Here is a 57,671-nt window from a genome sequence, read left to right on the forward strand (position 1 = left end):
GGCATCGCCTTCTACTTGCGTGCAATTTAAACCCCACTGTACTAACTTTACTATTGATGACTTAGCGCCAGGCTGGCGTTATCTCGATCTCTATTCTGATGGTTCCATTGAAACTACGGTATGCCGCCTTGAAGGTGATGTATTCCGTCCTGACATGAACTCGGATGGTTATTGATGACGACTTTGCTCTATATACATGGATTTAATAGTTCGCCTCAGTCGGCTAAAGCCGTTAATTTTAAGCGTTGGCTGGCGGAACATCATCCAAACATTGAGATGCTGATTCCACAGATACCGCCTTCTCCGGCGGAAGCGGCTGAATTACTGGAGCAAATAGTACTGGATCGTGTGGGAGAACCTCTGGGGATCGTCGGTTCTTCGTTGGGGGGATATTATGCTACCTGGCTATCGCAGTGTTTTATGTTGCCTGCGGTGCTGGTTAATCCGGCAGTAAAACCCTTTGAGTGGTTGCAGGAATATATTGGAGAGCATCAGAATCCCTACACCGGACAGCAATATGTGATAGAGTCACGTCACGTTTACGACCTCAAAGTCATGCAGATAGAACCGCTGGAGTCTCCGGACCTGTTGTGGCTACTGCAACAGACAGGAGATGAAGTGCTTGATTACCGTCAGGCGGTGACTTACTACACTTCTTGTCGACAAACCGTGGAGTCCGGTGGAAACCACAGTTTTGTCAGCTTTGATCACTATTTTTCCCCGATTGTTGATTTTTTAGGGCTTGCTGCGGCTTAATAAGTAGCTTCGGCCTGCCATACTATGGAAGGTTAGCCGGTTTACACCGATAATAAACAATGATCGTTTTTATGCCCTGAAACTTATCCAGAAACCAAACAATGAGCCAATCCAGTTATAACGCTGATTCCATTGAGGTGCTCAGCGGCCTTGAACCAGTACGACGCCGTCCCGGCATGTACACCGATACCTCTCGTCCGAATCATCTCGGACAGGAAGTTATTGATAACAGCGTTGATGAGGCGTTAGCCGGTCACGCGAGTAAAATAGAAGTAATATTGTATGAAGACCAGTCGCTGGAAGTGATCGACGACGGTCGTGGTATGCCTGTCGATATTCATCCTGAAGAAGGGGTGACAGCGATTGAGCTTATCATGTGCCGTTTACACGCCGGTGGTAAGTTCTCTAACAAAAACTACCAGTTTTCCGGTGGTTTGCACGGGGTAGGTATTTCAGTGGTTAACGCCCTGTCTACTCGTGTGGAAGTCACTGTGCGTCGTGATGCGCAGGTATACAGCATAGTATTTGAAAACGGTGACAAAGTGCAGGATCTGACGGTTATCGGTACCTGTGGTCGCCGTAATACCGGCACCAGCGTTCACTTTTGGCCCGATCCCAGCTTTTTTGACAGCCCAAGATTTTCTGTCTCCCGTCTGGTGCACGTGCTAAAGGCGAAAGCCGTTCTCTGTCCGGGCGTTGAAATTATTTTTACCGATAAAGTGAATGGTACTGAACAGCGCTGGTGCTATCAGGATGGTTTAACCGATTACCTGATGGAAGCGGTAAATGGCCTGATAACCCTGCCGGAAAAACCATTTGTTGGTGCTTTTGCCGGTGACATTGAAGCGGTGGACTGGGCGCTGTTATGGCTGCCGGAAGGGGGAGAAGTACTAAGCGAAAGCTACGTCAACCTGATTCCAACCATGCAGGGTGGTACCCACGTTAACGGCCTGCGTCAGGGCTTGCTGGATGCGATGCGTGAATTCTGTGAATTCCGTAATTTGCTGCCCCGCGGCGTGAAGCTCAGTGCGGAAGATATCTGGGATCGTTGTGCTTATGTTCTTTCCCTGAAAATGCAGGATCCGCAGTTTGCCGGTCAAACCAAAGAACGCTTATCGTCTCGCCAAAGTTCTGCTTTTGTCTCCGGCATTATTAAAGATGCTTTTAGTCTGTGGTTGAACCAGAACGTACAGGCGGCTGAACAGTTAGCCGAGCTGGCCATTTCCAGTGCCCAGCAGCGTATGCGGGCAGCCAAAAAGGTAGTGCGTAAAAAACTGGTCAGTGGGCCTGCGCTGCCTGGCAAACTGGCTGACTGCTCATCGCAAGATTTAAGCGTTACCGAACTGTTTTTGGTGGAAGGGGATTCTGCGGGTGGTTCTGCCAAGCAGGCTCGTAGCCGTGAATTCCAGGCAATTATGCCGCTGAAGGGTAAGATCCTTAACACCTGGGAAGTCTCTTCTGATGAGGTTCTGGCCTCTCAGGAAATTCATGATATTTCGGTAGCGATTGGTATCGATCCTGACAGTGACGATCTCAGCCAACTGCGTTACGGTAAAATATGTATCCTGGCGGATGCGGACTCCGATGGTCTGCATATTGCCACCCTGATTTGCGCACTGTTTGTTCGCCATTTCCGTAAGATGGTAGAAGAGGGGCATGTCTATGTGGCAATGCCGCCACTGTACCGCATCGATCTGGGCAAAGAGGTTTACTACGCGCTGGATGAACAGGAAAAAGAGGGTGTGCTGGAGCAGCTAAAACGCAAAAAAGGCAAACCAAACGTACAGCGTTTTAAAGGGCTGGGTGAAATGAACCCGCTACAGCTGCGTGAAACCACGATGGACCCAAATACCCGTCGTTTGGTTCAGCTAACGCTCGAAGACAGCGAAACCACCATGGCCTTGATGGATATGCTGTTAGCCAAGAAACGTTCAGAAGACCGCCGTAACTGGTTACAGGAAAAAGGCGATCGTGTGGAACTTGATGTTTAATATCAGTATCTGAACCCCGTTTTTATTTAGCCAATGCTTTAAATAGAAGCGGGAAAGGAAAGAGTAATTCTATGAGTGATATAACTCACGACGGTGTGGAACAGCAGCCGCTCCACCAGTTTACTGAGAATGCGTACCTTAACTACTCAATGTACGTCATTATGGATCGCGCATTGCCGTTTATCGGCGATGGTTTGAAGCCAGTACAACGTCGTATTGTTTATGCAATGTCTGAGCTGGGGCTGAATGCCGCGGCTAAGTTTAAGAAATCAGCGCGTACCGTGGGTGACGTGCTGGGTAAATATCATCCTCACGGCGATAGCGCCTGTTATGAAGCGATGGTATTGATGGCGCAGCCATTCTCCTATCGTTACCCGTTGGTAGACGGTCAGGGGAACTGGGGGGCACCGGACGATCCGAAATCGTTCGCCGCCATGCGTTATACCGAATCCCGCCTGTCTAAATATGCCGAACTGTTGTTGGGTGAACTGGGACAGGGAACCGTAGATTACGTACCAAACTTCGACGGCACCATGCAGGAGCCTAAAATGCTGCCTGCACGCTTGCCGAATATCCTGCTGAACGGGACGACCGGTATTGCTGTTGGTATGGCAACGGATATCCCTCCGCATAACGTGCGCGAAGTGGCTAATGCGGCGGTAATGCTGTTGGATAATCCCAACGCTACGCTGGATAACCTGATGACCGAAATTCAGGGGCCAGACTATCCGACGGAAGCCGAAATCATCACTTCGCAGGATGAAATCAAGAAGATTTATCAGACCGGTAAAGGTTCAATCCGTATGCGTGCCGTGTGGAAGAAAGAGGATGGCGATATCGTCATTACTGCACTTCCGCACCAAACCTCGGGTGCTAAGGTGATAGAACAGATCGCCAGCCAGATGCGGGCTAAAAAGCTGCCGATGGTGGAGGATCTGCGTGATGAGTCAGATCATGAGAATCCAACTCGTCTGGTGTTAGTACCTCGCTCTAACCGTATCGATTTAGAACAGGTGATGAATCATCTGTTTGCCACCACCGATCTGGAAAAAAGTTACCGCGTTAACCTGAATATGCTGGGGCTGGATGGTCGTCCGGCGGTGAAAAATCTGGTTGAGATCCTGTCGGAGTGGTTAGTGTTCCGTCGTGATACCGTGGTTCGTCGTTTGAATCACCGTCTGGAACGCGTACTGAGACGCTTACATATTTTAGATGGTTTACTCGCCGCCTTCCTGAATATCGATGAAGTGATCGAAATTATTCGTACCGAAGATGAGCCAAAGCCGGTATTGATGCAGCGCTTTAGCATCAGTGATACTCAGGCCGAAGCCATTCTGGAACTGAAACTGCGTCATCTTGCCAAGCTGGAAGAGATGAAGATCCGCGGTGAGCAAGCTGAACTGGAAAAAGAGCGTGACCGTCTGCAAGGTCTGTTAAGTTCCGATCGTAAACTCAGCTCTTTGATCAAGAAAGAAATTCTGGCTGATGCAGAAACCTATGGTGACGATCGTCGTTCACCGCTGGTGGTTCGCACCGAAGCCAAAGCGATGAGCGAACACGATTTTGTTCCTTCTGAGCCAGTGACTATTGTGCTTTCCGATATGGGATGGGTTCGTAGCGCCAAGGGCCATGATATTGAGCCATCCGGACTGAGCTATCGTGCCGGTGACAGCTTCAAAGCCGCTGCTCGTGGTAAGAGCAATCAGCCTGTGGTGTTTATTGACTCTACCGGACGTAGCTATGCGCTGGATCCGTTGACGTTACCGTCCGCTCGCGGACAAGGTGAGCCGTTGACCGGAAAACTCACGCCGCCACCGGGAGCAACGGTTGAACAGGTGTTAATGCACGCGGACGATCAGAAGCTGTTGATGGCATCGGATGCCGGATACGGCTTTATCTGTACTTTTGAAGATCTGGTGGCGCGTAACCGCAACGGTAAAGCAATGATCACTCTGCCGGATAATGCCAAAGTGCTAACTCCGCTGGAAGTAAACAGTGAAGACGATCTACTGTTAACCATTACCGCTGCTGGCAGAATGCTGCTATTCCCGGTAGGTGATTTACCACAGCTGTCGAAAGGTAAGGGTAACAAGATTATCTCTATTCCTTCGGCACAGGCAGCTTCAGGTGAAGATCGTATTGCCTATCTGTTTATTCTGACGGCGAAATCATCAGTAACACTACACGTAGGTAAACGTAAGCTGCAACTGCGTCCGGAAGACCTACAGAAATTCCGTGCAGAGAGAGGCCGTAAAGGGACTCTGCTACCGCGAGGACTACAACGCATCGATAATATTGATGTTGAAACTCCTCCTTCGCCGACTGAAGAGGCTCCGGTTACGGAGTGATTCAACTGCGGGAATATTGATAAAAATTCAGGCTGCTCTGTTTACAGAACAGCCTGTTTTTTTCTGCAACCGCGGTGTTTCTGGCTAATGAAAGGATTAGATTGATTTGGTTTTGAATAATGAGAACACGAGTAAGCAAAAGAGGATCTTTTGCATTATGAGTGATTGAAATAAAATTGATTCCCTCCACTTAACTTATTATTGGAATCAGTGCGTTTTCTTTATAAGTCGGTATACTTATCGGCTATAAATGAATGAGGTTTATATGTTAGTTATTTTGCGTGCTTTGATTGTTATTCCATTTTGTATTTTGGTCTGTCTGGGTGGCTCGATATATTGTCTTTTTAGCCCGCGCAATCCTCGTCATTCCTATACTTTCGGTCGACTGTTTGGTCGTCTGGCACCGGTATTTGGCTTAACCGTCGAAACACGGGTTAATCCGGCGGTTAAAGCTGACGGAAACTGTATCTATATCGCTAATCATCAGAATAATTACGATATGGTAACGGCGGCCGCTGCGGTACAGCCAAGAACGGTGACAGTGGGTAAAAAGAGCCTGCTGTGGATTCCTTTCTTCGGCCCTTTCTATTGGCTGACTGGTAATATCTTGATTGATCGCAATAATAAAACCAAATCTCGCGGTACCATTTACCAAATTATCGAGCAGATGAAAAAACGGGATATTTCGGTGTGGATGTTTCCGGAAGGAACACGCAGTAGAGGACGGGGTTTATTACCGTTCAAAACCGGAGCTTTTCATGCGGCTATTGCGGCTGGCGTGCCGGTTGTACCTATTTGTGTTTCCAGTACCAGCGGTAAAATAAAGCTAAATCGTTGGAACAATGGTCATGCGATTGTGGAAATGATGTCTCCTATTGATACCAGCGTTTATGATAAAGATCAGGTGCGTGAACTGGCGCAACACTGCCATGACATCATGACAAAAAAATTGGCACAGCTGGATCAGGAAGTTGCTGAGCGTGAGGCAGCGGATCGCCAACGTTAACAGCGTTTATCACTTTTATTGGTGATTTTTAAGGTAGCGATTGAAATGTGTGTGCTGGGGTTTTTCTCCAGTGCACATTTGTGATCCTGCCATTTTTTCTTTGCATAACGTGATACCAACACATTGGCGTGATGATGTTTGCGCTGACAATATAAAGTGGATCGGGATTGATCTCTTTAGCTGATATACACGAAGGTTGTTTGAATGGTTGCTAAGATTAACAACAAAATGATACCGATTAGCCGCCGCCGCTTGTTGCAGGCGACAGGGGCCGCACTGGGTGCAAGCATGGTTTCTCCGGCGTTTGCCGCCGCCCCTCAGGCAGCGTTGCCTGTTCCTCCTTTGCTGGAAAGCCGTAAGGGCCAGCCGCTTTATCTCTCGCTTCAACGTACCCACTGGGAGTTTATCTCCGGCTCCCGGGTTAGTACTATGGGTTTTAATGGCCGCTATTTGGGGCCCACGGTAAGGGTTCGTAATGGTGATGACGTCAAAATGGTGTACAGCAATCGCTTAAGCGATCCGGTCGCTGTAACAGTGAGTGGGCTTCAGGTTCCCGGTACTTTAATGGGAAATGCAGCGCGAATGATGTCACCGGGCGTGGACTGGTCACCGATTATTCCAGTGCGCCAACAGGCAGCAACCTGTTGGTATCATGCCATTACACCAAACAAAGTTGCTTCTGATATCTACAACGGTCTGGCCGGTATGTGGATTATTGAAGATGATATTACTCGTGGTTTAACCATTCCCAATCAGTATGGTGTGAATGATTTTCCCGTTATCTTGCAGGACAAGCACTTTAGCTCTTTTGGTCAGCCGGAATATTCTATTAGCGGTACCAATGAGTCTGGCTTTCTGGGGGATACCTTATTAACCAACGGCGTTAGTGGGCCTTATGTTGAGGTTGGCCGCGGTTGGGTCAGATTACGTTTGTTGAATGCCTCTAATTCCCGACGCTATACCCTAACGTTGAGCGATAACCGGCCATTCAATCTGATTGCAAATGACACAGGCTTGTTGACGGCTCCGGTTGCCGTTCCTCAGCTGAATTTAGCGCCGGGTGAACGCCGTGAAGTGCTTATCGATATGTCGAAAGGGGAAGAAGTCTCCATTTCCGCCGGACTTTCTGCCGGTGTTGTTGACAGGCTACGTAGCTTCTTTGAACCATCGAGTATTCTGAATTCATCTCTGGTGTTAACCATTAAGCCAACGGGATTGATGGCGCTGGTAACGGATAAACTGCCAGCCAGCCTGAAGCCGGTAGATGTATTGGATGGCAGCATTACCCGTTCGCGTGAATTTGTGTTGGGTAGCGATATTCCGGGCATTAATGGTGCTATCTGGGATCCATTACGTATCGACACTAAAGTGAAGTTAGGTACATGGGAACGTTGGATTGTCAGCGCAGCTAAGCCCCAGGCATTTCATATTCAGGGCGCTTCATTTTTTGTCAGCTCAGTCAACGGTGCGAATCCTTCATTGGAAGACAGCGGCTGGAAAGATACCGTTTGGATTGAAGGCAAAGTCGAACTGCTGGTGAAGTTTAACCAACCATCGTCGCCGCATTTCCCGTTTATGTACTATAGCCAGAATCTGGAGCTTGCTGACCGCGGGAATATCGGGCAGTTGTTGGTTGAAGAGTAATATTGATATTAGCTTCAGTGAATATTCCGGCCGTAATGGCATTGCGCTTATATTGGCGTAGTGCCCGGCCGGAAAACAATCTGACTTTGGTATCCGAGTGCGTCGGGCCTAGCCGGGCTAGGGGCGCTCCGGCAGCTAAAGCTGCTACGACCCCAACGCCCGTCTCTCCCTCCGATTAGCTGAGTTAAAGACCAATATCTTGTTAACTAATCTTCCTCCTGAACATCCAATACGCAATACTCCCCGTGGTAACGGTAATCACCAACAGCGGCCACAGGCTTCCCCAGATAATTGAGAAATCGGCGTCTTTCAGGTAAATCTGTTTGGTGATATCGGTGAAGTGGCGGATTGGATTAATCCAGGTGAGGTTTTGTAGCCATACCGGCATATTCTCTACCGGTGAGACATAACCGGACAGCAGAATTGCCGGCATCATAAAGACAAACACACCAATAAATGCCTGTTGTTGTGTCGCGCACAGCGAAGAGATCAGCAGGCCAAATCCTACCAGTGACAGGGTATAAATCAGCATGGTGCTGTAAAACAGCATCAGCGAGCCGGCAAAAGGGATCTGATAGAAAAAGATCCCGATGATCAGGACGATTGAAGCCTGAAACATCGCCACAATCATAGCCGGAACGGCTTTACCGATAAATATTTGCCAGGTGGTCAGTGGGGAAACTAATAGTTGCTCTAGGGTTCCCTGCTCGCGCTCGCGGGCTACGGAAAGTGAAGTCACAATCAGTACGCCGATGGTGACAATCATGGCAATCAATGATGGCACCACAAACCATTTGTAATCCAGATTAGGGTTATACCAGTTGCGTACCACCGGTTGGCTATTGTTCTGCTTAGGTATTGAAGCGCTCAGTTCTGACTGGTATTGCTTAACAATCTGTTGAATATAGTTAGCGGCAATTTGTGCACTGTTAGAGCGTCGGCCATCGAGAATAATTTGCAGTGGTGTGGTTTGGCCGTTTTCAATAAGGCGGGAAAAATCTGCCGGGAAGCGCACCAGCAGCAGTGCTTTTTGCTGATTAATAGTCGGTTCTATTTCTTGTGAACTGTGCAACAGAATGACGTTGCTGAAGGCTTTCGCTTTGGCAATTCGTTGGGTCAGCTCAACGGAGGCTTTACCATTATCCTCACTGTAGATAGCAATACTGGCATTAGTCACTTCTAACGTTGCGGCAAACGGAAACAGAATAACCTGCATTAATACCGGTAATACCAGAATGGCTCTGGTTTGTGGATCGCGCAGCAGTGACTGTAGTTCTTTGGCTATCAGCGACAGCATGCGATGAAGTATGGTCAGGGTATCTCTGGTCATAGATTAGTCCAGCCGCCTTCTGGTTTTCAGTGCTGTTAGCCCAATAAAGAAAACCGCTGATGCAATCAGGAACAGCAAATTAACAAACAGAATAGGGCCAATATTTCCGGCCAGAAACAGGGTTTGTAGGGTACTGACAAAATAACGGGCGGGAATGATATAAGTTACTGCCCGAACGACCTCTGGCATGCTGTCGATTTCAAATATGAAGCCGGATAGCATCACCGCTGGCAGAAACGCCGCATTCAGTGCCACCATAGCCGCATTAAACTGATTGCGGGTTAAGGTGGATATCAACAGTCCCATACCCAGCGTGCTGGCAAGAAACAGACTGCTCATACCAAACAGAATTGGTAATGATCCCCGATAGGGAACATCCATAACCAGCACGGCTACCACCACACAAAGCGCCATAGCAATCATACCGAGGAAATAATAAGGAATTAGCTTGGATAATAACAGCTCCCCACGGGTAACCTGAGTTGAAAGCAAGGCTTCCATAGTGCCGCGTTCCCATTCGCGGGCGATGACCAATGAGGTAAGAATGGCTCCAATTACCGTCATGATAATAGTGATTGCACCGGGAATAATAAAATTGCGGCTGATGGCTGAAGGGTTAAACCAGTAGCGTAGTTGAACATCGATTAACCCTTGAGGTTTTTCTCCCCGGTCGATAGCCTGATTTCGCTGCCAGATTTGCCAGATACCTTCTGCGTATCCCTGAGCGAAGTTAGCGGTATTGGGTTCACTACCATCGGTGATCACTTGAATTGGTGTGGTGTCTTCTGGTCGCAGCAGGTGCTGTGAAAAATCTGAAGGAATTACCACTAAGCCGCGAATTTCACCAGCTTGCAGTTTATGGATAAGCTCGCGACGGTCGGTACTGATGGTGGGAGCGATATAGGCGGAACCAATAAAAGCATCCACCAGATGGCGAGCTTCCGGGGTTTGCTGCTCCATTAAAATACCAATCTTCAATTTGCTGGAATCCAGATTGATACCATAACCAAAAATAAACAGCAGCATCAGTGGGATCACAAAGGCGATCAGACCGCTGCTGGGATCCCGCAAGATTTGATAAGTCTCTTTACGGCACAGGGCGAACAGGCGACGCAGGGAGAAAAAGGTATTTGGTTTTTTGACCGGGGAATCACTCACTTTCAACCTCCTTGTCATAACCTAATACTAAATCAATAAATGCCTGCTCCATGGTGGGATTAGGGTTATCTGGGGTGGCAATCTGCTGTTTAAGGTCGTCAGGTGAGCCAGCAGCAATGATTTTTCCCCGATAAACCAGACCAATACGGTCGCAGTATTCAGCTTCGTCCATAAAATGGGTAGTTACCATCACCGTTACCCCTTTTTCTACCATGCCGTTAATATGCAGCCAAAACTCCCGGCGGGTAACGGGATCGACACCAGAGGTAGGTTCATCGAGAAACAGAATATCAGGCTCATGCATCAGTGCGCAGGAGAGGGCCAGTCGCTGTTTAAATCCTAAGGGTAAAGCATTTGGTTCTTGCTTAAGGATTGGCGTGAAGCTAAATGCTTTGGTCATATCGGCTATCTTATTTTTCTGTTTCTCGCCATACAGACCGTAGGCACCGGAAAAGAATTTCAGATTTTGTTCTACAGTCAGATTGCCATATAGCGAGAACTTTTGAGCCATATATCCTAATCGCTGGCGCGCTTTACCGGAGCTGGTTTTCAGGTCCATATTCAATACCAGCGCTTTTCCGCTAGTGGGTACCAGCAAACCACACATCATTTTAAAGGTAGTGGATTTACCCGCACCATTAGGGCCTAACAAACCAAAAATTTCTCCCCGCTTCACCTGAAAGCTCACGTTATCCGTTGCGGCAAAACTGCCAAACTTTTTAGTCAGAGAGATAGCTTCGATCACCACCTCCTGAGGATTGCCTTCAACGCTTGGCATAATTTGCCCCAGAGCGGATTCACTGGCCGGGTTTCCCCCTAATAAATCTATAAAGGCATCTTCAAATCGGGGCTCTGCTTCTTCAACTTGAGCGTCAGGCTGACCAAGCCATTCGGGGAGTTTGCTGTGATCCTCTCCTTCACGCAGAATCAGGCGAACGGATTTCCCCTGAATGACGCCATCGCTAACCTGCGGCAGAGACAGCGCTTTTTGCAACATTTTGCGGTTGGTTCCCTGAGTAGCTGCAATCAGAACGCTTCGACCTGCCATGCGCTGGGTTAACTCCTGAGGGGGGCCGTTAAAAATTAGCTCTCCCTCATTCATTAACAGCACCTGACGGCATTGCTCCGCTTCATCCAGATAAGAGGTGCTCCACAGGATCAGCATGCCTTCATCCGCCAGTTCATGCACCATCTTCCACAGTTCGCGGCGGGAGATGGGATCAACACCAACGCCGGGTTCGTCCAATAGCAGAACTTTTGGCTGGCCGATCAACGTACAGGCCAGACCCAGTTTTTGTTTCATACCGCCAGAGAGCTTACCCGCCAGTCGATCGGTAAAACGGGAGAGATCGGTGAACGTCAGCAGTTTTTCAAATACGGCTTTGCGTTCTTCGCCAATAACACCGCGCAGTTCTGCATACAGATTCAGGTTTTCTATGACTGACAGATCTTCATACAGGCCAAATTTTTGCGGCATATAGCCCAAAACCGCATGCAGCTCGCCATCATCTTTAATGGGGTCGAGACCGACAACCCGAATGGTTCCTGCATCTGGCTTCAGTAAACCCGCCAGCATGCGGATTAAGGTGGTTTTACCGGCACCATCTGGTCCGACTAATCCCATAACTGCACCGCTGTCAATTTGTGTTGTCAGGCTGGCGACAGCGGGTTTAGTTAATCCTTTAAAGCTTTTCTCAACGTTATCCAGAACAATATGGTGGACGTTTGCTGAGTCAGTATCACTCATGGCGTAGCCTTAACGGGCAGGAAAAACGATAGTGACCGGCATACCCTGGCGTAAATTATCATCCGGATCGGAAACTATAATACGCAGGCGATATACCAGATCGGTACGAAGTTCAGGGGTTTCGACACTTTTCGGTGTAAATTCTGCATTAGGCGAAACAAAACCAATGGTGCCATGATAAGGCTTATCGGGACGTGCATCGGTATAGATTTCAAGCTCAGTACCGGGAACTGCTTTGGCCAGATTGACTTCATTCACATAGGCCCGTACCCATACCGGATTGGTTAATGACAGGCTAAATACCGTATTACTGGCGCTCAGCATGCTGCCGGGTTCGAGGGCACGGGTAAGAATGGTTCCTTCGGAAGGAGACAATAAGGTGGTATCTGACAAATTCAGTTCAGCCTGAGCTAAAGCCGCTTCAGCCTGAGACAAGTTGGCTTTGGCTTCAGCAATTTCTTGCGGGCGACTACCAGTTTCAAACTGTGCCAGCTTATCTTTAGCGGATTGTAAGGTGGCTTTGGCCTGATCCCTTGCATTGCGGGAATCATCCAGGGTATTTGCGGAGACAGATCGAGTTTTCCACAGGCCCAACTGACGTTGATAGAAGCTTTCAGCATATTGATAAGCGGCCTGGCTCTGCTCTACTGCAGCTTTGACCTGTGCAATCTCTTCTGTGCGATAGCCTTCTTGTACCAGCGCCAGACGGGCTTTCAGTGATTCAACATTAGCTTTGGCTTGCTGTAACGCATTGATATAAGGCGCATCGTCCAGCCGGCCAAGAATTTGCCCTGGTTTTACCCGGTCGCCTTCATCAACGGTTAATGAAGCCAGACGTCCACCAACGCGAAAATTTAGATTTACCGTTCTGATATCAACGTTGCCATAGAGAGATAGCGATGAGTTTCGGCTGTTGTTATAGCCATTCCATGAGTAAAAGGCGGCAATGGAGCAGAGGATGACAACAATAATCAGAAGGAGTTTTTTCTTGGACATAATATGCTGGTTCCGTCTCGATTTTGGTTCGATTAACCATAGCGTAATGTCATTAACGTTAGCATAAACAAGGAAGGGTTATGAATGTATATTTGAGCGAAAACTTTATCTAAATGAGCGAATAAGCTAAATGGCGGTGAAAGAAGACAGGGTGAATGATGGAGGTAGCCCGAATAACGAGTGGTATATCCGGGCCAGAAAGAGTGGGGAAATTAACGGTAGTCAGGGCCGACAACAGAATAGCGGCCGCTGCCCAGCAGCATGGTGGCAATAGCACCAAAGAAATAGAGCGCTTCGGTTTCTAAGCCCCAGGCTCCGACTTTTGTTAGCGTGTATATTTTGGCAGTGCCTACCATTAAAGTCGCTACCAGCAAGGTGAAAGCGACAATTAATGCTGCCGGACGAGTGAAGATGCCAAGAATAATCAGTATTGGGGCAACAATTTCACCAATAAAAACGCCGTAAGCAATGAAATAAGGTAATCCCTGACCAACTAACATGTCACCAATCCAGCCAACCCCATGATCTATTTTAGCTACGCCGTGAAATATCATAAGTACAGAAAATACGACTCTTAAAAGAAGCTTTCCACCGTCCTGATGGTCTGTCAGGCGTGTAAATGACTGATTCAGTTTTGCAAGCATGGTTTTCGTCCTGTTTTGCTATCATTGATAATGTATATATTGGGTTATTGGCTAATTTCTAGACTTATATCTCGATATATTGTCCGAGAATGGATGAAAACCCACCCCCACTGGGATGAAGTATAGTTGAATTGTTCCAGTTATCCAGATGTTGAGAGATTTATTTTGTTTGGAAAAATAAGCGTTGTAATAACCTGAATGCATTGCAACATAAAAAATTATATCTTACGCAATGAATGGTTTTTAAGATCGAGTTTTTATGATTATTTTATGGATTATTCCATTTTTCATCCTATGAGAGAGGATAAACCCAAAACATTTTACCAAAATATTCGAAAGTTTATTCCGGAAGGCTCTATATGTGGTTATTGAATATACACAGGTGGGGTATTTATATTTATTTAGCAGAGTGAAATATTGGTAATTATGACAGTATATCTTATTACAAGATGGGGCTATGCTATGTAGATACAGTGTGGACGATGAATATATTCGGCGTCAGAATTAGAGGTAGCAATAGATTATGGGGCCTTTGAAAAATGATAAAAGTATTAAGTTACTTTTAGAAAGACAATTACAGTCATATGGTATTAACCATTATTGTTATTTTCTACTCCCTAAGTATGCGCAGACTTCACCAGTCATCCTCTCAAACTACCCGGAAGAGTGGTTATCATGTTATATCGCCGCGGAACTTTATCTTTTCGATCCGGTAGTAGTGCACGCAAAACAGACAATACTTCCTTTTGCATGGAGTGACATTCTGGCACCGACTAAAAGTACCACCAATGGCAGTATGGATACTTTTGCTTCACGTTATAATGTTTTTGATGGTTTTACTTTTACACTCCGGGATGCTAATAATCGTCTGGCTTTGCTAAGTTTTTGCAATATAAACGAAGATGATAACTTCCACGATAATATTCAAAAGAATCTGGCAGATATACAACTTTTACTAATTAAAACTCATGATAAAGTTATTAATGACAACCAACTTATTGAGAGTGAGGGTTCAATATTATCATCGCGGGAGTTAGAGATATTGCAATGGGTTAGTATGGGTAAAACCTATATTGAATCAGCCATAATTTTAGGTATTCGTGAAAGAACGATTAAATTTCATATGAAGAATATTGTAAATAAACTGAATGTTTCAAATGCCAGACATGCAATAAAGAAAGCGATTGAGCTGAATTTACTTAATTAGACAGGCTATGGTTGGGAACGCTGCAATTACCCTGTCAAAAAACTGTTCGAAATATGAACGTTTCAGTGAGTAATTTTGGTATGGGAAATAAGTTGTGAGAAAAGCTATTCCTCATCATCATGATTTTTAGTTTATATTCAACGTGTTGTGTGCAGAATGTAGCTATTCAACCTGAATAAAAATCAGATAAAATAATCCCACCTCGTTGATTATCCTGATATTTCTATCCGACATTTTTTATTTTTCACTACGTGTTTATTCTCTTGAAAGTAGTAAACAGGAACTCAGAAAGATATTACTCTATGAATTTGTTGGTTTTCAGGGCAGAACCTTGAGGTGGGAAAACCACATCTTTCACTAAACTAACAAATATTTCGTCAGGCATTAATCATTCATCTCCTTGAGTGCCTGTTCGACATATAAGTAAGCAATTCCCATTATTTGCTGCTGGCGGGAAAGATGACCAAAACTAATATTAGTGGCATTAATAAGCACGGTATCCGTTTGGTCAAATGGGTTAAAACCCGTTTGCTCCTGAATCAGCTGTAGCCACTCTTTACCAAATCCACAGCTGCGCCCATAAAGATATATTTGATTGATATTTAATATATTTAAAAAGTTATACAGGCTGAGTCCAATAGAGCGAGCCGCTTTGTTTACCATACTTCGCAGTTCCTCATCTCCCCGATGGTAATGAGTAATCAGCCATTCAGTGGTAGGTGTTGCTGACAGACTCTGCTCCTGAGTTGGCCGGGCATGGACTTTACGCATCTTACGCGCCATTTTCTTTAACGCAGAAAGAGAGGCCACCGTCTCCAGGCAACCATAGCGACCACAATCACACTGGCTACCATCAGGATCGATAATGGTGTGCCCTATCTGCCCACTGCCATAGAGACTTCCCCGATAAATTTGATGGTTAATCACGAATGATGAGCCAATGCCATAATCTACATTAATGACGCAAAAATCCTGAAAGTTATGATGGTTTTGCCACTTTTCAGCCAGTGCCAGCATAATGCAGTCATTATCGATAAGTAACTCGGTGTTTAGTCGCTCTTCCAGCAGATATTTGATCTCTATAGGGTCATTCCATGGTGCCTGAGGCATATTCTGTGAGACACCAGTGACCGGGTTAACCTGGCCATGAATTGACAGCGCCAGTCGCAATGGTTGAGGACGATTGAGCTGATAATACTCCCGATATAAGCGTTCAATTTCTGTCAGTAATGCTTCTGGCGTTGTGGCCTTGATGCTGGTGGATTTCAGGGCGGATTGAGGCGTAATCCAGCCATCAACTAAAACGCTTTCAATCATATAGGGAGTAACGTTAAGGCACAGGATAAAACCCGGCTCTGGCGTAATACGATAGCTGCCACCGCTATTTCCTCTGGCATGAAGGCTTTCTTGTTGGTGAGAGACTTTATTTTCCTGTTCCAGTTCCGACAGGATCTTACTTACGGCAGGAATTGAAAGCTGGGATCGTTTCGCCAGCGTAGATTTACTGGCGATCTTTTCCCGATACAGAATTTCTAACAGTACGCTTTTGTTGTGATGTCGTATGCGTTGATTGTTGAGTCCGTAAGCTGGCATATCACTTAACTCCGTTAACTATAATGCGTGATCATTGTGCATAACTTGCGCATTTTTGTCTATTAGACTGGCCCAAACTTATTTTTCAGTATTACTGGTTAAATTTGAGGGACGTTATGAGTCAGGTAAAAGTTTGGCAGGAAATGGTAGATATTCCGACTTATGAAGCGGGAGCTCAGGATGTTCATCCCATGTTTCTGGAACATCGAGTCTATCAGGGATCGTCCGGTGCGGTTTATCCCTATGGCGTAACGGATGTGCTTAGTGATGAAAAAGTGATGAAGTCCTATCGGGCTTTGTGGCTGGAAAATGACTACCTGAAAGTGATGCTGCTCCCTGAGTTAGGTGGGAGAGTACATAAAGCCTGGGATAAAGTTAAACAGCGGGATTTTGTCTACCACAACGATGTGATTAAACCTGCGTTGGTTGGGCTGTTAGGGCCATGGATCTCTGGCGGTATTGAGTTCAACTGGCCGCAACACCATCGTCCAACTACCTTTATGCCGGTGGACTACTTTATACAGGAACAGGAAGACGGCTCGAAAACCGTCTGGATGGGAGAGATGGAACCCATGCGTGGCCTGCAGGTAATGACCGGTTTCACTCTTCATCCTAATCGTGCTCTGCTGGAAATCGTATCAAAAGTTTATAACGGTAACCCAACGCCGCGTCATTTCTTATGGTGGGCTAACCCGGCAGTAAAAGGGGGCGATGGCCATCAGAGCGTTTTTCCTCCGGATGTGACAGCGGTATTTGACCACGGTAAACGTGCAGTTTCCTCTTTCCCTATTGCCACAGGCACCTACTATAAAGTGGATTACTCTGCGGGCGTGGATATCTCTCGTTATAAAAATGTCCCGGTACCAACTTCCTATATGGCTGAAAAGTCAGACTATGACTTTGTCGGTGCTTATTGCCATGATGAAGATGGCGGCTTGCTGCATGTAGCAGATCATCACTATTCACCGGGCAAAAAACAGTGGTCCTGGGGGTATAGTGAGTTTGGTCAGGCGTGGGATCGTAACCTGACGGATGAGAACGGACCCTATATCGAGCTGATGACCGGCGTATTTACCGATAATCAACCCGATTTCACCTGGCTGGATGCCTGGGAAGAGAAACAGTTTGTGCAGAACTTTCTGCCTTACAACTCGCTGGGAACTATCCAGAATGCATCTTGTGATGCCCTGTTAAAACTGGAGCGGGAGAAAAACCAAATCGTATGGGGCGTATATGCTGTTGCTCCGCTGACTAATCATCGTTTGGTCATAACCAGCGATAAGCACCCGTCACCTCTATTAGATACTGCGATTACCCTGCAGCCAGGCAAGGTGCAGAAAGATGTATTACCCGCAAACCATGATGGTCGCTTAACCATTACTCTGTTTGATGCACAGTCTAAAGCCATATTGAGTTATACCGAACATCAGCCGCAAGAAACACCACTGCCGGAAGTGGCTAAAGCGCCATTACCTGCAGCGGAAATAACCAGTACTGATGAAACCTGGTTTATCGGTCAACATTTGGAGCAGTATAACCACGCCAGCCGTTCGGCGTTTGACTATTACCTGCGCGGTGTTGAGCTGGATCCATTGGATTATCGTAATAATTTGGCGTTGGCTACGTTGGAATACAATCGTGCTAACTACTCACAGGCCATTGAATATGCATCTCAGGCACTAAAACGTGCTCATAAACTGAATAAGAATCCGGCATGTGGGTTGGCCAGTCTGGTCAGAGCTAATGCTTATGAACGTCAGGGAGAGCTTGAGTTAGCCATAGAGGATTACTACCGCGCCACATGGAGCGGTAATGGTAAGTCCGGTGGCTATTTGGGCCTGGCTCGTCTGGCAACTCGCGATGGGGACTACCAGCAGGCACTCTCTTTCTGTCACCAGAGCCTATTAAGTAATGCAGCTAACCAGACGGTAATTTGTCTGAAAGGTCTGGTGCTGCAACTGGCAGGGCAACAGCAGGAGAGCCAACAATGGCTGACGCGCTGGTGTGCTGAGTATCCGTTAAATCCAACCTTACATTATCTGCTTTGGCGGCAATATGGTGATAGCGCTCATCTGGAACAGTGGCGTCAGGTTTCAGGTGGTCGCGGAATTAACTCACTGTTGACGGCCGGATTGATGCTGTCTTGCGGCCAGCGTGAGCTGGCTCAGGAAGTGTTGTCGCTACTCAATAGTCAGGAAACTCTGCCACTTTATCTTCATGCCAGTATGTTACCGGTTGCTGAGCGCGTATCGCTATTGGCGGACGCCCGTGCAGCTTTCCCGGTTTATGTACGTTTCCCTAATACATTAGACGAAGTGGACATGCTGGAAAGCCTGACTGAATGCTACTTTGCCCGCCATCTTCTGGCCTGCTTCCACTACAGCAAGCGTAACTATCAGCGCGCTGTTGAGTTGTGGCGTGAATGCACTGACATGCAGCCTGATTTTGCCGATGCATGGCGTGGTTTAGGTATTTATGCATGGAATAAACAGCGGGATGGAAAGCTGGCTGAAGAGTATCTGGAGCGGGCATTTAATCTTGTTCCACAGGATGCCCGACTGCTGTTTGAACGGGATTTGCTGGACAAGTTACGGGCTATGGACCCGCAAATGCGGCTCAACCGGTTAGAGAAGCATTTTACCGTTGCGCTACAAAGGGACGATCTGACGGCAGAAATGCTGGGCCTGCATAACCAACTGGGAAAATGGCAACAGGCGGCGGAGATCCTTCAGCAGCGTAAGTTCCATCCGTGGGAAGGTGGTGAAGGCAAAGTCACCGGACAATATATTTCTAATCTGCTGTTACGTGCTTTCCAACATCTGACACAGCAACAACCGGATCGGGCCGTTGAGTTGCTGCAACAGGCGCTGCATTATCCGGAAAATCTCAGTGAAGGGCGGCTTTCAGGACAAACGGATAACGATATTTGGTTCTGGTTGGGAGTTTGTGCTCAACAGCAGGGGCAAAGCTCATTAGCTCACGATTGCTTTATCAAAGCCAGTGCAGGCGACAGGGTGATAAATGTTCATCGTTACTATAACGATCAGCCGGTTGATTATCTGTTCTATCAGGGGGTTGCGCTGCGCTGTCTTGGTGATAATCAGGGCGCTTCAACCCTGTTCAGCAGTATGGCTGACTGGGCGGATGAAATGACAAAGCAAACCGTTAGCCGTGACTTCTTTGCGGTTTCACAACCGGATCTGTTAGCTCTGGATAGCGATCTACAACAACAGCATCAGGAAAATTGCTTGTTCATCCGGGCACTAGCTCACCTGGGGCAGGCGGAATTACCCGCCTTTGAGCAACACATAGACCGCCTGCTGTCATTAAACCCGGCACATAGTCGTGCTCATCAATTTAAGCTGCTGTCCGGAATGCTGGCGGAGTTTGCCGGTTATTCACCACAAACGGCTCATCAGAAGGAAAGTCAGTTAATCAGAACATAGTTCCGGCAATAAAACGAAGGGCAATTGGGAGAGACAAACCGATTGTCCAACCGGAAATAGCGATAACGGGCAATCAACAATGGTGAGGCAGGTAATGGATATCACGCTTTTTACACTGACAAATGAGGCGCTAATGGTGAAAGTTTCTTCGATGGGAGGAACGATTGAGGCGCTGTATGGCTGTCACGATGGGCGTCAGGTTCCTTTGCTGAGGCCGGGAGCGGCAACAGGAAACGCCGGACAATCCAGCTGTTTTCCTTTAGTGCCATTCGGTAATCGGGTTAAGGGAAACCGATTCTCTTTTGAAGGTGAAACCTATGCCCTGACGCCGAATACCGAGTGGGATTCGCATTATCTGCACGGCGATGGTTGGCTAAACCCATGGCAGTGTCTGGAACAGAGCTCAAAACAACTGGTGCTGGAGTATCAGCACCGTTCAGAACTCTACAGCTATACCGCTCGCCAGTGTTTTGAACTACAGGCATCTTCACTGGTGGTTAGCCTGACGGTCACTAATCAAGGGGAACAGGCATTGCCCTTTGGATTGGGCTGGCATCCCTACTTTTCATTAACCGAACAAACCAGGTTGCAGGCTAAAGCAGGAGGTTACTGGCTGGAAGACGATCAATGGCTGGCGGGTGAACATCAGACAGTATTGCCTACAGAACTTGATTTTAACCAGCCGGCATCGCTTCCGCGCCGCTGGATTAATAACGGATTTTCTCAATGGGATGGCCGTGCTCAAATTCATTGGCCTGAGCATCGCTGGTCATTAACCATGACAACTGAGCCTGCGGCACCTTGCTATTTCATCTTTGTCTCTGACCCATCGTTTGATGAGGGTTATCAGTTTGATTACTTCTGTGTTGAACCCATGAGCCACGCCGCCAACGGCCATCACCTGGAACAGGGCGGAGGGCTTAAACGACTGGCTCCGGGAGAGACATTACATCAAACCATGCGCTTAATCAGCCAGCCGGAGGTGTAACTCAACAGGAGCATTCTGAACTTATGAAAACAGTTTTATCAATTAGCTGGTAGTGCACTGATTTTAAATATTTTATCGACAGCAATCGTAGGTGATATTTATTGCGGTACTGATAGCGTTTTGCAGCTTTATTAGTTTCCCCAGTCTGCTGTCCGATTTCCAATAATGAGAGGAAGAATATGGCAAGGGCAACAAATCAGTTGAATATGGGATATATGGATGATGTGCCTGGTGGCAGCCTGTGGTGGTTTGCTGTTTGGCTATGACTGGGTGGTTATCGGCGGTGCGAAACCGTTCTATGAAGCTTACTTTTCTATTACCGATCCGGCCCAATCTGGCTGGGCGATGAGTTCAGCGTTGGTAGGCTGTGTGTTTGGTGCACTGATTTCCGGCTGGTGTGCCGATCGCTTAGGCCGCAAGCGTCCTCTGATTCTGGCTGCAATACTGTTTGCCGTTTCATCATGGGGAACCGCTATTGCAGGCAGTTTTGATGAGTTTGTACTTTACCGCATTATGGGTGGAGTAGGGATTGGTCTGGCTTCCGCTTTGAGTCCGATGTATATCGCAGAGGTAAGTCCGGCGGATAAACGCGGAAAGTTCGTGGCGGTTAACCAGCTTACCATTGTGATTGGCGTACTGGCTGCTCAACTGGTTAATTTGTTGATTGCTGAACCGGTAGAGTCTTCCGCGACGACAGCTGATTTATTACAAAGCTGGAATGGTCAAACCGGCTGGCGCTGGATGTTTGGTGCGGAACTGGTACCCGCATTAGCCTTTTTAGTATTGATGTTTTTTGTTCCTGAATCACCGCGCTGGCTGGCAAAAGCAGGCAAAGTTGAGAAAGCCAGAGGCGTATTACAGCGTATTGGTAACCAGCATTATGCGCAAACCACGCTGGATGACATTCTTCGTACCCTGGGAAGTGATTCGCAGAAGGTTCCGGTGACGGAATTACTCAATCCTAAGGTTCGTCCGATTATCGTGATTGGTATTGTGCTGGCGATGTTCCAGCAGTGGTGCGGCATCAACGTTATCTTTAACTATGCTCAGGAGATTTTTGCTTCTGCCGGATTTGATATTAACGATACGTTAAAATCTATCGTGGCAACCGGATTGATTAATCTGATCTTTACTATTCTGGCGTTGCCGCTGGTTGATAAATTAGGGCGTCGTAAATTGATGCTAATCGGTTCCCTTGGGCTAACCATTATCTATGTACTGATTGCCGGAGCTTACGCCTTTGGTGTTCTGGGATTACCAGTTCTGCTGCTGGTGCTGGCTGCCATTGCAATCTATGCCCTGACGCTGGCCCCGGTGACTTGGGTATTACTGTCAGAGATTTTCCCTAACCGCATCCGCGGTATGGCCATGGCGGTAGGCACCTTCTCATTGTGGATTGCTTGCTTCTTACTCACCTACACCTTCCCATTGCTCAACGCCGGTCTGGGAGCTTCAGGCAGCTTCCTGCTGTACGGTGTTATCTGTATGGCTGGGTTTGTGTTTATCCGCGCCCGGGTACCAGAAACTAAAGGTGTAACTCTGGAAGCCTTAGAAGATGTGTTGAGTGGCGGTGGACAGAGTACCAGTGGTAATAATGAGGGTATGGTTGAGGTTAAGTAGCGTTTTGATTCAGTGGGTATTCCGGCCGTAACTGCGATGTGTACATATGAGCATGGTGCCCGGCCGGAAGTGCATCAGTATTTAAGTCTGGAGTGCGTTGGGCCTGGTCGGGTTAGGGGCGCTCCGGCAGCTAAAGCTGCTACGACCCCAACACCCGCCCCTCCCAACGATTAGCTATCTTAAGGTATTAAACTGAACTATCAGACTTTGTTTTTAAATATAGCCCATTGTCGGGAGGGGCTCCCATGGGGGTCGACTTGGCGTAAGCCAACGACAAACAGGTCAAGCCTGTTTGAACAGCGCTAGCGCTGGCCCGAAGGGCAAAACACCGAAGGTGTTTTGTAACGGCCCGTAGGGAGACCAGGCCCGACACGCACAGAAGCCAAGTACAGGTTGTATTCCGGCCGAGCACCATGCTCATATGTACATATAGTACTTACGGCCGGAATACCCACAGAAGCTGATAACTTCATACACCGTTCTATACCTACTGGATGTACTCATTTAATTAGAAAGCCAAAAAAACTTACGAAGCCCCCGGCTTACCACACCAGTTATTTGCTTGCTTAATCCCACCATTTGGTGAGCTATATCCTAAACAACCCAGCATAGAATCAAAAATCTCTTTGTGATTTAGCGTCGCGCCTGTCCGATGTTTGGCTTTTAGTCTTTCAAATGCGTCATGACGTTCTGGCTGTTTTAAAAAACTGTCGGAAGCCCAAACCATAATCGGTACACGGAACTGTTCTGGTGGAGCCATTTCTCTTGGAGTTGCATGGAAGTGTGCATTATTACTAATGGATTCCCCATGATCGGCGGCGTAGAACACCAGTGCATTCTTGTCCCGCATTTGCTCAATCACATTAGCGATAAAGGTATCAACATACAGCACGCTGTTATCAAAGGAGTTAATTAATTGCGCTTTGGTACATGAACGGTCAATGCCCATACACTCAGGCGTATAGCGAGCAAAACTGGCTGGATAACGTTGAGAGTAAAGATAGTGAGAGCCTTTAGTATGCAGAATCACTAAGTGTTTACCGTTAGGGTAACGCTGTAGTGATTTCTGTAGTTCATTGACTAACAGCATATCATCGACAGGTTTGCCATCGTTGCGCTTCTCTGAAGCAATGGTTTCACGGAACTGGTAGTCGTTAACATTGGTGTCGTTATAGAACCACAGTTCGCTTTGCATAGCGAAAAGCTCAGAGGTAAAACCTAATGACTTCATTACTGAAAACACATTTTTTTCTTGTAATGTACGTTGGGCATTATCTTTAGTACCCCCTTCACGTACAAACATGCAGAGTAGTGAGAGCTTGGTTGCAGTATCGCAAGACTTACCTTTAAACATCAGGAGATTATCTTCTTTCTCCATTTTCGGCGTAGTCTGACGGTAATAACCCAGCATACCCATATGGTCCCAACGGGTGGTTTCCCCAATAATAAATACTACATAGGTATCGTCGATATCTGCCGGAGGAACATAGGTAAATTGTTTAGCGGGATCGAACAGATCCTGAGTGTTTTGGCTGCCTTCAGCCTTGGTATAGGCAAACAAACCGAGTGCCGCCAGCCAGTTAGAAGGAAGATAGGAGTGAGCTACTACACCACCATAACTTGGCAGATCGGTATTTGATTGTATCTCTTCACTTTTTTGCTCATAGCCTTGCAGATGAAGCGGTAACCATACTAACACCGCAGCTATCAGCAGGATGGCAAATGGTTTTTTACGCTGGCCTGGTGTTTTGATCTGCTCCATTAGGGTATGGCGTAAATTGTTTTTCCAGATCAATAACAACGGCAGGGCACTAACCAACACCATCCACAGAATCAAATGCCAGCCGATGGACTCTTTATTCATATCCATATCGGTAGTGAGCACGGATATCACAACACCATAGCCAATAACCACGTTGAAAAAAATCATGTAGTAGCTGGCAGCGACGGATATTAATACAAACAGGGTGGCGGTTATGCGATAAAACAGTTTTCCCCCAAGGGATAACAGACGCATAAGGAAAAAAGTAAAAAGAACAATAACCAGAACTTCGGTAGCAGCTTCGATGACTTTATCAAAACTCAAGCTGTGGCTAAAGCGGCGGTAGAATACTGAGAGGTTAAGGAAAATACCAATATAAATGGCTAATATTAAAGATATTTTTTGTTGTGATAACGCTTTGAGTCTGTTCATAAAGTTGATGTATCGGGTTGGCTCATCCGGTTTAGCTCTGTGATGGTCAGACAGTGTATACAAAAATTAGTGCAATTAATTTTTATTATTATTAAATAACAATGTGTTGTAAAAAAAATCAGCCAGTTTATATAAACAATTCAGCCTGTTAACCTTAGGGAAATAACTAAATGAACCGGTGGCTGAAACCGCTATTTCCCTGACTCTGTCGTTTTTATACCTGAAAGTGTTGCATTGCCGCGCTACAGGTATTGATATGAAACCAACAGATAGTGAAGGCGATTACTTGGGTTCATCCCAGGCAGAGAGATCAATGTCGGTGACTTTGTCCTGTATGCGATGAATCTTCCATACGTTATGTTCTAACCGCAGAGAGATATACAAAGTCTGTTGAAAGTCATTAGCCTTACCTAAGCGAATATCCACTTCGGCGTTAGTACCATTAATTGACTCACGTAATACTTCGATCTCGGTGCCCCAGTCGTCACCATAATCCTGAGCGCTGAGATAATAATCGGCATCTAATGGATCCTCACTGTTATTTATTTTATTTAACAGGTTAAGGGTTTCCTGACTGATGTATTTCTCGAAAGTTTTCTGATCTTCCGGATCTGCTGATGGCAGGCGTTCAATATTGGTCATATACCATTGATAAAATGCAGTAACTTGCTGCTGTGGCGTAGCCTGTTTTTCAACTTCAACTGTCTGTTCTGTAGCCAGTGTGCTTTGCCATACGGCTGGTGTTGATAGTAGCAATACCAATAAGACAATTTTTCTCAACATAGTCATTTCAGCGTTGTGCCTGATTAAATTGAAACGGTAGGAGATTTTAGGGGACAAAATGGCAGGATAAAAGAGGTGGTAAAGAATATAAAAACGGCCAATAAAAAAGGGGTGCAGGAGCACCCCAAAATCCTACAGAGAGGAGGTGGAACTTAGCGAGCTAACCAGCCGCCATCAACGGCAATAGTGTAACCATTAATATAGTCAGAAGCCGGAGATGACAGGAATACTGCCGGGCCCATCAGATCGTCAGGTAAACCCCAACGGCCAGCCGGGATACGATCCAGAATTTCTGCACTGCGGCTTTCGTCAGCACGTAGCTGTTGAGTATTGTTAGTTGCCATGTAGCCCGGTGCGATAGCATTAACGTTAATACCGTGTTTTGCCCACTCGTTAGCTAACAGACGGGTAACTCCCATCACTGCACTTTTTGATGCAGTATAAGAAGGAACACGGATACCACCCTGATAAGAGAGCATCGATGCGATATTGATGATTTTACCGCCGTGGCCTTGCTTGATAAATTGACGGGCAACTGCCTGAGACATAAAGAACACGGTTTTGATGTTAATGTTCATCACATCGTCCCAATTCTTTTCGGTGAAATCGATAGCATCTTCACGGCGAATAATACCGGCATTGTTCACCAGAATGTCGATTTTGCCGTATTCAACCAGTGCTTTTTCCAGCAGGCCAGGGATGCATTCAATGCTGCTCAGGTCAGCAGTCAGGCTTAAGAAACGGCGACCCAGTGCTTTAACTTTTTCGATAGTTTCGGTTGGTTCGGTGATGTTCACGCCAACAATGTCACAGCCGGCTTGTGCCAGACCTACAGCCATACCCTGACCTAAACCGGTATCACAACCGGTTACCATCGCTACTTTACCTTTCAAATTGAAGGAATCTAAAATCATGACAAAATCTCCCTGGTGGGCAGCCCTGAGGTTGCCCATTTTGATATAAAAGCGGCCGGTATCACCGGCCGATAACAGATGAATGAATTAACGGATATCTTTGATCTTCACATGGTCCATATCATCGTAGGTTTGGTTTTCACCAATCATGCCCCAGATGAAGGTATAATTTTTAGTACCCACACCGGAGTGAATTGACCAGCTTGGTGAAAGTACAGCCTGTTCGTTGTGTACCAGAATGTGACGGGTTTCTTGTGGTTGGCCCATCATATGGAATACGGCATTTTCTTCATCGATATTGAAGTAGAAATAGGCTTCCATACGGCGCTCATGGGTGTGAGTTGGCATGGTGTTCCATAAGCTACCTTCGGCCAGTTTGGTTAAGCCCATGCTTAACTGGCAGGTTTCTACCACTTCAGGAATCAGGTATTTGTTAATGGTGCGCAGGTTGCTGGTTTCCGGGCTACCTACGGTCATCGGAGTAACATCAGCACGGGTAATCAGTTTGGTTGGATAAGCCATATGGGCCGGTGCGCAGTTATAATAGAACTTAGCTGGTTTAGCGGCATCAACACTGTTGAAAATAACTTCTTTTGCCCCTTTACCGATGTAGATAGCTTCTTCATTACCGACTTCATAACGAGTGCCGTCAACGGTAATGATACCTGCACCACCGATATTAATTGCACCGAACTCACGACGCTCAAGGAAGTAGCTAACCCCTAATTGTTTACCCACTTCAGTACCGATAGTGACGCTTTTGCTGACCGGCATGATGCCACCGACGATGATGCGGTCGATGTGGCTGTAAGTCATGGTGTATTGGTCCGCTTCAAAGATTTTTTCAATCAGGAATTCGCGGCGTAGTTCAGTGGTATCCAGTTTTTTAGCGTGATCGCTGTGAATACTTTGACGAACTTGCATATCAGAACCTCTTTAACAAAATGAATAACAAGGATTATTTATCTCATCTCCGCCATGCGGTAGGCTAATCCACTGTCTTTATCAGGAATCAATCCTGTTAGTGTAGCCGCCATTTAAAATCATGGCGGCACCTGTCATGCTTATTGTGGCTGTGGAAGTTTATAAGCCTGGCGAGCTAGCAGTTTCCAGTCTCCGGCTTTATCTTTTTTCCAGGTCTGCATGACGCCAATTTTAACTTCACCGGGTTTACCGCTGTCGTTGGTTTTGGCTTCAAAAATGTGTCGAACAATAGCGACATCACCATCTACGTTGACCGTTTGATCATTCAGGTTTAGCGTCACAAAGCTGGATTTGCCAGTAACAATCGCGTCAACAAACTCGGCGTTGTTTTCAACGCGACCACTGGAGTGACCGTAGCTGAGGTTTGGCGATCCCACTTTTTCCAGCTCGGCTTTCTTAGCGCTTAACATCGCCTGACGCATATTTTCGACTGCATTATTTACCGCTGTGACATCTGCATTTTGAGCAAAGCATGTACCGCTGATTAACAATGAGAACAGTGCTGCACCTAATATTTTTTTCATGTTTCTTATCCCGTATCCTTGATTAAATAACCCAGAGTTCAAAACAACGTAGATAGTGTGTAAACCTTATGCTTTATCTGCCGCACCAGCGGTTTAAGCTTCTTTTACTGGCATCTTATTGCCCATGCGTTTTGCCCACATAGCGGTAATAATTGGTACCAGAACTGAAGTAACGATAACCGAAGTAGCAACCAACGCAGTGGCAGCAGGAGCAACTGGCTTAAATTGAGGCAGCATTTCCGCAATCAGTACTGGTGTAGCAACCGCTGCACCAGCAGTACTTGAAGCCGCGACTCCCGCAGTACCGTTACCTCCACCGATAAACTTGTCGGCAATGATTAATGGGATACCGGTGACAACAATGACACCCACACCTAACAGAATGCCTAACAGACCGGTTTCCAGAATAACGCCCAGGTTGATGGTGTTACCCAATGCGAAGGCAAAGAATGGAATCAGGGTATGTACTGCTTTGCTGAAGAACTCACGCAGTTCAGGATCCAGGTTACCCAAGGCAAAACCGATCAGGAATGGCAGAACGGCACCAACGAAAGCTTGCGGTTCGAAGGAGGCAATACCGGCAGTACCCAGAATGATCATGGTCATTAACGGACCGGATTCAACGGACATCAGTACGAATGCACCGGCTTCTTCTTTTGAACCGTATTGCTGCATGATAGAGGCGTACAGGCCACCGTTAGTCATGTCCATTGCGGCAACTAATGCCAGAGTGGACATACCTGCGAAGAAGCCAACTTCAACACCATGTTCAGGAATGATTTGTGATGCAACGGCTGCAACCACCCAGGCGGTAGCGATTTTAGTAATAACCAGCGTACCAGACTTACGTAATACGGTACCCGTTGCGCTCAGCTGAATGGATGCTCCCATACAGAAGAACCAGACTGCCAGAATTGGTACGGTACCTGTGATTAAACCGTTAGTGAATGAACCAAAATATTTACCCGCGCCAGGAGACAGAGTATGGCAAAGAGCACCTAAAAACAGAGGAACCAGCATCAATCCGCCAGGGATTTTGTCAATTGCCTGTTTGATTTTCATATTATTTCCACCTAGTCAGTAAGTTATTTTCAATAACGATAAGTGTGTGATTGATATCGTTGCTGAATAAACCAAAAAGTATCCTGTGACCACGCAATAATGACAGTATCAATTATTGTGTAGCTTGATGTTTTTAATTTAAGTAGTTGCGACTGCTCTTTTAAGATAAGTTCAGAAAAATATCCCTTTTTTAGTCAGGGTTTATATCTGCCTGATTTATCTTTGCTATTAGTTAATAGATTCTGGTTAAGAGTAGTTGGCTCCTTATGGCGTTGTTGGTTCCAATAATTAAAAGTAAATGAAATTCTTTAACATTTTCTGCGATATTTAATTTTAAAATAAATCATCTTATTGATATGCAATGAATTATTTCTTATTTCTGATCTTGTTCCATTTCGCAGCTTTAGTTTAGTTGGTGCAATCCTAGCTAATTATGATGGTGGTTAGCTGTGATCTGAGTCATACAAATTATATTTTGTTTGTAAATATGAAACATCGTTTCAAAATTATAATTACGCTATTTCACAAAAATCAGTCTGCCGTGCCGATGCTGTCTGTAATGTGCTGGTTTTGTAGTTTTATTTATCTTTTGGCTAAACTTAAAAAGTTCTAAGTCAGAACTATTCAGAATGAAAGTGATTCTAAAGCGTGGTAATAATTCTGTGGGTGATTATTGTGGTGGTTGGTAAATCAGATACATTGGCCTCAATGAATATTCCGGTCGTAAAATCTAATATGCTTATAATGGCTTTGTGCTCGACCGGAAGACCATCTGTACTTGGTTTTAGTGTGTGTCGGGCCTACCTTTCCTATGGGCAGTTATGAAACACCTTACGGTGTTTCACCCTTCGGGCCAGCGCAAGCGCTGTTCAAACAGGCTTTGCCTGTTTGTCGTTGGCTGACGCCAAGTCGACCCAAACGGAAAGGTCTCCCTCCAATTGCCCACGTTAAGGTATAAAACTGAACTATCAAACTTTGTCATCAATTTGTATTGGTTGTTCCATAAAATGATTAGTTAAGGTTTTAGCTGGTATCAGGGGCGCTGGAGCAACATCCATGTTGCTCGTAGCAGTTTCAGGTTTTGTTGTTACAGCATTTTCCTGATCACATAATGCAAAATACCGCCGTTCTGGTAATAGGTAAGTTCATTGCCAGTATCAATACGGCAGCGCGTGTTAATGATGTCATGGTGACCATCGGCGTGAGTGATCACTACCGTCACGGTTTGGCCCGGTTGCAGGGTAGCCAGTCCGGTAACAGTGATGGCTTCATCACCAGTTAAACCCAGAGTTTTACGAGTAACTCCCGGAGCGAACTCCAGCGGTAAAATACCCATGCCAATCAGGTTAGAGCGGTGGATACGTTCAAAAGATTCGGCAATAACCACGCGGACTCCCAGCAACATAGGGCCTTTTGCTGCCCAGTCGCGGCTGGAGCCGGAGCCATACTCTTTACCCACAATCACTGCCAGTGGCACATTGTCTTGCTGGTAACGCATGGCAGCATCGTAAATTGGCAGAGTTTCTTTGGTTGGAACATAACGGGTAAAACCACCCTCAACTCCGGGTACCATCTCATTACGAATACGGATATTGGCAAAGGTGCCGCGCATCATTACTTCATGATTACCCCGGCGTGAGCCGTAAGAGTTGAAATCTTTAGCTTCAATGCCGTGGTTATTGAGATAGATTCCCGCCGGACTGTTGGCTTTAATATTGCCTGCCGGAGAGATATGGTCGGTGGTAACGGAGTCTCCCAGCAATGCCAGAATACGGGCATCATGAATATCCTGTACTGCTTCTGGTGTTGCCTGCATGCTGGTAAAAAATGGAGGATGGCGAATGTAGGTGGAATCTTCCTGCCAGTGATAAGTTTGTGACGCTTCAATCTTGATGGATTGCCACTCTTCATCGCCATCAAACACTTCCGCGTACTCTTTACGGTACATAGCTGCGGTAACCCCTTCAACCGCCTGAGCGATTTCATGGGAGGAAGGCCAGATATCTTTCAGATAAACCGGATGCCCCTGTTTATCATGTCCCAGAGGGTCCTGAGATAAATCGACGTTCATATTACCTGCCAGCGCATAGGCCACTACCAGCGGTGGAGAGGCCAGCCAGTTAGTTTTTACCAGTGGATGAATACGACCTTCAAAGTTACGGTTACCGGATAACACCGCCCCAACGGTTAAGTCCCCTTGTTTGATGGCTTCCTCGATTGGCGCTAATAGCGGACCGGAGTTACCGATACAGGTAGTACAGCCATAGCCAACCAGGTTGAACCCAAGCATTTCCAGATAAGGAGTCAGCCCGGCGGCGTTCAGATAATCGGTAACCACTTTAGAACCGGGAGCCAGTGAAGATTTCATCCAAGGTTGACGCTGTAAGCCTTTCTCAACGGCCTTTTTAGCCAGTAATCCTGCTGCCAGCATTACGCCGGGGTTGGAAGTATTGGTACAAGAAGTGATAGCGGCGATAGCCACCGCTCCCTGTTTCAGGGCAAAGGTATTTTCTTTCAGGGTGACGGGCACCTGTTCGATACGCGGTGTTCGTGCGGTAGTATCCAATTGGGTATAGGATTCAAACGCTTGCTTAACGCCACTTAATGTCACGCGGTCCTGAGGGCGTTTTGGACCCGCCAGACTGGCCTCTACGCTGGATAAATCCAGCGACAGGGTGCTGGTAAATATGGGTTCATCCCCAGGATTGCGCCATAATCCCTGTGCTTTACTGTAGGCTTCAACCAGTGCTATTTGTTGTTCGGCACGACCGGACAGGCGCATATAGCGTAATGTCTCTTCATCGACCGGGAAGAAACCGCAGGTCGCACCAAATTCTGGTGACATATTACCGATAGTGGCACGATCCGCCAGCGTCAGGCGAGCCAGACCATCTCCGTAGAATTCAACAAATTTGCCCACCACACCGTGTTGGCGCAACATTTGGGTTACGGTTAATACCAGATCGGTGGCAGTGATACCTTCCCGTAACTGGCCGGTCATTTTAAAACCGACCACATCGGGAATTAGCATTGAAACGGGCTGGCCCAGCATGGCAGCTTCGGCTTCAATACCGCCAACGCCCCAACCCAGAATACCCAATCCATTAATCATCGTGGTATGGGAGTCAGTACCTACCAGAGTATCCGGATAGACCATCAGCTTATCATCCTGCTGCTCCTGCCAGACGGTTTGTCCCAAATATTCAAGGTTAACCTGATGACAAATACCGGTTCCCGGCGGCACTACGCGGAATCGACTAAAGGCTTTTTGCCCCCAACGCAGGAAAGCGTATCGTTCGTGGTTGCGCTGCATTTCCAGCATCACGTTAGTGGTAAAGGCTTGGGAATTGGCGTAATCATCGACAGTAACCGAGTGGTCGATGACCAGATCGGCAGGTGAAAGAGGATTGACTTTACTGGCATCACCACCGAGCCGGTGAACGGCTTCCCGCATAGCGGCCAGATCGACAATGGCCGGAACGCCGGTAAAATCTTGCATTAATACTCGCGCCGGACGATAGGCAATTTCACGATCCGCATGGCCGCTTTCCAGCCACTTAACCAGTTCAGCCAGATCGGCTTCCTGTACCGTATCGCCGTCGATAAAGCGCAGCAAATTTTCTAATAAAACTTTAAGAGATTTAGGCAGGCGTTCAATATTGCCCAGCTGAGTGGCGGCTTTCGACAGGCTGTAATAGTGATATTTCTGTTGGCCGACCGTTAGGGTGTCAAGACTCAGTTGACGTAGATCAGATGACATAGCTCCTCCATTAATTACCGATATTGCTGGCATCCGCCAGTCGTTATTTTTGAAGTGCTGCTTGGCTGTATTAAAGATAACACAAATATTTCACAACATTTGGTTAACATTTGTAAAGATCGGTGGGGCTATCAATGGAATAGGCGGAGGGAGTGAGTCTACTGCAATCAGAAACAATATTGAGCGTAGCAGTGGTGAAAACAGAAGCGTCGGGTTGGGCCCGACGCGTTTTAATGAGAGTAACTAATCTGAGAGTAACTACAGGTGAGCGTTTACTTACCATCTCCCAGCATAATAGCCAGTCGTTGTCCGGAGGGAGTTGCTTCCAGCATGATTTTTGCCACTATGGTCAGCGGAACGGAAAGCAGCATTCCTACAGGCCCCAATAGCCAACCCCAAAATATTAGCGAGAGGAAAACTACCAGGGTAGACAGGCCCAGCCCTCGCCCCATGACTCGCGGCTCAATGACATTACCAATCAGAATATTCACCACGATAAAACAGGCGGTCACTACCAGCGCATCGGATAACCCACTAAACAGCAGGGTTTGTAGCACTGGTGGGATGGCGGCAATCACCGAACCAATATTCGGAATATAGTTCAGCAAAAAGCCCAGTACGCCCCACAGCATGGCATATTTAACATCCAGTACTGAGAGAAATAGCCAGATTACCAGCCCGGTAGCCAGGCTGATTGCGGTTTTGATGGTCATATAACGGCTGATGCTATCCAGTGCGGCCTGAATTCCCAACATTCCCTGTTGTGGATTATTTAGCGCTTTTCCCAGTTTGCCGGGAAGGGTTTGAACTTCCAGTAGCATAAAGACCACGGTCATTAATAGTAAAAAGATATTGGTCATCATGCCGGAAAATCCCGACAGCATACGGGTAATAAAGCTGACCAGAGCGCTGGGGTCGAAATACTGCATCAGCTCTTCATTAGATATATGGATATTCACCTGCGCCGCATAAGCCTGGAAAGTACGTAAGTGTTCACTAATTGGGCCACGATACTGGGGCAGTGTACGGGTAAATTCATTCAGTGAAGATCCCAACAGGCTGGCGGTCATAAACATACCGATCACGATGGCAACAATAATGATTAATACTGAAAGCACCGAAGGTATACGCCAGCGCGCCATCATTCGCACCAAAGGATAGAGAACGATAGACAGAAAAAGTGCCAGCAAAAAAGGAACCACAATCTGGGAAGCCGCCTTGATGCCGGAAAGAATAATGACCACTGAGGCGAGCATTAACAGGGTGCGTAACCCCATAGCGGATAAATCAGTTTTCAATCCTGTTTCTCTTTTGTAATAGGTAAATCGAAGGTCATTATGGCATAAACCAGACATTCACGCCTGTTTGATGATTTTGCTGCTTTATCGGCGGATATTGCTGGTTTATTCCGTAAATTGTTAGCACGATAAGTTATTTAGTTTTCTGGTATCGGGCTTGCCCACTGCCGTTAGCGGGATTTCTTCAATCAACTCGATACTAACCGGCATTTGATAGCGGGCAACCCGAGGTTTTAACCATTGTATTAGCGCTTGCACATCAATATTTCCATCGGGATGAATAACGACAAATGCCTTTAATCGCTGACCAAACTCTTTATCTTCAATACCGATTATTACGCACTCCCTGACCAATGGATGCTCAGCCAGAACCTTTTCCAGTTCAATGGGATAGATATTTTCACCACCGGAAACGATCATGTCATCGCCTCGGCCGCTTAGAAAGTAGTAGCCATTAGCATCGCGAAAGGCCAGATCGCCGGTTGCCACTAAATCATCGGTTTGTTGAGCTGCCCAGCGGCATTGAACCTGCAACAAACCAACGGTGTTATTACGGGTAATCAACTGGCCTGTGGCGGCATCGCGCAGGCAGATGGTCAATCCATCGATGGGTAATCCAATGGTATCTGCTGCATAAGCCAGATCGTCCGGGGTGGCAATAGTACAGACTCCCGCTTCTGAAGTGCCGTACAGGTTGAATAGCCGCTTACCCAGCAGAGTTTGTGTTTCGCTAAACAGCGTTGGCGGAAGTGCGGCTCCGCCGGAAATAATACAGCGCAGTGATTTTAGACTGGTTGGATAGCGATGCATCATACGGCTCAACATTAGCGGAACCAGTGTGACGACTTCTATTTGCTGTTGATTTATCAGTTCAGCCGCTTGCTGTGCTTCAAAACGACGGGCCAAATAGATAGTGGAACCTAGCAGAGTGGCAATGCATAGGGTCGCCAGACCAAACCCATGGTAAATCGGCGTAGCAATATATAAAGAGCGGTACTGTTCCAGTTTTAACTTATCTAATAAAGCCATCAGCGGATTAAGAAAGGCAAACAATGACGGCTTACGTGCTGCTTGTTTGAATTCACCGCTGGTGCCACCGGTCAGCACCACAATTTTTCCCGGGCCATAGGTGATTTTGGCTATCGGTTTGACGGGCATTTGGCTATATGACTCAATGGATGGTTCTGAATCATGGCTGACCGGTAAACATTGTCCGCTATAGCCTGCCTGTTGAATGACGGGAAATAGCTCCCGATCGTGAATAATTAAATGAAACTGATGCTGATGTATAAATGAAGCTAACTGCTGAGGGCTAATTTCGCTATTAATCAAACAAATATCTGCACCGGTAGCGGAGGTGGCGAACAGTGCCTTAAGTAATGATGCATGATTACGACAAATGATAGCTACTTGTCTGTGTGGTGCAATCTGGTGTTGCGATATAAGCAAACCGGCTACTGCCAGAGATTGTTGGTACAGTTGTTGATAGCTTAATGATTGGTTCTCATCCTGAATCGCTTTGCGCTCGGGGTAACGTCGGGCGCTATAGCCTGATAAGGCCATTAAACTAATACCGTTAGCCCTGATTGAGGATATCAGCGCAGATATGCCTTTGAGCGATAATAAACCAATATTGTGCAGTAATTTAAACTTATTCATCTGATTTACGTTTTACCGTTAAATAGTAGCCACAGCAGGCGGTCCATAGCCGATGGAAAATAACTGAGGCCACTTGAGCCAACATGGTCCACCAGGGACGGATGCAAGGTTTGCGAGTGTACAGGGCACGGCAGATGATTTCCGCCGCTTGTTCAACTGACAGAGCAGGAACCGGTTTATCAGCATAAACTGGCGCTATCATGCGGGTTTTGACCAGTGGAAAGTAAATAGAACAGACGGCTATTTTTGCCTGTTTCAATTCTGGTTCCGCACAGCGTAGCCACTGGTCAAATGCGGTTTTCGAGGCCTGATATGCCGCCCAATAAGGGGTTGGTGCCAGCAGTACATTCAGAGCTGATATATTGATAATTTGTCCCTGAGTTTTTTCCAGTTGAGGGATCAAACTCAGGCAGAGCTGAACCGGAGCAAGATAGTTCAGGCGCATAGTGCGTTGAAAATCATGCAGCCTGTCCAGTGAATTCAGCAGCGGGCGGCAGATAGATTTCCCCGCATTGTTAATAAAGATATCAATATTGCCAAACTGCTGTAGTTGATTGAGTAGCCAGGAGCACTGTTCTTCACTGGTCAGGTCACAGGGAATAACATGGCAGTCAGAGGATCGGGATGCCAGCCGTTGCTGAATTTGCTGTAGTTTTTCTGCTGTGCGGGCAACCAGAATCAATCGAACCGGATAGTCTGCCAGCATTTCTGCTACTGTTTCCCCGATACCATAGCTGGCACCGGTAATCAGAATAGTCTTATTTTGCAGGTAGCGGTTTAGCGCGGATTTATCCGGTTGGCGGTAGGGGAAGAGTAGGTATTTGGTTAGCATAGTGGAAGAGATAATCATCAATTCAGCCTCGATAATTGATGAGCTTTCAGCCATAGCTCCCTTCCCTGATAGCTTCGCATAGAGATTAGCGCTGTAAACTGGCAACAATGGCAGACCTGAATTGTGACATAGCAACTGTTGGGTATAAAACTATATTGGGAGGCTTTTTGGGCCGCTTCAGCTTGTGCCATCTGCTTTTTATCAGGTATTCCAGTATGGGAATATTGGGGGCAATAAGACAGATCAAAAAAGTTATCAGGCAGTTTCGATTCCAACAGAACTATAAATTGTTTTGCTGTATTAATAATATATGAAACCTTATTGTCATTCGTGATGGCATGCCAGAGATAATACCCTTCTCCCATCTCAAATAACGTCAGATCCTCTCCCAGATCGCTCCATATTATATAAATAGGGTACTGATATTCTGTCTTATGGTTAAATTCAGAAAGCATGAAAGCTCCCTCGTCGGGAGAGATATGTGATGAGATAATTTTGCGACACAAAACTTTAGCGTAATTCGCCAGAGCAACCGCATGATAAGGGGGAATAATGTCAGCGCTTTCTATATAACGTTGAAAATAAAACTCAACTTCCTGGCGATCTAATTGCTTATCAAGTCCCAGACTCGCCAGTATCAGAATCGCTTCAGATTCAGAGCCATTAACTAACTGTTGTTCTGCCCAATCAGTATAGAAATGAGGCTTATCGGTACCTAATGCTCTGCAGCCCCATATCTCATCCAGTTCCATAGCTTTCCCTGACAATAATCCAATATGCTGACAGAAATAACACGATGAAACCATTTTCTCAATTCGGGATTAAGGGGTGAATAAAAGCATGCCGATAAAGCCAGAGTGGGTATAATGGAAAGACTTCAACTAAATAAATAGTAATTTACGATTTTTCAATTACTTACTTTGGGCTGACTGAGATGAATGACACACACTCGACGTTGATTAGACAACTCTGCGAGCGTATTGCAGAGCCAGATAATACGCCGCTATATCTGAAGTTTGCTGAAACGGTCAAAATGGCAGTGCGAACGGGTATTTTGCCGCCAGGAAATATTCTGCCGGGAGAACGGGACTTAAGTCAGCTAACCGGAGTGTCGCGAATTACCGTACGTAAAGCCATGGAGATGCTGGATGAGCAGGGCGTAGTTATTCGTTCCCGCGGTTTTGGTACCCAAATTAACGATAAGTTTGAATACTCATTAAAAGAAGCCAAGGGGTTCTCCCAGCAGGTAGAGCTGCGGGGGAAAAAGCCAAATACCCTGTGGGTTAACAAGAGTATTGTTAAATGTTCTGATGAAGTTGCCGGGCAGCTAAAAATTCCGCTTAACAGTCAGGTGTTTATGCTTAAGCGCATTCGTTATGTGGATGATGACCCGGTTTCTATTGAAGAGTCCTATGTTCCGGTAGAGTTAATAAAAAATGTTGATGACATCGGTATGTCACTGTATGACTACTTTCGCAGCCAGAACATTATTCCTCAGCGAACTAAAAGCAAAGTCAGCGCCCGCATGCCGGACGTTGAGTTTCAGTCACATATTAAGCTGGATGAAGCAGTACCGGTGTTGGTGATTAAGCAGGTGGTGTTTGATCATTTAAATCGACTGATTGAGTATAGTGTGAATTTGTGTCGTAGTGATATGTATGTGTTTGTTTCGGAAGAGTAATTATCTTATTTCGAGTAGGTTTCGTCCGCAAATAATGTAGTGTCTTGCTTGACTAGTGTGCGGCGGCCGAGCAAGAGGCGTTAAGGCGAACGCCTCCTGCACCTCCGCGCCTTCGCACACGAATTCAGGTCGCTACGCGACTTCCTTCCTCCTTCTTTCGGCCTTAACGCACCGGCACTGATTCGCTCCCGGCGAAGCAGTGCCTCGAGCAGCATCCATGCTGCTCGTGCTGGCCTCTTTCAGTCGTCAGCTGAATTCCAGTGCTCCCTGGAAAGGGCAAACCAAAGACCAAAGACCAAAGACCAAAGACCAAAGATTAAGGGCTAAAGGTCAATGGCCTGTTTTGTTGATCAATTATATTGCTTAAGGTATTCCGATAACTCGGTTACTGATGGTGCGCAGTCGCCGCCGCGGTGGCTGACGACATAGGAGGCTACCGCGTTGCCCAGTGTTACTGCATCAGCCAGTGACCAGCCGGAAGATAAGGCGGCGAGGACGCCGCCGGCGCCGATGGTGTCGACGACCTGAGCCGGGAACGGTTTTACCCAACCTTTTTGTTTACCGTCGTGATAACAGGCACCTTCTTTGTCTACCCGAATAATCAGTGGGCAGCCGTAGCGGTTGTACCAATCATCTGCCAATGTTTCAGCACTCAGAACAGAAGTATGACCGGATATTCTGGTGTCCATTAATTCGGCTTCCTGACGGTTGAGAGATACCATTGGCTTGAGAGCCATCAGGCGAGCCAGTTGCTGCTCTGATATATCTTCAATACGCGGGCCGAAATCGATAAACAGTTCAATGTTGCTTTCTAATGACTCCAGCCAGTCAATCAATACTCCACCAGTGGCAGAGGCTAACTGATAGCCAGAAAGATAGATCAAAGTATCAGGCTGTAGCTTAAGGCTGCTCAGGGTTTCTTTATCCCACTGGTTTTCCACACCGCTAACGGACAGAAAAGTGCGTTCACCGTCGGGTTCCACTAAGGCCAGACACCAGCCGTTGTCGCCTTTATCGGTTTCCAGTGCGGAAACGATACCTTTTTCATTCAGGGTTTTGCGGATAATATCAGCCCAGATGCCTTGTCCCATCGGCAATGCATTAAGAGAAGATAACCCTAATCGATGCAGGGTAATGGCAATATTCAGTGCACAACCCCCCACATTGACACCCTGCTGGTGCAGTTCAATATCACTGCCCCGATGAGGCAGTGAGTAAGCATCAGCAATTACATCAATCACTGCTGCACCAATCACACAAATTGGACGCTGATTAGTTAATGATGGAAGTTGGTTTTTCAGCTCAGCGGCGTTCATAAGTGGCCTCTCTTTGATGACGAAGCTGGACAAAGGTCTGACTGTAGCGGGTGAAGTCTAACTGATTGACCTGATCCAACTGCTGTTTTAATTGCGGGTCAATACGTTCAATTCCGTGTAACGCGCCGCAAATGGCGGTTGCCATTGCACCAATTGTATCCGTATCACCGCCAAGGTTGGCACACAGAATAGCGCAGCGATTAGGATCGGTTTGTGCCAGTTCAACCATCGCGATGGCGGCAGGCACTGACTCAATGGTGCTGGTACCCGCACCTACCAAATGGTAAATCTGCTCCATGCCTTGTTCAACGCCATCTGCCTGTCTGGCGGTGTGTAACGCCAGCTCGATTCTGGCAGCCATTGAAGCGCTAAAGGTGGTGATATGCTTTTCCTGTGCCGCTTTGGCAACCGCAGGAAGCTGATCGCAAATCTGTGACCAACTGATACCATCGATAGCTTTAGAAATAGCCCAGGCAATAGCGACTGCACCGGAAATCGCCACGTCAGACTTATGGGTTGGGCTGGAAGCTTTTGCCACATCGGCAATAAAATCATCCAGCGAATGGGTTGGCAACAGACAACCAAGCGGCGAAACCCGCATAGCAGCACCGTTAGTCACGCCATTATTCTCTAACCGATCAATTGGAGTACCTTTCTTAATGGCATTCAGTGCAATTTTGGAGGTTGGTCCTAACACGTTTTTATTGAAGGCATCAAACTCTTCTGCCCAGCTCATAATATTACGACCGATAATCGCAGGTTCGATTTCCCCTTTGCATTCAATAATGGCATCCGCCAGCGCCAGCGCCATGGATGTATCATCGGTAAATTCGGCGGTATTAAAATAGCAGGCGGCGTTATTTTCAGCCGGTCCCGGTAAAAAGCGATCTATCCAGCCAAAATAGGATTTGACCCGAGAACGAGGCCACAACTCCGAGGGCATCCCCATCGCGTCGCCCAAAGCCTGGCCATAGAAGGCGCCTAAAATGCGGTTCTCTTTATTCATCATAAACCCTTAATATTGACTTTATTGCTGTACCGCGGAATTCACTGATTGAAGACCGCGGCGGATAACACTAACGATTATGCTTCAACTGATTTAGCGTCTTGTGGTGCGACTTCAATGGTTTTGATTTCGCCATCGGACTCTTTAAAGAACAGCATAAACAGGATGGTAATCACCACGATCATAATGGCACCAAATCCCCACATACCTGCCCAGTTAAAGGTCTGGCCGTTAACTGGTTCAGAGTAGGCAAACATTTTTTCCATCATCTGACCGCCTAAACGGTAACCTAACAGGCTGCCAAAGCCCTGACAGCAAAGGGTAATCAGCCCTTGTGCTGCGGTGCGCATATGTACCGGTGCTTTTTTATCAACATAGATATAAGCGGTAACATAGTAGAAGTCGTAACTAACACCGTGCAGCAGAATGCCGAGGAATAACAGGCCGTAGGTAAAGATATGGTCGGCACCACCGTAGACGAAGAAGCCATAACGAATCGCCGCAGTCACTAAGCCCAGTAACAGCACCTTTTTGATACCAAAGCGCTTGGTAAAGAATGGCAGCGCCAGCATAAAGAAGATTTCAGAGAACTGACCCAGCGTCATCCAACCGGTTGCATTTTTCATGCCTACTTCTGTCAGATAGCCATTGGCGAAGATATAGTAGAAAGCTAACGGCATAGCGAACAGGAATGAACAGAAGAAGAACACCAGGAAGTTGCGATCTTTTAACAGAACGATGGCGTCCAGCCCCAGCATTACCTTCACGCTCATCTTACCGGTACTCTTCGGCGGTGTATTTGGTAGCATCAGAGCAAATACCCCCAGCAGAGCGGAGCTGGCGGCGGTAATTAATAGAGGGATATTGCTGGCAGAGATATCGCCATAGCCCAGCATTCCCGGTAAGAAACCGCACACCAGACCAGAGGCGATCCAGCCGATAGTTCCCATTACCCGAATGCGCGGGAACTGACGTTCCACATCATCGACGTTAGAGAACGCAATACTGTTGGTTAGTGCGATGGTTGGCATATAGGTTAATGAATAGGCCAACAACAGCGGGAAGAAGGTATTGAACTGGGTTTGCTGTGCCGCCAGCCACATCAGTATGGCTCCGGCAAACATTAATACTGCCAGTACTTTTTGAGCTGCAAAAAAACGGTCTGTAATCGATCCCACTAATATAGGCGAGAGAATAGCGGCAATCGCCGTACAGGCATAAGACCAGCCAATCTCTGTTGGGGTGAAACCGCTTGAATTCAGGAAAAGCCACAGAGGTACAAACCAGGCTCCCCAGATAAACCATTCAATGAACATCATGAATGAGAGTTTTGCTATTGTTTTATTCATGTTTCAGTCCTTTCATGATACTGCGTAGGGTAGGTATTGCTTACCATGACAATACCATTTGATAATACCTTTACAATACCTTTGTGTGAAAACCTTGAACCAGATAACATTGTTGAAGGTTGTACCGGCGTAACTATTCTTCCTGTCAGCGATAAATTCTTTTGATATCAATAGCAACAGTACCATTAGCCGTATTCCTGAAAGCGTGGTTTAATTTTTTCATGAATAACTTATTATATTTTAAAGGTTTTTTTAGGAAGAAAAGGCCTTAACCGGCTACCATCACTGGATGAGCCATAGGATAATCACAGAATTGTGCAACCTGCTGTAGAACTGAATCGATTTATTTAAAACGGTCAGTAACATCTCATGCTGAAAAAGTGCTTTTATATCCAAATATTACGCGTCGAATTGATATTTTGGTGAGATAATCGTTTTTTGTTACAACTTGCTACTTTCAATTTATTTCTGCATCATCGACCATCTTAAATCGAAATCTGATTATTTTGTGAACTAGTTTTGGAGTTTTTATGCCTTCACTTGTTTTAAAAATAATAGGTTCAGCGTTTTTCCTTTTGAGTGTGAGTTCATCGGTCGGTTGGGCATCAACAGGGACAATGATCCATCAAGAGTATTCTCTCAATGATAAGCTTGACAGCCTACCTGATTTGCGAAAATACCCTTCCGGCACTCAACGGAAAAAAGCATTTCTTAATGCCGTTGTACCTATTATTGATCAACAAAACAGTCAAATTCGCCAGGAACGCGAGTGGCTATTAAAGAAGCGTTCATCCCAGAGCTGGAGCTCACAGGACATCGTGCGGTTACAGCAAATCTGTAGTCGTTATCGTATGGAATGCACCTCAAATCCCAAGAAGGTGAAGTGGGATGAGCTGCTGAAACGCGTTGATGTTCTGCCGACTCATTTGGTGGTTGCTCAGGCAGCGACAGAGTCAGGCTGGGGAACCTCTAAGCTGGCGCAAACCAACAAGAATTTGTTTGGTATGCGCTGCGGTAGTAAAAGTTGTAATAGCAAAGGTGGAATAAAAGGTTATTCATCCTACAACTCTGTAGATGATTCCGTCACTGCCTATTTGCTGAATATGAATACCCACGCGGCCTACAATAAACTGCGTGATTCACGGGCAGCGCTGAGAAGCCAGGGCGATACCGTGACGGCCGAGCACTTAGTGAATAAACTGGGACGCTACTCTGAACGAGGTGCGTCGTATAATCAGTTTTTACGCAAGATGCTGGACCATAATGAAGAGTTGATCCAGCAGGTGAGAACCGCATCAAGTGTTGATGTTGCTGGTTAGTTAGGGATTATAAATTTAAAAACCGGACAGTTATCTGTTCGGTTTTTTTATGGGTGGAATTCAAAGATAGTTTGATATTGTTTAGTTTGGTGTGAGTTTCGCCGCTTTTGATGCAGTGTTTATTTCGGCAGCTGCGTACCAGATGTTGATGTTTGAATATTTTGTTCGGTGTGAGTTTCGCCGCCTTTGATGAAGTGATTATCTCGGCAATGGTGCTTGCGTCGAGCAAAGGGGCGTTGGGGCGAACGCCCCTTTGCACTCCCCGCGCCTGCGCAGCCGACTGTTGACCGCCGCGTTGCGGCGGCAACCTCAGTCAGCCCAGAGGCTTAACGCACCGGCATAGAGCCGCTCCCAGCGTCGCTATGCCTCTCACCGCATCCATGCGGTTCGTGCTGCCTCTGGTCTTCCTTCGGCAACATTCGGATGCTTTAACCTGAAGGGCAAAGGGCAAAGGGCAAAGGGCAAAGGGCAAAGGGCAAAGGGCAAAGGGCAAAGGGCAAAATATAAAAATGAATGTCCGAATGGAATACCTGATTGGTAGTTAGCATTGCCAATCGTCGGGCTTAGCCCGACGCACCCCAGATTAAAGTACAGACGGTCTACCGGCCGAGCACCATGCTTATATAAGCAATATCGCTTTTACGGCCGGAATATCCACAGCAGTTAACAGTAAAAAGTGCCAATCGTCGGGAGAGGCCGCCGTTGGGGTCGACTTGGCGTAAGCCAACGAAGCGCCCCTAGGCGGACTAGGCCCGACGCACCCCAGGCTAAAGTACAAACGGTCTACCGGCCGAGCACCAAGCCTATATAAGCAATACCGCCTTTACGGCCGGAATATTCACGGTAGCTAACAGTAAAAAATGTCAATCGTCGGGCCCAGCCCGACGCACTCCAGGCTAAAGTACAGATGGTCTACCGGCCGAGCACCAAGCCTATATAAGCAATACCGTCTTTACGGCCGGAATATCCACAGTAGCTAACAGTAAAAAATGTCAATCGTCGGACTAGGCCCGACGCACCCCAGGCTAAAGTACAAACGGTCTACCGGCCGAGCACCAAGCCTATATAAGCAATACCGCCTTTACGGCCGGAATATCCACGGTAGCTAAAACAAATACCCTAATTTAAAAAGCTTTCTTATGCCCCAACCGCGACAACAAATCCGTAATATACAACACTAACGTCGACCGAATAGCCTGCTGGTACCGCTGAAGCTGCATATCCACCAGTTTGTCATCAATAACATCTTCCGGCAGGTTTAATACCGGAGGAGGGGGCAGGGTGATGCCGTGCAGCATATGCAATGGACCCAGCACTTCATCATCAGTAAAGCTGAGATTATCCTGAATATTAAGCAGCTCATTATTCAGCGCCAGTAACAGTTCAACATCCTCATACTCATCCCGGGTAATAACCCCAAGGGCATAAATCAGTTTCAAACGCACCGGAAGTGCTGCCAGAGGGCCAGAACCCTCCAGCAACGGTTCAACAGCATACTTAACGGCATAGTCATCTTTGCGGAATACCTGCAGGATCAACAAATCGACGGCATCGGCTAACAGGCTGACAGCAGCCTCGATAAAGCCTTTTACCGTTAATCTGGCATTCAGACGTTCCAGAATGCGATTTTCAAATACCTGAGTTTCTTCCATTGTTGCCATAGTTACTTTGCCAGCTAAATCTTTTTACCTGAATAACAGACATTGCTGCCTGAGGTGGTTATATAAAGGTGCATAATCTCATGATACAGGCATCTGCTAGGTCTGATGTTGCATGGTGTTATACACATTTGTTATTTGTGCCACAACCTCCGGTTGATCCTGAAGGTGACAAACGTCTTGCAGGGTTTGCTCAATTCCCTTCGACGCCAACATGGCTGCCAGTTCTTGCGCCTGCGGATCTTGCTTACTGCGATAACTCAATGCAGCCGCAATACCAATCAGTAAATTTTGATGAGGCAAACCGTACTCCAGCGTACCACGAAGCGGTTTAATTAGCCGATCTCCCTCACTCAGCTTACGCAATGGTTGGCGGGGTCAAAATGTTCATCGTTAGCAGCGACAATGGTTTGGGTAATCAGTTTGCTGTCGTTAGCTGCCTGAGGATGTTTGGCCGCCAGCAGGCGAGCCGTTAAGTCGTTGTAAAGCTGACTGTCGAGAAAGTTTTTCAACGAGATATGTATAGCATGAGGCGCATGATCCATCGCCCGACGGGTAAGATCCTGATGGGTGATAACCATATCCACGCCTTCCGGCAGACTATTAATCGCACAGTTAGCAACGGTAATATGGTTGAGTCCGGCATCTTTTACTTTTTTACGTAGTACTCCGGCCCCCATCGCGCTGGACCCCATACCGGCATCACAGGCAACCATAATAGTGCGCACATAGCTTAAGTCTTTCACCATATCGCTTTTATGTAACGCCGGTTGTGCAGCACCGCCCTGAGCTTTATTGCCTTTGGACTGTTGCTTCATGCCTTGCATACGGCGAGTAGCGTCTGCCAGACCGTTGTTCTCTTCTTCTCCGGCAGGTACGCGCTTAAGCATCACGGCTGAAATCAGGAAAGAGACAATACCAGAAGCCAGAATAGACAGAACTACGCCAATCAGTGATGACTTTGGTGTCATTAGCAGGACGGCAAAAATAGAACCGGGAGACGCAGGAGAAACCAGTCCCGCATTAAACAGCGTTAGGGTAAATACACCCGTCATTCCGCCTAAAATCACCGCGATAATCAAACGCGGGTTCATTAAAACGTAAGGGAAGTAGATCTCATGAATACCACCAAAAAAGTGGATAATCACCGCACCCGGAGCAGACTGTTTTGCACTGCCTTTACCAAAGAACATATAGGCCAATAGCACACCAAGGCCCGGACCCGGATTGGCTTCAATCAGGAAGAAAATGGATTTGCCCGTTTCTGTTGCCTGCTGAATTCCCAGCGGAGAGAAGATCCCGTGGTTGATGGCGTTATTCAGGAACAGAATTTTTGCCGGTTCAACAAAAATAGAGGTTAACGGCAGCAGGTTGTTCTGCACCATAATGTTAACCCCGGCAGCCAGCAGCTTAGACAGGGATTCAACCAGCGGGCCGATAGCCATAAAAGCCAGGATAGCCAGTAACATACCAATGATACCGGCAGAGAAGTTATTCACTAACATCTCAAAACCGCTTTTGATTTTACCATCAACCCAGCGGTCAAAGCGGCGGATGGCATAGCCACCCAGCGGCCCCACAATCATAGCCCCCATAAACATTGGCATATCGGCACCGATAACCACACCCATGGTGGTGCGCCTACAACGCCACCGCGTTCGTCACCAACCAGACGCCCACCGGTGTAACCGATTAATAGCGGAAGTAAGTAGGTAATCATTGGGCCAACCAGTTTGGCTAAGGTTTCATTTGGTAGCCAACCGGTAGGAATAAACAGTGCGGTAATCAGCCCCCAGGCGATAAATGCGCCGATATTGGGCATCACCATGTTGCTGAGGAAGCGGCCAAAATTCTGTACCTTGACCTTTATATTTGGTGATAACATAAAACACCCCTCGAGGTACGCGCAGATGATAGTGCACGTAGTAGTAGTCGGGACGGCTTCGCCAAAAACCGTCAATCATTTTCAATGCAGGCCGACTCTATCACGACATTTTTGTCTCGCGTACCCCGGGCGGACTTTGTGATCATGATCACTTAGTTACCCCCCTTGCTCTATGCTTGTTAGTGATATTGATCACAAAAAATAGCTGTAAGAAAGTGACAATGTTAATAAAAGTACCGATTTGGTAATTTTTATGTGATGTTTATCACTATTTTTCTGATTGAGCTTGTTTGTCAAGTGTGATATTAATCACAAAGTATTTTTCATTTCCCGCCTTGCCGATCGATAACTCCGTTTTCAGAACCTTCAGCTTCGATAGCCGATCGTTATTTCTGTAACTTAATTACAATTTATTGGTTTTTGGCGAGTTTTTTTCAGCAATGCCGCATGGCGATTGGCTTTTTCAGATGCTTTCTTTTATAGTAGCCACGCATATAGTGCGTTATCACTTTTATTATCACTGTTTCACCGAGGCTTGCATGTTGGAGATTGCGTTAAACCATTGATATTGATCCCGAACTAAACCGGGCGATATCACAAATCCTGAGAATGATGAATATTCTGCGCTGCATATAGCGGGTGCGTAGAGGATTAGGTGTGGTTTTTAACGAGGTTTTCAATATGACGCTTTTCATCCGGAACGTGTCGTTCCTGCATCATCCTGTATTTAATTATCGACGCTGTCGCCACGGTTTGCTCGTGGTGTCGGTTCTCTGCTATCTGCCGATTTGTGCGGCTCATTCATCATTTATCCATTTTATTAATATTGTTAAAAAGGAAAATGACCAATGACGTCACCAATTAACCTATTATTTCAAGATTCATTTTTACGCCAACATATGATGGGTCCCAATGCTTTGCTCATCGCCCGGGAACTGACGCGAGATCTACCTTTGAAAAAAGGAATGCGTATTCTGGACTTAGGCTGTGGTGCAGGGATTACTTCATTGTTTCTGGCTCATCAATTTGACGCCACAATCTATGCGGTAGATTTATGGATTAGCTCCACTGACAACTGGCAGCGATTCAAGCAATTTGGCATGGAGGATCGTATTATTCCGCTCAATCTTGATGCCCATGAATTGCCGTTTGCTGAAGGCTATTTTGATGCGGTGATTAGCATTGATGCTTACCAATACTTTGGCCATAAGCCGGGTTATCTGGAAACTCACCTTGCTCCACTGGTAAAACCGGGTGGTCTAATTGCCGTAACGGTTCCCGGATTACAGCGTCCTTTAGTCAATGGACAACCGCCAGAAGAGATGCTCCCTTGGTGGCAAGAAGGGATGTATTTTTTTACCAGCGACTGGTGGAAAACCTTGTGGGAAGCTTCAGGTGCGGTATCAATTGAAACCTGCCGTGAAATGGACTGTTGTAAACAGGCCTGGGATGAGTGGCTACTGTGCGACAGTAATCCTTATGCGGTGAAGGATAGAGATATGATGGCCGTTGAAAACGGACAATATTTCAATCTGGTTCAAATTGTCGGAAAAGTTAACTGACTGATAATTTAGTAAAACAGTGGCCTGACGATGGTTAGGCCACTAATTTAAAATGTGATTTCCAGATAATTTTTTTAAATACTAATGGGTGTTTAAATAATTAAAAATTACTTTTATAACTGTTGATATTATTGCATTTTTATTGTGTTTTTTCTGGTAATTGAATTCTTTTCCCCTTTATTATTGGGGTTTTTATTTTATTTATAAAAATCTTTAAATATCAATATACAATTTTAATATTGGATGTTTATTGCCCTTAAAGCGTGGTTATTGTTAATTTTGTTTGTTAGCATATCAATCAATGGAGCTGTATTAATTGAGGGAACGACTTCAATATGAAAACCACATTATCTGCTTTAAGCATATTAATCCCTTTAGCGTTTTGCCAGACCGCTTTTGCGCTGAATACCACGATATCTGAAGGTGAAACTTCCTCTATTCGCTCTGGTGCCTATTTATCCGGCATGACATTGATTAATCATGGCGGAGAGCTGCGTCTGATGGCTAACGACGCCAGTGCACCAACTTATGCAGAATATGTTGAGCTAAACGGCGATGATGCACTAATGAAGATAACGGCAAATAGTGCAGATACGGATATGGTGAGCATTGGTACGCTGCGGGGCACGGGTAATGTCGTGTTTAATAGCATAATTAATGGTACTGCTGAGAGCGCAACATACTCTCATTTAAATATAGATACTCTGTCAGGCTGTATCACCTTCGATTTCAATACTGAGATTCAGCATGGACGTGGTGATTATCTGACAATTCGACAGGGTAGCGGTCGGCATCTGATTCGAGTGGCAGACTCTGGAGCAGAGATTACCAATCCCGGAGATAAATCGCTGGATTTAATTACCGACCAAAGTGGCGGCAGCAGTTTTAATCTGACCAATGTTAATGGCGTCAATATTAATGCGGTAGATGGTGGTACCTATATCTATTCATTGTATAACCGCCCTGAAGCCAATGGAGAAGTTTGGTATCTCGGCGCAATTGATATGCGCGTTAATTCACCCAGCCTCAGCCCTGCAACGGATGCGATACTCTCCATGGCGGCAGCACCACAGCTGATTTTTAATAATGAACTTCAGAGTTTACGCTTCAGAAAAGGCTCCCTGCTACAAAATGAAGGCAATGCCGGAGTCTGGATCAGAACCACCAGTGGAAAAAGCAATATCTCCGCCGATAATGCACACTTTAAGCTGGAACAGGCGGGTATTGAGCTGGGAGCTGACCGCATGGCGGATTATGAAAGTGGTAAAGCATTCTGGGGTGGTTTCACCAGCTATAGTAATTCCGATGTGAAACATGCTCGCGGGGGCACCAGCAATATAGATAGCTACAGTGCCGGACTTTACGGTACCTATTTTTATCAAAGCGGCTGGTATATTGATGGCGTATTGAAATACAGTCATTTCAGCAATGACTTACAAGCCATCTCAACCAATGGCGCAGGTATTAAGGGTGACTACAGCCAGAATGCACTGGGTGGTTCGCTTGAGGTGGGATATAACGCATCGGTTGTAGCTGATATCTGGATTGAGCCCTACGTCCGCCTGGCCTATGTGCAGGTTGGTGGAGAAGACGTTAGGTTAAATAATGATATGAAAGCCAAAATTGACCATCAGGATTCCCTGACCAGCGAATTGGGTTTTAGCCTGGGAAAAAGTTTCAGCACCGGCGAAAACAGCATGGTAACCCCTTATATTAAAGCCGCCTGGGTTCATGAGTATATTGATAACAACAATACTGTAATTAACCAGCGTAACCAGTTTACAACTGATTTATCCGGCGATATGGCTAAAGTGGGGCTGGGTGTGGATGCCAGACTATCCCGACAGGTAACTTTGTTTGCCGAAGTTGATTATGCCAAAGGCAGCAAAATCGAAGTACCGGTTCAGGGGAATTTAGGATTGCGCTATAGCTTCTGATAATTTGATACCGGCCAGCCCGATGATGAAATCATTCTTTTTCTGTTTAGTCACCGGGCTTTTGTTATTCCGATTTATGATTTAACTGCCGCCGTTCTGCATAGTAAATAACTCAAAATAATCCCCAATGCCCCCCAGGCTCCGGTTAACAGCCAGACAGAACTCCAACCCTGAGTGTAATCCACCACTAAAGCGACAATAATTGGACCAGCAAACTGACCAAAGCTTATCCATTGCTGCAGCCAGCCAATGGTGACGGGAATATTTTGTACTGATGGTGTGACTTTAACTGCCAGATTGAATAGCGTTGCCGGAGCCAGCCCTCCGGCAGCAGAGAACAGAGTAATAGCAATAAACTGAGTCCAGGGAGAACTGTTCAGCCCAAAGGCAACAAAGGCGGACGCTATCATGGTAATGAAGGCAATATTTAACAGCAGATTGGCGGATACCTTTTGCTGTAACAATTTGCCCGCCAGTAAGTTACCAACAATATTGACCCCGGCCGCGATGGCGGTAAAGGTTCCCATTAACGCGCCAGAAATCCCCGCTTCGCGATAGATAATCGGTAAAAAGCTAATAATTGCAACCCACTGGCTGGTATACATGGAAAAGGTTACGGCGACCAGCCAGGGCTCTTTCACCGTCAGGGTTTGTTTAATTGATAACCAGGCTTGATGCAGCTGATTATGTCCGGGGGCATGGTCAGGGCGGTTCTCTTTAACCGTTCGCCATACCAGCAGAGCCATAATCAGAGTGATAATGCCAGAACCTGTCCACAGTACTGACCAGTCAAAATAGTTGAGAATTGAAGCACCGGCAAATAGCGCAAATACCGTCGCGGTTGGTATATAGGCACTCCACAAAGCAACAAAGAAACTTAATCGGGCTTTAGGGGCGATATGTTTGATTAGCGCCGGGGCGGACATGGTGACCATTAGCAGGGCAAAGCCTTCTATAATGCGAAATACCAGCAGGGTGGCAATGCCGCTGGCGGTTGCTCCGGCGAAGGAGGCTGCCGATAAGACACAAAGCCCAATCAGGATACTTTGCTTTTGCCCGATACGTTGAACAAACAGGCCAAACACCAACCCCAGTAGCATTCCCGCCAGTTGAAATACAGAAATCAACCATCCAGCCTGTGAAAGGCTAAGCTCCAGCGTTTCCTGCAAAACGGGCAGTGCCGGAGGCAACTTCCAGATATGCAATGCGGCACTGACTCCCGCCAGAAAGACAATAAAAGCTTGAGTGGCGGAAGGCGTAACTTGTTGTTCCTGATGGCTGACTGACATAACGCTCCTGAATAATGATATCCATAACCCTGACAATAGTAGGGTGATGCAAAGTGTCGACCATAGCGTAAAAGAAAATAATTTATAACAATTAATTATCAAATTTGTTACATAAATCGTTTCAGGTACAGGATATGAAAGACAGGAAATCAGGCGCAGCGAGAGTGTTTACACAGGGAGAAAGGTTATCAGGAGATAGGCCTGTATAATTATTTTGATGCCATAGCAATAGACTGTTTGAGCAGCTCAATAAGCTCACTACCATCACGGGTGGTAAATTTTGCGCAGGGCTCATCCCAGTTATTATCAGAAATGGTATAGATGATGAACTCTCCCTGCTCATCAAAAGAGGGGTACCAACCTACATCGACAATGTTTCCATTACTGAACTCTATTTGCAGTAAGTCTTCATCCAACTGGTCAATTATAGTAGGTAAAGATTGATTTAAATTTAATGAGGCGATCTGATTGTAGATACTTACGCTATTTTTTACTTTAACGCTGACGCCACATACCATTATTTCTTTAGCCATGAAATCCATCTCATTTTCATTAAAATCAATAAATTACATTTAAAAACACGCCTTTATCATAACGGTTTTGTATTCATTAGTGAAACATTAATCTCAAAATTATTATAAAAATATTTAATTTATAATTATATTTAACTAACTAATTGTTATATATGAGATAAAGAAACAACGGTTTGATAAATGAGATTTTAATTTTTTATCACCAGAAGATAATTGATAAGTTATTGATGATGGTGATTTTTCATTCGGTTTGAACATAAAATCATCAAACTTTTAGGGGGAATGCAAACGCTGATTTTATTTTTCAGCGGGGAATATTGTTATCTGCCGATGGGTAATATTTTTTAATCAATGTGTTGCAGTCATGGGGTAACCCGTATGTTTTTTTGCATCTGGTAAACGGTCAAAACGGCTCTGTTTGTTATGAACCATTCTTAAATAGAGATAATTTAGGGAAATGTTCTGGTTTTTGCTGGCAAATAAAGCACGATGACCTATTTTCAGTTGTGTGGTTTACAGTATGTCGAATTTACTGCTATAACTAGTATCTAGTGACCATTCATAAAGCTACGCAATACTGACCGCGAATCAATGGATTGAGTGCCTTCAGCGACGGAACATCTCTGAACGATATATGCATTCCTGAGTTATTTTCCGGCTACGGAATGTGTGTGCGTTGGTCACTTTTGGAAACCTAATTAATAGATTTTTAGGCAAGTTTTTTGCAAATACAATAATTCGATAACAGGTTACAAGTAAATGACAGCGTCTTCTCCCACAATAACTGGCCAGCCAAAAGCGCGACCGTTGAATAAAAATGATTATAAGACCTTAGGGTTATCCTCTCTTGGAGGCACTCTGGAGTTTTATGATTTCGTTATCTTTGTTTTCTTTACCGGAACATTAACCCATCTGTTTTTCCCTGGTGACAATGAGTTTATTGCCCAGATGAAAACTTTGGGTATTTTTGCTGCCGGTTATCTGGCTCGTCCGCTCGGTGGGATTATTATGGCGCACTACGGTGATAAAATTGGCCGTAAGCGCATGTTCACCTTGAGTATTTTCCTGATGGCGTTGCCAACGCTGGTTATTGGCTTGCTGCCGACTTACGCTTCTATTGGTGTGATGGCACCGGTTCTTCTACTGCTAATGCGTATTCTACAGGGAGCAGCCATTGGTGGTGAAATGCCTGGAGCATGGGTATTTATTGCGGAGCATACCCCTGAGCAGCGTTATGGTTTAGGCGTTGGTACCTTAACGTCTGGTATTACCGGCGGCATTCTGTTGGGCTCAATTGTAGCTATCGTTATTCAGCGCAGTTACAGCACCGCAGAAATTAATGAATATGCATGGCGTATTCCGTTCATTCTGGGCGGCGTATTTGGTTTTATCTCGGTTTATCTGCGTAAGTTCCTGCAAGAAACCCCAATCTTTAAAGAGATGGCAGAGAAGCACGCACTGGCAAAAGAGCTTCCGGTTAAAACTGTTATCAGAAGTCATAAACAAGCCTGTGGTATTACCGCGATTTTAACCTGGTCGCTGTCTACTGCAATTGTAGTTACCATTCTGATGACGCCTTCTGTAGTGGTTGAGAAGATGTATCAGGTGGACAGAACTATTTCTCTGGAAGCCAACTGTGTCGCTACGCTAATGTTAACGCTGGGATGTATTTTCTGGGGTTGGATTAGCGATAAATTAGGTACACGTATCTGTATGGCGGCTTCATGGGGCGGTCTGGCAATTACGGCCTACCATTTTTATAGTTCACTACATCCGGAAATTGGTGCCGGAGAGCTGATGTTTAACTATGGTTTGATGGGGCTGTTTGTCGGTGCGATTGCCACTACACCAATTGTTGGTGCACGTGCATTCCCTCCGGCTATTCGCTTCTCCGGTTTATCATTTGCCTACAACCTGGCTTACGCGGTATTTGGTGGTTTAACGCCAATGATCACCGGCGCATGGTTACAGCAAAGCGCTATGGCACCGGCTTACTATGTAGGGATCGTTTCTCTGTTAGCCGTTGCGGTTGCTTTCCTGCCGTTGGCGTACAAAGGCTGGACAGCAAAAAAGCAGCCTGATGCAATTCCTGCGGCGCCGGTTATTGCTGATTAAGGTGATATAACATGGAAACCGCCATTCAGCTAACTTCATTCGGTTAAGCAAAATGGACGGTTGAACCATCTGGATGGCGTATCATATGAGCCCCTTATTTTTGACGGGGCTTTTTTATGCTTACTGGAAAAAGAAAACGGCCCAAGTAAGGGCCGTTTGAAGCTCAAAAAGTAGTATCCCGTTCACTCAAAACATCTTAAATGAACATGTCCGAACATGGCCAGCTTTTGCTGAATCTTATCCGGCAACACTAATTAGAATTGGTATTTAATTCCTAACATGGCAGAGGTATCGCTGTAACCGTTATCGCCAATCTGCTGAGCGGCGTTACCCCAAATGTTCAAACGTTTAGATAACTGTCCTTCGACACCCAGTTTCAATTCGCCAATGTTTTTGGTACCACTCATTTCATCTCTGGTATCTGCAATCTGAACGGCATAATTGTTGGTATTATGGATCCAGTTTGCTTCTACGAATGGCTGGAATTTACGATCTTTGCCATCATCCCAATGGCTGTGGCCGTTGATGTATGCTTTTAAACCAAGACGGGTTTGCAAATTACCTTTAGTCTTATCAGACACCTTGGTGCGAGTACCAGTAACATCAGCTTGCTCATAATGATCTTTTGCCTGCACATCCATCCAGACTACTTGCGCTTTTGGTTGTAACCAGTAGCTGTCGCGGCCGTTTTCGCCTAGCTTAAAGCTATAACCACCTTCAAGCGATGCTGTAACACCACGTGATTTGTAGGTTTCAGTAGCTCGTTCATCGCCAGTGACTTCATTATCAAACCAGTTGTAAAGTACCCAGCTATCAATATAGGCACCGGTCTTATCTGCCTGATTGGCATACCAGGTTCCATACAGACCGGCGCTGTAGCCATCAACTTTACCGCGTGATTCGCGATTAATGACATGAGATTTGGTATTGCTCTGGTTGTTACCGTAACCAGCCATTGCACCTAAATGCCAGCGATCCAAACCGTCTGAACTCCACTGTGCTAAATCACCACCAATTTGTGCCACATAGCGATTACTTTGTGTTTTCAACTGCTCATTACTATTTTTAAAACGGGTATGACCACCAACGTGACGCATCCACATGCTGGTGACCTTCTGCTCACCGGTTAATACATCGGTGTATTGAGTTTCACCTAAACGATCGTGCAAGCGCATCAGGAACATGGTATTCGCTGCGTAATTGTTGGCCAAATAGCTGCCGAATTCAGGACGCAGAATCTGCTCATTGTTTGAATCTTCAGGTACTGGCGTGACCGGTGAACCCGGATTTGGCTCAACAGGTGAAACGGCGCTGCTTAAATACCAGTTTTCATCCGCAGTGCCTTTCGCGATTTGATAGTCATAAGCACCGGCAACAATTCGGTTTTGTTGAACAAATTCCCCGATTGATTGACCGCCAACTTCAACGATCTTAATGCCATTGATGGTTTGCCCACCCGTACCGCCAATATTATTGATCGCAACTTTGGTGGTACCTGCTTCAACATTGCCCTGAACAATTAATTTATCGGTTACTGAATTATCATCACCTAACGCTGTATTCAGCACTAACACCGCATCGTTACCGGCATAATTTCCGGTAACCAATAATTCTTTTGGGGTAAATGTGCCTGTAGCTGGGGTGTTATAAGCAAGGGTTGCACCATTCAGGGACAGGTTAGATACCACAGAATCCCCCGCCATGTTCCAGATGCTTTGTGTACCATTCAGGGTGAGATCAATGGTACTGGCAGACGTGTCGAGCGAGGTAATGCCATTAAACACGGAGTTATCAGCCATTGTGATATTAATAGCACCATCATTTTCTGACATCATATTGCCATTAATCACATACTTTGCGTTATTGCCGGTAATCAGACTATCTGCACCATTTGCCAGAAAAGCATAGCCAGCATCAATATTAATATCAGCGCCGGTTAACGTAATATCGCTGCCAGAATAAACCGTAGCTGCGGCAGAATCACTGGCACCACCACTCAAAGTAATATTTGCGGTATCGGCAAAATCAATGCTACCGCCATCAGAGGCATACAAACCATATAATATGGCCGATGAGTTATTGGTAATATTATTAATGGTGACTGCTTTTTGCGCGGTGATGTTAGAACCTGTTCTGTAAGCATTAATGGCAGTAGTGCGATCGCCCCCATTTAACAGATTTACGGTAGTTGTGCCGTTTAACGCAATCTCCCCTCCATCAACGCTTGATGAACCTCTCATCCACCCCTCTGCGGAAACAGCACGAATATAGTTCGCGCCATTGGAGTTTATTTCAATCAGTAATCCATCCTGAGTTTCAATTTTTGAACCCGTTAAATAAGCAAATAGTCCTCTGGAGCCGATACCTGCATCATTTAATGTGATGGTGGTATTCTCATTGAGTTTCGCAGTCAAACTACCCGAACCACCATTAATATCGACACCAATAAGACGCATCTGATCGTTACCATTAATGGTAAATGATGAATTCGCAGCCAATTCGGCTGATATAATACTTGCTGTTGCTGCAGGGGAACCACTCTTTAATCTAACTGCACTCACATCAGAAGCAGTCACGCCATTTTCGACATTAGCAACAATCGTTGTGCTGCCAAAAATGACATTACTATTAAATACCTGAATTACACCAACCTCACCCAACGCATTCGCTGTTAATTTATAATCAATTTTAATGTCATCGGAATAGTTAAACGACTGGTCCTGATATAGGTTTATCCCCCAGCTATTCTCAACATTAACCTCACCTGCATGGGCTGCTAATGTTGCTTGATCGTTAACGGTTGTCGTGGCGGGTGCTGCATGAACAGTATTGCTTAAGATAAGACCAATACTAAAGGCGAGTAGAGTCCTTTTCATTACGTATCCTTACTATTAATTAAATGTTCATCATTTAATAAATGAACGGTATTATTCAATAAATTAATAACAACTCATTCGTATTTATTTTTTAATCGTCGGCATAATAATTGAGAAGTGTTGCTAAAACCAGAAAAAATTAATTTGTAATGATTTAAATCAAAAATAAAAATATAACAGCAACTATTTCGTGGTTATTTTTATTGCTGATAAATTGAATTTCATTGCGATATTATTAATAAGATGGTTAATAATGGAGAGGGTAAACAATTCTGTTTAACTGGCATTCTGGCGAATCATGCTGTCCGGTGATTCAATGGTATTCGTGTTATGGATAATCGGGTGGATAACTGAAGAGCATGTTGAGCTTTTTCTGGGGGTGTTTTGTCGGAGCCTGGTGGCTGCCTTTGGTTCGGTGGTCAGTATTTTGCAGGCTTTTCATGATACCAGTTCGTACCATAGGGATGATGCCGAGCTGGAGATGAGCATGGGGCTAGACGCTGTTTATTGAGTCAGGGAAAGGCTTTCTGTCTGTCGACACAGGGAATTACACAATCTGAAGGGTAAGACAGGCTTTAATAATAAAAACCCCGCTTACTCAAGTCATCTTAAGTAAACGGGGTTAGTTGAACAGAAATTTTTAAACGCTAAATTTTCTGCG

38 protein-coding genes and 3 pseudogenes (1 of these 41 only partly in view) are annotated in these 57,671 nt (G+C 46.0%); 15 read left to right on the plus strand and 26 right to left on the minus strand.

Annotation, left to right across the window (positions count from 1 at the left end):
• The 6 genes from cpdA to ftsP all read left to right on the plus strand — a co-directional run.
• On the plus strand, positions 1 to 175 hold the 3' end of the coding sequence (cpdA, locus tag GOL65_RS14250; RefSeq protein ID WP_140920370.1) for a 3',5'-cyclic-AMP phosphodiesterase. Its footprint begins 653 nt before the window's first position; 175 of the gene's 828 nt are visible here — the last part of the coding sequence; its start codon lies off the left edge, out of view; the stop codon is at positions 173 to 175.
• Positions 175 to 756, plus strand: coding sequence for an esterase YqiA (gene yqiA / locus GOL65_RS14255; RefSeq protein ID WP_140920369.1), 582 nt, complete (start codon positions 175 to 177; stop codon positions 754 to 756). The genes cpdA and yqiA overlap by 1 nt, the downstream gene beginning before the upstream one ends.
• A gap of 101 nt (positions 757 to 857) precedes the next feature.
• Positions 858 to 2,747 carry a DNA topoisomerase IV subunit B gene (gene parE, locus GOL65_RS14260; protein ID WP_140920368.1) on the plus strand — a complete coding sequence of 630 codons (1,890 nt, stop codon included), beginning with the start codon at positions 858 to 860 and terminating at the stop codon, positions 2,745 to 2,747.
• A gap of 71 nt (positions 2,748 to 2,818) precedes the next feature.
• Positions 2,819 to 5,095, plus strand: coding sequence for a DNA topoisomerase IV subunit A (parC, locus tag GOL65_RS14265; RefSeq protein ID WP_140920367.1), 2,277 nt, complete (start codon positions 2,819 to 2,821; stop codon positions 5,093 to 5,095).
• A 265-nt stretch (positions 5,096 to 5,360) separates the two neighbouring features.
• Positions 5,361 to 6,101 (plus strand): 1-acylglycerol-3-phosphate O-acyltransferase, encoded by a 741-nt coding sequence (locus tag GOL65_RS14270; protein WP_140920366.1) that lies wholly within the window; start codon positions 5,361 to 5,363, stop codon positions 6,099 to 6,101.
• A gap of 231 nt (positions 6,102 to 6,332) precedes the next feature.
• On the plus strand, positions 6,333 to 7,745 hold the full coding sequence (gene ftsP, locus GOL65_RS14275; protein ID WP_179038544.1) for a cell division protein FtsP: 1,413 nt from the start codon (positions 6,333 to 6,335) through the stop codon (positions 7,743 to 7,745).
• Positions 7,746 to 7,947: 202 nt separating this feature from the next.
• Here ftsP and GOL65_RS14280 read toward each other — a convergent pair whose 3' ends face one another.
• The 5 genes from GOL65_RS14280 to GOL65_RS14300 all read right to left on the minus strand — a co-directional run bounded on the left by GOL65_RS14280 (position 7,948) and on the right by GOL65_RS14300 (position 13,620).
• Positions 7,948 to 9,075 (minus strand): ABC transporter permease, encoded by a 1,128-nt coding sequence (locus GOL65_RS14280; protein WP_407657505.1) that lies wholly within the window; start codon positions 9,073 to 9,075, stop codon positions 7,948 to 7,950.
• Positions 9,076 to 9,078: 3 nt separating this feature from the next.
• Positions 9,079 to 10,233: an ABC transporter permease gene (locus GOL65_RS14285; RefSeq protein ID WP_228723124.1), complete on the minus strand. Its 1,155-nt coding sequence runs from the start codon at positions 10,231 to 10,233 to the stop codon at positions 9,079 to 9,081.
• The gene (locus GOL65_RS14290; RefSeq protein WP_140920364.1) at positions 10,226 to 11,980 is read right to left on the minus strand and encodes an ATP-binding cassette domain-containing protein; all 1,755 of its coding nucleotides are present in this window, start codon (positions 11,978 to 11,980) and stop codon (positions 10,226 to 10,228) included. The genes GOL65_RS14285 and GOL65_RS14290 overlap by 8 nt, the downstream gene beginning before the upstream one ends.
• A 9-nt stretch (positions 11,981 to 11,989) precedes the next feature.
• Positions 11,990 to 12,976, minus strand: coding sequence for a secretion protein HlyD (gene hlyD / locus GOL65_RS14295; protein WP_140920363.1), 987 nt, complete (start codon positions 12,974 to 12,976; stop codon positions 11,990 to 11,992).
• A gap of 212 nt (positions 12,977 to 13,188) precedes the next feature.
• Positions 13,189 to 13,620 (minus strand): DoxX family protein, encoded by a 432-nt coding sequence (locus tag GOL65_RS14300; RefSeq protein ID WP_140920362.1) that lies wholly within the window; start codon positions 13,618 to 13,620, stop codon positions 13,189 to 13,191.
• 532 nt (positions 13,621 to 14,152) lie between these two features.
• Between GOL65_RS14300 and GOL65_RS14305 the strand changes: the two genes are divergently transcribed.
• Positions 14,153 to 14,827, plus strand: coding sequence for a helix-turn-helix transcriptional regulator (locus GOL65_RS14305; RefSeq protein WP_218652047.1), 675 nt, complete (start codon positions 14,153 to 14,155; stop codon positions 14,825 to 14,827).
• Positions 14,828 to 15,211: 384 nt separating this feature from the next.
• On the opposite strand, the gene GOL65_RS14310 is transcribed toward GOL65_RS14305, so the two are convergent.
• Positions 15,212 to 16,420, minus strand: a complete 1,209-nt coding sequence (locus GOL65_RS14310) for an ROK family transcriptional regulator (protein WP_140920360.1) — start codon at positions 16,418 to 16,420, stop codon at positions 15,212 to 15,214.
• Between the two features lie 116 nt (positions 16,421 to 16,536).
• Here GOL65_RS14310 and GOL65_RS14315 point away from each other — a divergent pair, with 116 nt between their 5' ends.
• The 3 genes and pseudogenes from GOL65_RS14315 to GOL65_RS14325 all read left to right on the plus strand — a co-directional run bounded on the left by GOL65_RS14315 (position 16,537) and on the right by GOL65_RS14325 (position 22,474).
• Positions 16,537 to 19,866: a DUF5107 domain-containing protein gene (locus GOL65_RS14315; RefSeq protein WP_140920359.1), complete on the plus strand. Its 3,330-nt coding sequence runs from the start codon at positions 16,537 to 16,539 to the stop codon at positions 19,864 to 19,866.
• A 100-nt stretch (positions 19,867 to 19,966) separates the two neighbouring features.
• Positions 19,967 to 20,854 carry an aldose 1-epimerase gene (locus GOL65_RS14320; protein WP_140920422.1) on the plus strand — a complete coding sequence of 296 codons (888 nt, stop codon included), beginning with the start codon at positions 19,967 to 19,969 and terminating at the stop codon, positions 20,852 to 20,854.
• Between the two features lie 179 nt (positions 20,855 to 21,033).
• Positions 21,034 to 22,474: pseudogene (locus GOL65_RS14325) on the plus strand (sugar porter family MFS transporter).
• A gap of 526 nt (positions 22,475 to 23,000) precedes the next feature.
• Here the strand turns inward: GOL65_RS14325 and eptB are convergent.
• The 11 genes from eptB to GOL65_RS14380 form a co-directional block, all read right to left on the minus strand.
• On the minus strand, positions 23,001 to 24,668 hold the full coding sequence (gene eptB, locus GOL65_RS14330) for a kdo(2)-lipid A phosphoethanolamine 7''-transferase (protein WP_140920357.1): 1,668 nt from the start codon (positions 24,666 to 24,668) through the stop codon (positions 23,001 to 23,003).
• A 282-nt stretch (positions 24,669 to 24,950) separates the two neighbouring features.
• A complete protein-coding gene (locus tag GOL65_RS14335; protein ID WP_218652048.1) occupies positions 24,951 to 25,451 on the minus strand; it encodes a DUF3828 domain-containing protein in 501 nt (166 codons plus the stop codon).
• A gap of 152 nt (positions 25,452 to 25,603) precedes the next feature.
• Entirely contained in the window at positions 25,604 to 26,365 is a 762-nt protein-coding gene (gene kduD / locus GOL65_RS14340) for a 2-dehydro-3-deoxy-D-gluconate 5-dehydrogenase KduD (protein WP_140920355.1), read from the minus strand.
• An 87-nt stretch (positions 26,366 to 26,452) separates the two neighbouring features.
• Positions 26,453 to 27,289 (minus strand): 5-dehydro-4-deoxy-D-glucuronate isomerase, encoded by an 837-nt coding sequence (gene kduI, locus GOL65_RS14345; protein ID WP_140920354.1) that lies wholly within the window; start codon positions 27,287 to 27,289, stop codon positions 26,453 to 26,455.
• Between the two features lie 140 nt (positions 27,290 to 27,429).
• The gene (locus tag GOL65_RS14350; RefSeq protein WP_140920353.1) at positions 27,430 to 27,873 is read right to left on the minus strand and encodes a nuclear transport factor 2 family protein; all 444 of its coding nucleotides are present in this window, start codon (positions 27,871 to 27,873) and stop codon (positions 27,430 to 27,432) included.
• Positions 27,874 to 27,966: 93 nt separating this feature from the next.
• Positions 27,967 to 28,935, minus strand: a complete 969-nt coding sequence (gene kdgT / locus GOL65_RS14355; RefSeq protein ID WP_140920352.1) for a 2-keto-3-deoxygluconate transporter — start codon at positions 28,933 to 28,935, stop codon at positions 27,967 to 27,969.
• A gap of 1,087 nt (positions 28,936 to 30,022) precedes the next feature.
• Entirely contained in the window at positions 30,023 to 32,695 is a 2,673-nt protein-coding gene (gene acnA / locus GOL65_RS14360) for an aconitate hydratase AcnA (RefSeq protein ID WP_179038421.1), read from the minus strand.
• 272 nt (positions 32,696 to 32,967) lie between these two features.
• A complete protein-coding gene (locus GOL65_RS14365; RefSeq protein WP_228723184.1) occupies positions 32,968 to 33,972 on the minus strand; it encodes an AI-2E family transporter in 1,005 nt (334 codons plus the stop codon).
• Positions 33,973 to 34,113: 141 nt separating this feature from the next.
• Positions 34,114 to 35,652, minus strand: a complete 1,539-nt coding sequence (locus GOL65_RS14370) for an AMP-binding protein (protein ID WP_179038422.1) — start codon at positions 35,650 to 35,652, stop codon at positions 34,114 to 34,116.
• Entirely contained in the window at positions 35,645 to 36,538 is an 894-nt protein-coding gene (locus GOL65_RS14375; protein ID WP_218652049.1) for an SDR family NAD(P)-dependent oxidoreductase, read from the minus strand. Before GOL65_RS14375 ends, GOL65_RS14370 begins: the two co-directional genes overlap by 8 nt.
• Complete coding sequence (locus tag GOL65_RS14380) at positions 36,502 to 37,236, minus strand: hypothetical protein (RefSeq protein WP_140920348.1); 735 nt, start codon at positions 37,234 to 37,236, stop codon at positions 36,502 to 36,504. The genes GOL65_RS14375 and GOL65_RS14380 overlap by 37 nt, the downstream gene beginning before the upstream one ends.
• A gap of 182 nt (positions 37,237 to 37,418) precedes the next feature.
• On the opposite strand from GOL65_RS14380, the gene GOL65_RS14385 reads away from it, so the two are divergent.
• Positions 37,419 to 38,165: a GntR family transcriptional regulator gene (locus tag GOL65_RS14385; protein ID WP_140920347.1), complete on the plus strand. Its 747-nt coding sequence runs from the start codon at positions 37,419 to 37,421 to the stop codon at positions 38,163 to 38,165.
• Positions 38,166 to 38,515: 350 nt separating this feature from the next.
• On the opposite strand, the gene GOL65_RS14390 is transcribed toward GOL65_RS14385, so the two are convergent.
• The 3 genes from GOL65_RS14390 to GOL65_RS14400 all read right to left on the minus strand — a co-directional run bounded on the left by GOL65_RS14390 (position 38,516) and on the right by GOL65_RS14400 (position 41,836).
• Entirely contained in the window at positions 38,516 to 39,481 is a 966-nt protein-coding gene (locus GOL65_RS14390; protein WP_140920346.1) for a PfkB family carbohydrate kinase, read from the minus strand.
• Positions 39,468 to 40,487, minus strand: coding sequence for an ADP-ribosylglycohydrolase family protein (locus GOL65_RS14395; protein ID WP_218652066.1), 1,020 nt, complete (start codon positions 40,485 to 40,487; stop codon positions 39,468 to 39,470). Before GOL65_RS14395 ends, GOL65_RS14390 begins: the two co-directional genes overlap by 14 nt.
• A 77-nt stretch (positions 40,488 to 40,564) precedes the next feature.
• Complete coding sequence (locus tag GOL65_RS14400; RefSeq protein ID WP_140920344.1) at positions 40,565 to 41,836, minus strand: nucleoside permease; 1,272 nt, start codon at positions 41,834 to 41,836, stop codon at positions 40,565 to 40,567.
• A gap of 617 nt (positions 41,837 to 42,453) precedes the next feature.
• Between GOL65_RS14400 and GOL65_RS14405 the strand changes: the two genes are divergently transcribed.
• Entirely contained in the window at positions 42,454 to 43,155 is a 702-nt protein-coding gene (locus GOL65_RS14405) for a protein bax (protein ID WP_228397005.1), read from the plus strand.
• A gap of 1,124 nt (positions 43,156 to 44,279) precedes the next feature.
• Here the strand turns inward: GOL65_RS14405 and GOL65_RS14410 are convergent.
• From GOL65_RS14410 to GOL65_RS14420, 3 genes and pseudogenes are all read right to left on the minus strand, one after another.
• Positions 44,280 to 44,816, minus strand: a complete 537-nt coding sequence (locus GOL65_RS14410) for an MltR family transcriptional regulator (RefSeq protein ID WP_140920342.1) — start codon at positions 44,814 to 44,816, stop codon at positions 44,280 to 44,282.
• A 96-nt stretch (positions 44,817 to 44,912) separates the two neighbouring features.
• Positions 44,913 to 45,188: pseudogene (locus GOL65_RS14415) on the minus strand (mannitol dehydrogenase family protein); the annotation flags it as partial.
• A 74-nt stretch (positions 45,189 to 45,262) separates the two neighbouring features.
• Positions 45,263 to 46,698 (minus strand): annotated as a pseudogene (locus GOL65_RS14420) (PTS mannitol transporter subunit IICBA); the annotation flags it as partial.
• Between the two features lie 848 nt (positions 46,699 to 47,546).
• Here GOL65_RS14420 and GOL65_RS14425 point away from each other — a divergent pair.
• Both GOL65_RS14425 and GOL65_RS14430 read left to right on the plus strand, forming a co-directional pair.
• Positions 47,547 to 48,260, plus strand: coding sequence for an SAM-dependent methyltransferase (locus GOL65_RS14425; RefSeq protein ID WP_179038423.1), 714 nt, complete (start codon positions 47,547 to 47,549; stop codon positions 48,258 to 48,260).
• A 335-nt stretch (positions 48,261 to 48,595) separates the two neighbouring features.
• Complete coding sequence (locus GOL65_RS14430; RefSeq protein WP_140920340.1) at positions 48,596 to 50,197, plus strand: autotransporter outer membrane beta-barrel domain-containing protein; 1,602 nt, start codon at positions 48,596 to 48,598, stop codon at positions 50,195 to 50,197.
• Between the two features lie 74 nt (positions 50,198 to 50,271).
• On the opposite strand, the gene GOL65_RS14435 is transcribed toward GOL65_RS14430, so the two are convergent.
• Both GOL65_RS14435 and GOL65_RS14440 read right to left on the minus strand, forming a co-directional pair.
• On the minus strand, positions 50,272 to 51,486 hold the full coding sequence (locus GOL65_RS14435; RefSeq protein ID WP_140920339.1) for an MFS transporter: 1,215 nt from the start codon (positions 51,484 to 51,486) through the stop codon (positions 50,272 to 50,274).
• Between the two features lie 209 nt (positions 51,487 to 51,695).
• Positions 51,696 to 52,019, minus strand: coding sequence for a hypothetical protein (locus GOL65_RS14440; protein ID WP_140920338.1), 324 nt, complete (start codon positions 52,017 to 52,019; stop codon positions 51,696 to 51,698).
• A 759-nt stretch (positions 52,020 to 52,778) separates the two neighbouring features.
• Between GOL65_RS14440 and GOL65_RS14445 the strand changes: the two genes are divergently transcribed.
• The gene (locus GOL65_RS14445) at positions 52,779 to 54,134 is read left to right on the plus strand and encodes an MFS transporter (protein ID WP_140920337.1); all 1,356 of its coding nucleotides are present in this window, start codon (positions 52,779 to 52,781) and stop codon (positions 54,132 to 54,134) included.
• A gap of 254 nt (positions 54,135 to 54,388) precedes the next feature.
• On the opposite strand, the gene GOL65_RS14450 is transcribed toward GOL65_RS14445, so the two are convergent.
• Positions 54,389 to 57,010 (minus strand): autotransporter outer membrane beta-barrel domain-containing protein, encoded by a 2,622-nt coding sequence (locus GOL65_RS14450; protein WP_179038424.1) that lies wholly within the window; start codon positions 57,008 to 57,010, stop codon positions 54,389 to 54,391.
• Between the last annotated feature and the right edge of the window lie 661 nt (positions 57,011 to 57,671).

Origin of the sequence: Limnobaculum xujianqingii, assembly GCF_013394855.1 — a bacterium.
GTDB lineage: Bacteria > Pseudomonadota > Gammaproteobacteria > Enterobacterales > Enterobacteriaceae > Limnobaculum > Limnobaculum xujianqingii.

Coding starts and splice junctions, on each gene's coding strand:
- yqiA (WP_140920369.1), top strand. CDS start 175: ATGACGACTTTGCTCTATATACATGGATTTAATAGTTCGCCTCAGTCG.
- parE (WP_140920368.1), top strand. CDS start 858: ATGAGCCAATCCAGTTATAACGCTGATTCCATTGAGGTGCTCAGCGGC.
- parC (WP_140920367.1), top strand. CDS start 2,819: ATGAGTGATATAACTCACGACGGTGTGGAACAGCAGCCGCTCCACCAG.
- GOL65_RS14270 (WP_140920366.1), top strand. CDS start 5,361: ATGTTAGTTATTTTGCGTGCTTTGATTGTTATTCCATTTTGTATTTTG.
- GOL65_RS14280 (WP_407657505.1), bottom strand. CDS start 9,075: ATGACCAGAGATACCCTGACCATACTTCATCGCATGCTGTCGCTGATA.
- GOL65_RS14290 (WP_140920364.1), bottom strand. CDS start 11,980: ATGAGTGATACTGACTCAGCAAACGTCCACCATATTGTTCTGGATAAC.
- hlyD (WP_140920363.1), bottom strand. CDS start 12,976: ATGTCCAAGAAAAAACTCCTTCTGATTATTGTTGTCATCCTCTGCTCC.
- GOL65_RS14300 (WP_140920362.1), bottom strand. CDS start 13,620: ATGCTTGCAAAACTGAATCAGTCATTTACACGCCTGACAGACCATCAG.
- GOL65_RS14310 (WP_140920360.1), bottom strand. CDS start 16,420: ATGCCAGCTTACGGACTCAACAATCAACGCATACGACATCACAACAAA.
- GOL65_RS14315 (WP_140920359.1), top strand. CDS start 16,537: ATGAGTCAGGTAAAAGTTTGGCAGGAAATGGTAGATATTCCGACTTAT.
- eptB (WP_140920357.1), bottom strand. CDS start 24,668: ATGAACAGACTCAAAGCGTTATCACAACAAAAAATATCTTTAATATTA.
- GOL65_RS14335 (WP_218652048.1), bottom strand. CDS start 25,451: ATGTTGAGAAAAATTGTCTTATTGGTATTGCTACTATCAACACCAGCC.
- kduD (WP_140920355.1), bottom strand. CDS start 26,365: ATGATTTTAGATTCCTTCAATTTGAAAGGTAAAGTAGCGATGGTAACC.
- kduI (WP_140920354.1), bottom strand. CDS start 27,289: ATGCAAGTTCGTCAAAGTATTCACAGCGATCACGCTAAAAAACTGGAT.
- GOL65_RS14350 (WP_140920353.1), bottom strand. CDS start 27,873: ATGAAAAAAATATTAGGTGCAGCACTGTTCTCATTGTTAATCAGCGGT.
- kdgT (WP_140920352.1), bottom strand. CDS start 28,935: ATGAAAATCAAACAGGCAATTGACAAAATCCCTGGCGGATTGATGCTG.
- acnA (WP_179038421.1), bottom strand. CDS start 32,695: ATGTCATCTGATCTACGTCAACTGAGTCTTGACACCCTAACGGTCGGC.
- GOL65_RS14365 (WP_228723184.1), bottom strand. CDS start 33,972: ATGGGGTTACGCACCCTGTTAATGCTCGCCTCAGTGGTCATTATTCTT.
- GOL65_RS14370 (WP_179038422.1), bottom strand. CDS start 35,652: ATGAATAAGTTTAAATTACTGCACAATATTGGTTTATTATCGCTCAAA.
- GOL65_RS14375 (WP_218652049.1), bottom strand. CDS start 36,538: ATGGCTGAAAGCTCATCAATTATCGAGGCTGAATTGATGATTATCTCT.
- GOL65_RS14380 (WP_140920348.1), bottom strand. CDS start 37,236: ATGGAACTGGATGAGATATGGGGCTGCAGAGCATTAGGTACCGATAAG.
- GOL65_RS14385 (WP_140920347.1), top strand. CDS start 37,419: ATGAATGACACACACTCGACGTTGATTAGACAACTCTGCGAGCGTATT.
- GOL65_RS14390 (WP_140920346.1), bottom strand. CDS start 39,481: ATGAACGCCGCTGAGCTGAAAAACCAACTTCCATCATTAACTAATCAG.
- GOL65_RS14395 (WP_218652066.1), bottom strand. CDS start 40,487: ATGAATAAAGAGAACCGCATTTTAGGCGCCTTCTATGGCCAGGCTTTG.
- GOL65_RS14400 (WP_140920344.1), bottom strand. CDS start 41,836: ATGAATAAAACAATAGCAAAACTCTCATTCATGATGTTCATTGAATGG.
- GOL65_RS14405 (WP_228397005.1), top strand. CDS start 42,454: ATGATCCATCAAGAGTATTCTCTCAATGATAAGCTTGACAGCCTACCT.
- GOL65_RS14410 (WP_140920342.1), bottom strand. CDS start 44,816: ATGGCAACAATGGAAGAAACTCAGGTATTTGAAAATCGCATTCTGGAA.
- GOL65_RS14425 (WP_179038423.1), top strand. CDS start 47,547: ATGACGTCACCAATTAACCTATTATTTCAAGATTCATTTTTACGCCAA.
- GOL65_RS14430 (WP_140920340.1), top strand. CDS start 48,596: ATGAAAACCACATTATCTGCTTTAAGCATATTAATCCCTTTAGCGTTT.
- GOL65_RS14435 (WP_140920339.1), bottom strand. CDS start 51,486: ATGTCAGTCAGCCATCAGGAACAACAAGTTACGCCTTCCGCCACTCAA.
- GOL65_RS14440 (WP_140920338.1), bottom strand. CDS start 52,019: ATGGCTAAAGAAATAATGGTATGTGGCGTCAGCGTTAAAGTAAAAAAT.
- GOL65_RS14445 (WP_140920337.1), top strand. CDS start 52,779: ATGACAGCGTCTTCTCCCACAATAACTGGCCAGCCAAAAGCGCGACCG.
- GOL65_RS14450 (WP_179038424.1), bottom strand. CDS start 57,010: ATGAAAAGGACTCTACTCGCCTTTAGTATTGGTCTTATCTTAAGCAAT.